Source organism: Paraburkholderia unamae (assembly GCF_003096875.1).
GTDB classification, from domain to species: Bacteria; Pseudomonadota; Gammaproteobacteria; order Burkholderiales; family Burkholderiaceae; genus Paraburkholderia; species Paraburkholderia unamae.
The window spans coordinates 1-51,873 of sequence record NZ_QEOB01000046.1; the positions used below are offsets into that span (position 1 = coordinate 1).

The 51,873-nt window shown below is 63.2% G+C and carries 44 protein-coding genes; 22 read left to right on the forward strand and 22 right to left on the reverse strand.

Annotated features, from left to right (window positions below; genetic code table 11):
• Nucleotides 1-190: 190 nt before the first annotated feature.
• Entirely contained in the window at nt 191-1,090 is a 900-nt protein-coding gene (locus tag C7402_RS44745) for a LysR family transcriptional regulator (protein WP_116615112.1), read from the reverse strand.
• A 153-nt stretch (nt 1,091-1,243) separates the two neighbouring features.
• Between C7402_RS44745 and C7402_RS44750 the strand changes: the two genes are divergently transcribed.
• The 3 genes from C7402_RS44750 to C7402_RS44760 are packed head-to-tail and all read left to right on the forward strand — an operon-like array spanning nt 1,244 to nt 3,467.
• Nucleotides 1,244-1,999: an SDR family NAD(P)-dependent oxidoreductase gene (locus C7402_RS44750; protein ID WP_116615113.1), complete on the forward strand. Its 756-nt coding sequence runs from the start codon at nt 1,244-1,246 to the stop codon at nt 1,997-1,999.
• A 49-nt stretch (nt 2,000-2,048) separates the two neighbouring features.
• Complete coding sequence (locus tag C7402_RS44755; protein WP_116615114.1) at nt 2,049-2,795, forward strand: SDR family NAD(P)-dependent oxidoreductase; 747 nt, start codon at nt 2,049-2,051, stop codon at nt 2,793-2,795.
• 39 nt (nt 2,796-2,834) lie between these two features.
• The gene (locus C7402_RS44760) at nt 2,835-3,467 is read left to right on the forward strand and encodes a glutathione S-transferase family protein (RefSeq protein ID WP_116615115.1); all 633 of its coding nucleotides are present in this window, start codon (nt 2,835-2,837) and stop codon (nt 3,465-3,467) included.
• A gap of 294 nt (nt 3,468-3,761) precedes the next feature.
• Here C7402_RS44760 and C7402_RS44765 read toward each other — a convergent pair whose 3' ends face one another.
• Complete coding sequence (locus tag C7402_RS44765; protein WP_116615116.1) at nt 3,762-4,391, reverse strand: cytochrome b; 630 nt, start codon at nt 4,389-4,391, stop codon at nt 3,762-3,764.
• Nucleotides 4,392-5,115: 724 nt separating this feature from the next.
• Between C7402_RS44765 and C7402_RS44770 the strand changes: the two genes are divergently transcribed.
• Nucleotides 5,116-7,740, forward strand: a complete 2,625-nt coding sequence (locus tag C7402_RS44770) for a TonB-dependent receptor (RefSeq protein WP_244315101.1) — start codon at nt 5,116-5,118, stop codon at nt 7,738-7,740.
• A gap of 556 nt (nt 7,741-8,296) precedes the next feature.
• Here the strand turns inward: C7402_RS44770 and C7402_RS44775 are convergent.
• Both C7402_RS44775 and C7402_RS44780 read right to left on the reverse strand, forming a co-directional pair.
• Nucleotides 8,297-8,689 carry a PaaI family thioesterase gene (locus C7402_RS44775; RefSeq protein WP_116615118.1) on the reverse strand — a complete coding sequence of 131 codons (393 nt, stop codon included), beginning with the start codon at nt 8,687-8,689 and terminating at the stop codon, nt 8,297-8,299.
• 325 nt (nt 8,690-9,014) lie between these two features.
• Entirely contained in the window at nt 9,015-9,377 is a 363-nt protein-coding gene (locus tag C7402_RS44780) for a hypothetical protein (protein ID WP_116615119.1), read from the reverse strand.
• A 327-nt stretch (nt 9,378-9,704) separates the two neighbouring features.
• Between C7402_RS44780 and C7402_RS44785 the strand changes: the two genes are divergently transcribed.
• A complete protein-coding gene (locus C7402_RS44785; protein WP_112174561.1) occupies nt 9,705-10,400 on the forward strand; it encodes a response regulator transcription factor in 696 nt (231 codons plus the stop codon).
• Here the strand turns inward: C7402_RS44785 and C7402_RS44790 are convergent.
• Nucleotides 10,397-12,409 carry an ATP-binding response regulator gene (locus tag C7402_RS44790; protein ID WP_116615120.1) on the reverse strand — a complete coding sequence of 671 codons (2,013 nt, stop codon included), beginning with the start codon at nt 12,407-12,409 and terminating at the stop codon, nt 10,397-10,399. The two genes, C7402_RS44785 and C7402_RS44790, sit on opposite strands and share 4 nt — an antisense overlap.
• 118 nt (nt 12,410-12,527) lie before the next feature.
• Nucleotides 12,528-13,784 (reverse strand): MFS transporter, encoded by a 1,257-nt coding sequence (locus tag C7402_RS44795; RefSeq protein WP_165842134.1) that lies wholly within the window; start codon nt 13,782-13,784, stop codon nt 12,528-12,530.
• 96 nt (nt 13,785-13,880) lie between these two features.
• On the opposite strand from C7402_RS44795, the gene C7402_RS44800 reads away from it, so the two are divergent.
• Both C7402_RS44800 and C7402_RS44805 read left to right on the forward strand, forming a co-directional pair.
• Nucleotides 13,881-14,534, forward strand: a complete 654-nt coding sequence (locus C7402_RS44800) for a TetR/AcrR family transcriptional regulator (RefSeq protein ID WP_244315102.1) — start codon at nt 13,881-13,883, stop codon at nt 14,532-14,534.
• A 117-nt stretch (nt 14,535-14,651) separates the two neighbouring features.
• A complete protein-coding gene (locus tag C7402_RS44805; protein ID WP_116615123.1) occupies nt 14,652-15,584 on the forward strand; it encodes a branched-chain amino acid transaminase in 933 nt (310 codons plus the stop codon).
• Between the two features lie 15 nt (nt 15,585-15,599).
• On the opposite strand, the gene C7402_RS44810 is transcribed toward C7402_RS44805, so the two are convergent.
• From C7402_RS44810 to C7402_RS44850, 9 genes are all read right to left on the reverse strand, one after another.
• On the reverse strand, nt 15,600-16,304 hold the full coding sequence (locus C7402_RS44810) for a response regulator (protein WP_208949103.1): 705 nt from the start codon (nt 16,302-16,304) through the stop codon (nt 15,600-15,602).
• A gap of 106 nt (nt 16,305-16,410) precedes the next feature.
• Nucleotides 16,411-17,919: a leucyl aminopeptidase gene (locus C7402_RS44815; RefSeq protein WP_116615125.1), complete on the reverse strand. Its 1,509-nt coding sequence runs from the start codon at nt 17,917-17,919 to the stop codon at nt 16,411-16,413.
• Nucleotides 17,916-19,625 carry a serine hydrolase domain-containing protein gene (locus C7402_RS44820; RefSeq protein WP_116615126.1) on the reverse strand — a complete coding sequence of 570 codons (1,710 nt, stop codon included), beginning with the start codon at nt 19,623-19,625 and terminating at the stop codon, nt 17,916-17,918. Before C7402_RS44820 ends, C7402_RS44815 begins: the two co-directional genes overlap by 4 nt.
• A gap of 14 nt (nt 19,626-19,639) precedes the next feature.
• A complete protein-coding gene (locus C7402_RS44825; protein ID WP_425273826.1) occupies nt 19,640-20,587 on the reverse strand; it encodes a dipeptide epimerase in 948 nt (315 codons plus the stop codon).
• A gap of 70 nt (nt 20,588-20,657) precedes the next feature.
• Complete coding sequence (locus C7402_RS44830; protein ID WP_244315103.1) at nt 20,658-23,018, reverse strand: TonB-dependent receptor; 2,361 nt, start codon at nt 23,016-23,018, stop codon at nt 20,658-20,660.
• Nucleotides 23,019-23,107: 89 nt separating this feature from the next.
• On the reverse strand, nt 23,108-23,536 hold the full coding sequence (locus tag C7402_RS44835) for an ExbD/TolR family protein (RefSeq protein WP_425273825.1): 429 nt from the start codon (nt 23,534-23,536) through the stop codon (nt 23,108-23,110).
• An 18-nt stretch (nt 23,537-23,554) separates the two neighbouring features.
• The gene (locus tag C7402_RS44840) at nt 23,555-23,989 is read right to left on the reverse strand and encodes an ExbD/TolR family protein (protein ID WP_116615128.1); all 435 of its coding nucleotides are present in this window, start codon (nt 23,987-23,989) and stop codon (nt 23,555-23,557) included.
• Between the two features lie 2 nt (nt 23,990-23,991).
• Entirely contained in the window at nt 23,992-24,930 is a 939-nt protein-coding gene (locus C7402_RS44845) for a MotA/TolQ/ExbB proton channel family protein (RefSeq protein WP_116615129.1), read from the reverse strand.
• Nucleotides 24,931-25,008: 78 nt separating this feature from the next.
• Entirely contained in the window at nt 25,009-25,671 is a 663-nt protein-coding gene (locus C7402_RS44850; RefSeq protein WP_116615130.1) for an energy transducer TonB, read from the reverse strand.
• A gap of 305 nt (nt 25,672-25,976) precedes the next feature.
• Here C7402_RS44850 and C7402_RS44855 point away from each other — a divergent pair, with 305 nt between their 5' ends.
• Together C7402_RS44855 and C7402_RS44860 are read left to right on the forward strand one after the other, a co-directional pair.
• Nucleotides 25,977-26,708 carry a response regulator gene (locus C7402_RS44855; RefSeq protein WP_116615131.1) on the forward strand — a complete coding sequence of 244 codons (732 nt, stop codon included), beginning with the start codon at nt 25,977-25,979 and terminating at the stop codon, nt 26,706-26,708.
• 8 nt (nt 26,709-26,716) lie between these two features.
• Nucleotides 26,717-27,718: an ATP-binding protein gene (locus C7402_RS44860; protein WP_116615149.1), complete on the forward strand. Its 1,002-nt coding sequence runs from the start codon at nt 26,717-26,719 to the stop codon at nt 27,716-27,718.
• A 21-nt stretch (nt 27,719-27,739) separates the two neighbouring features.
• Here C7402_RS44860 and C7402_RS44865 read toward each other — a convergent pair whose 3' ends face one another.
• Nucleotides 27,740-28,678 carry a LysR substrate-binding domain-containing protein gene (locus C7402_RS44865; protein WP_112174556.1) on the reverse strand — a complete coding sequence of 313 codons (939 nt, stop codon included), beginning with the start codon at nt 28,676-28,678 and terminating at the stop codon, nt 27,740-27,742.
• A gap of 141 nt (nt 28,679-28,819) precedes the next feature.
• Between C7402_RS44865 and C7402_RS44870 the strand changes: the two genes are divergently transcribed.
• From C7402_RS44870 to C7402_RS44885, 4 genes are all read left to right on the forward strand, one after another.
• On the forward strand, nt 28,820-30,061 hold the full coding sequence (locus C7402_RS44870) for a M20 aminoacylase family protein (protein ID WP_244315104.1): 1,242 nt from the start codon (nt 28,820-28,822) through the stop codon (nt 30,059-30,061).
• Nucleotides 30,062-30,156: 95 nt separating this feature from the next.
• Nucleotides 30,157-32,133, forward strand: coding sequence for a S9 family peptidase (locus C7402_RS44875; protein WP_116615132.1), 1,977 nt, complete (start codon nt 30,157-30,159; stop codon nt 32,131-32,133).
• Between the two features lie 25 nt (nt 32,134-32,158).
• Nucleotides 32,159-33,283 carry a polyamine ABC transporter substrate-binding protein gene (locus C7402_RS44880; protein WP_116615133.1) on the forward strand — a complete coding sequence of 375 codons (1,125 nt, stop codon included), beginning with the start codon at nt 32,159-32,161 and terminating at the stop codon, nt 33,281-33,283.
• 135 nt (nt 33,284-33,418) lie between these two features.
• Nucleotides 33,419-34,531 (forward strand): porin, encoded by a 1,113-nt coding sequence (locus C7402_RS44885; protein WP_244315105.1) that lies wholly within the window; start codon nt 33,419-33,421, stop codon nt 34,529-34,531.
• A 20-nt stretch (nt 34,532-34,551) separates the two neighbouring features.
• On the opposite strand, the gene C7402_RS44890 is transcribed toward C7402_RS44885, so the two are convergent.
• Entirely contained in the window at nt 34,552-35,550 is a 999-nt protein-coding gene (locus C7402_RS44890) for an AraC family transcriptional regulator (protein ID WP_244315106.1), read from the reverse strand.
• A gap of 60 nt (nt 35,551-35,610) precedes the next feature.
• Here C7402_RS44890 and C7402_RS44895 point away from each other — a divergent pair, with 60 nt between their 5' ends.
• Entirely contained in the window at nt 35,611-36,387 is a 777-nt protein-coding gene (locus tag C7402_RS44895; RefSeq protein ID WP_116615136.1) for an SDR family NAD(P)-dependent oxidoreductase, read from the forward strand.
• Nucleotides 36,388-36,403: 16 nt separating this feature from the next.
• Here the strand turns inward: C7402_RS44895 and C7402_RS44900 are convergent, their stop codons facing one another.
• On the reverse strand, nt 36,404-37,321 hold the full coding sequence (locus C7402_RS44900) for a LysR family transcriptional regulator (RefSeq protein WP_116615137.1): 918 nt from the start codon (nt 37,319-37,321) through the stop codon (nt 36,404-36,406).
• A 112-nt stretch (nt 37,322-37,433) separates the two neighbouring features.
• Between C7402_RS44900 and C7402_RS44905 the strand changes: the two genes are divergently transcribed.
• Nucleotides 37,434-38,228, forward strand: a complete 795-nt coding sequence (locus C7402_RS44905; RefSeq protein WP_116615138.1) for an alpha/beta fold hydrolase — start codon at nt 37,434-37,436, stop codon at nt 38,226-38,228.
• A gap of 87 nt (nt 38,229-38,315) precedes the next feature.
• On the opposite strand, the gene C7402_RS44910 is transcribed toward C7402_RS44905, so the two are convergent.
• A complete protein-coding gene (locus tag C7402_RS44910) occupies nt 38,316-39,260 on the reverse strand; it encodes a LysR family transcriptional regulator (RefSeq protein ID WP_116615139.1) in 945 nt (314 codons plus the stop codon).
• Between the two features lie 134 nt (nt 39,261-39,394).
• Between C7402_RS44910 and C7402_RS44915 the strand changes: the two genes are divergently transcribed.
• The gene (locus C7402_RS44915; protein ID WP_425273827.1) at nt 39,395-40,051 is read left to right on the forward strand and encodes a glutathione S-transferase family protein; all 657 of its coding nucleotides are present in this window, start codon (nt 39,395-39,397) and stop codon (nt 40,049-40,051) included.
• A 33-nt stretch (nt 40,052-40,084) separates the two neighbouring features.
• Nucleotides 40,085-42,094 (forward strand): 2Fe-2S iron-sulfur cluster-binding protein, encoded by a 2,010-nt coding sequence (locus tag C7402_RS44920; RefSeq protein WP_244315107.1) that lies wholly within the window; start codon nt 40,085-40,087, stop codon nt 42,092-42,094.
• A 38-nt stretch (nt 42,095-42,132) separates the two neighbouring features.
• Here the strand turns inward: C7402_RS44920 and C7402_RS44925 are convergent, their stop codons facing one another.
• Nucleotides 42,133-43,278 carry an MFS transporter gene (locus tag C7402_RS44925; RefSeq protein ID WP_116615152.1) on the reverse strand — a complete coding sequence of 382 codons (1,146 nt, stop codon included), beginning with the start codon at nt 43,276-43,278 and terminating at the stop codon, nt 42,133-42,135.
• Nucleotides 43,279-43,537: 259 nt separating this feature from the next.
• Between C7402_RS44925 and C7402_RS44930 the strand changes: the two genes are divergently transcribed.
• Nucleotides 43,538-44,155 (forward strand): TetR/AcrR family transcriptional regulator, encoded by a 618-nt coding sequence (locus C7402_RS44930; protein WP_244315108.1) that lies wholly within the window; start codon nt 43,538-43,540, stop codon nt 44,153-44,155.
• Between the two features lie 22 nt (nt 44,156-44,177).
• On the opposite strand, the gene C7402_RS44935 is transcribed toward C7402_RS44930, so the two are convergent.
• A complete protein-coding gene (locus C7402_RS44935; protein WP_116615142.1) occupies nt 44,178-45,137 on the reverse strand; it encodes a LysR family transcriptional regulator in 960 nt (319 codons plus the stop codon).
• Nucleotides 45,138-45,250: 113 nt separating this feature from the next.
• On the opposite strand from C7402_RS44935, the gene C7402_RS44940 reads away from it, so the two are divergent.
• From C7402_RS44940 to C7402_RS44950, 3 genes are all read left to right on the forward strand, one after another.
• Nucleotides 45,251-46,204 (forward strand): D-2-hydroxyacid dehydrogenase family protein, encoded by a 954-nt coding sequence (locus tag C7402_RS44940; protein WP_116615143.1) that lies wholly within the window; start codon nt 45,251-45,253, stop codon nt 46,202-46,204.
• Nucleotides 46,205-46,315: 111 nt separating this feature from the next.
• Nucleotides 46,316-47,593, forward strand: a complete 1,278-nt coding sequence (locus tag C7402_RS44945) for an MFS transporter (protein ID WP_208949105.1) — start codon at nt 46,316-46,318, stop codon at nt 47,591-47,593.
• Nucleotides 47,590-48,435 (forward strand): MBL fold metallo-hydrolase, encoded by an 846-nt coding sequence (locus C7402_RS44950; RefSeq protein ID WP_116615144.1) that lies wholly within the window; start codon nt 47,590-47,592, stop codon nt 48,433-48,435. The genes C7402_RS44945 and C7402_RS44950 overlap by 4 nt, the downstream gene beginning before the upstream one ends.
• Before the next feature lie 48 nt (nt 48,436-48,483).
• On the opposite strand, the gene C7402_RS44955 is transcribed toward C7402_RS44950, so the two are convergent.
• On the reverse strand, nt 48,484-50,676 hold the full coding sequence (locus C7402_RS44955) for a TonB-dependent receptor (protein WP_116615145.1): 2,193 nt from the start codon (nt 50,674-50,676) through the stop codon (nt 48,484-48,486).
• 382 nt (nt 50,677-51,058) lie between these two features.
• Here C7402_RS44955 and C7402_RS44960 point away from each other — a divergent pair, with 382 nt between their 5' ends.
• Nucleotides 51,059-51,667: a M24 family metallopeptidase gene (locus C7402_RS44960; RefSeq protein ID WP_425273828.1), complete on the forward strand. Its 609-nt coding sequence runs from the start codon at nt 51,059-51,061 to the stop codon at nt 51,665-51,667.
• Nucleotides 51,668-51,873: the final 206 nt, after the last annotated feature.

Sequence of the window (51,873 nt, forward strand, 5' to 3'; positions counted from 1 at the left end):
GTTTGCACCTTCGACAAATCGCCCCATCTCCGCCTCTCGCGCTAACAGGTTGATTCAGTCTAGGCGATCGCACGTGTTTTGACACACCCTCGGCCAGGAGCGGCCATTTACACCGACACAGCAAACGTCCGAAAGCCGAATGGAAACGGTCGCATATCTCAGGTCCGAAACTCCTTGTGGCGCTTCGGCGTCATGCCGACCGCTTTACGATCCTTGAAATCAATTCGTCCACCCGCGACAGAAACAGGCTGACAATCGGAGCCGTATTGCTGGGGCTGTAACCTACGGCCAGCTCTATGGTCGGAACGTCCCCTTCCAGCGACCGGCTCACGACGGACCATGGCATCAGGTTCTGCACATAGGCCGGTATCAGCGTGACGGCACGCATCGAAGCAATTAGCGACATCACCATCGCCGGATTGTCGACGCTTTGCGCGACGTTCACTTCGACGCCCGACCTGGCCAGATAAGCGTCGATCACCTGTCTCAGCACCTTGGCTTTGTCCGCCATCGCGATGAACGGCTCGTGCCGGAGTTCCTCCGGGCGCACCGTTTTGCGTGCAGCCAATGGATGGTCGCTCGGCATCAGCACGACGAGCGGCTCCTTGGTGACGACCTTGTACTCGAGGCCGTATCCGGGCTCGGCGCGCATGAACGCCACGTCGAGCTTGCCGTGCGCCAGTGCGGCGGCCAATTCCGTCGAATAGTCGCTGGAGACGGTAACCTCGATATTCGGCAACTCCTCGCGCAACAGGTGCATCGCGTCAGTCAGCCATGTCATTTCCTGACCGGTCAGAAAACCAAGCGCAAAGCGCGGTTTGGCCGGTTGCGCCGCGCGCCGTGCCGCCTCTACGGCTGCGTTCACGTGAGCTATCGCGAGTCGCGCATGATCGATGAAGGCGTTGCCCGCGTCGGTCAGTTCGACGCCGCGCGCGCTGCGTACCAGCAGTTCCACACCGACCTGATCCTCCAGATCGCGAATTTGCCGGCTTAACGACGGTTGCGAAGTATGCAGCCGCTTTTCAGCCGCCTCCGTCAGGCTGCCGGTCTCGGCGACCGCGAGGAAATACCGCAAATGACGCAGTTCCATGGTTTCTCACCCCATGCCTGTCAGGCATGCCATCCAGCTTCCAAAGTCTTTTTCATCGGCGTAAGGAGCGCATAGATTAACCCCTGTAGCCACTGTCCCTGCCGCGAACGCAAACATCCCATGCGTCGCAGCTATACCTTACAGGAGTTTCTCATGAACAGCCTTCACAGCCCCGTCGTCCTTATCACCGGCGCGCTGACCGGCATCGGCCGCGCCACCGCCATCGCTTTCGCTCGCTCCGGAGCCCGGCTCATCGTCTCCGGCCGTCGCCCGGCCGAGGGCGCAGCCCTCGAAGACGAATTGCGCGGGCTGGGCGCTGAAGCCTTCTTCGTTCAGGCCGACGTTCGCCGTGACGAAGAGGTCCGCAGTCTCGTCGATCAAGCCGTTTCCCGGTTCGGCAGGCTCGACATCGCGGTCAACAATGCCGGCACAGAAGGCACGCCCGGGCCGGTAACCGAGGTGTCCGCTGACAGCTATGCCGCAACCTTCGACACCAACGTGCTAGGCGTGCTGTTGAGCCTCAAGCACGAACTGCGCGTCATGACGGCCCAACGATCCGGCAGCGTGATCAACATCTCGTCGACCTACGGCCACGAAGGTGCGGCGTATGCGGCCATTTACGCGGGCAGCAAGCACGCTGTCGAAGGGTTCACCCGATCGACGGCGCTCGAGGTGGCCAGCACGGGCGTGCGAGTGAATGCAGTCGCGCCAGGACCGACCGACACCGGCATGCTCGACCGCTTTACCGGCACACCGGAGAGGAAAGCGGCGCTGGTACGCGGCGTGCCGCTTGCGCGCATCGGTAACCCGGCGGACATCGCCGCGGCGGTCCTCTATCTGGCGTCCGAAGGCGCGGCCTTCGTGACGGGGCAGATCGTCACGGTCGACGGCGGCAAGACGGCGGGCTGATCCGCGCTTTCTTCCTTCCCATACCTTCTGACGCAGGGAGTATCGAATCATGAACACGTTATCGGGCAAGACCGCGCTAGTGACCGGCGCATCACGCGGCATCGGCCGCGCCAGCGCGCTTGCGCTGGCGAAGGCCGGCGCTCAGGTGCTGGTGCACTATGGCCGCGGCGCGCAAGACGCCGACGCCGTTGTCGCCGAGATACGGCAGGCGGGAGGCACATCCCAGAGTATTGCCGCCGACCTGCGCGCCGCCGATGGTCCACACCTCCTCGCGCAGAGGACGCGCTCGATCATCGGCGGTCGCCTCGACATCCTGGTTGCCAACGCCGGCATCTCCGGCGCGGCGACGATCGAGGAGACGACAGTCGAACACTTCGACAACCTGTTCGCGGTAAATGTGCGCGCGCCGTTTTTCCTGGTTCAGCAACTGCTGCCCGTGATGTGCAAAGGCAGCAGCATCGTGCTGCTTTCGTCGCTGGCCGCGCATGCGGCGCTCGGCACGCTGTCGGCCTATGCGGCCACCAAGGGCGCCATCGACACGCTTGTCAAACATTTCGGCGCCGCGCTCGGTGAACGGGGCATCCGCGTCAACGCCGTCGCACCCGGTGTGGTGCCGACCGATATGTCCAGTTTCGCGAAGACTGGCGCAGGACAAAACTTCGCGATCGGCATTCAGGCGCTCAAGCGCATGGCACAACCAGACGACATCGCCGCGGCGGTGGCCTTCCTCGCATCCGATGAAGCGCGTTGGATCACCGGCGATACCTTGCATGTGGACGGCGGATCGAAGCTCTGATCGCAACGTCGTATCCCAATCTCAAATGGAGAAAAAGTCATGAAGCTATATCACGCCAGCGGGTCGCCCAACTCGCGCCGCGTTCGCATCCTGCTCGCAGAAAAAGGACTCGACATCCAGCTCATTCCTGTCGATCTCGGAACCAGGGCGCAGTTTTCGGACGCCTACCGCGCCGTCAATCCGCGAGTGGTCGTACCGACTCTCGTGCTCGACGACGGCACAGCCATCGGTGAAACGCCCGTCATCATGCGCTACCTCGACGACGCATTTGCGCGGACGCCTTTGTTTGGAACCACAGCGCAGGAAAAGGCGATCGTCGCCATGTGGGAGCGACGCGCGGAAACTGAAGGATTTGCGCCGGTGATGGAAGGCGTGCGCAACGCCGCGGTGGGGCTAAAAGATCGTGCCGTTTCAGGGCCGCACGGGTACGCACAGATTCCCGAACTGGTCGAACGCAGCAAGCGTCGCGTGGCAAATTTCTACGACGATCTTGAGGCGAGACTGTCGAGTGTCCCGTTCGTTGCGGGCGAGCACTACACGGCCGCCGACATCACGACGCTGGTTGCAGTGGATTTCGCCATTCGCGCCTTTGCGATGCCGATCCCGGAGCAGCATGTCGCTGTCAGGACGTGGTACGAACGGGTTTCTGCGCGTCCGAGCGCGGCGGCTTGACGAGTTCTTTAGCACAACGTATCAAATGTGAGCGAGGCGGAGCTAAATATCCGCTTTGTTGAGTTTTGCAGACGTCCGGACCCGGAGCGTGGACAGCTTCAAAGGGGCGTTTTGGTGCGTTCGCCGTCGGCCCGAGTTCGGCCACAAGGCGTCACTGATCGCATGCTTCCGAATGGCCAGTTATCAGCAGCGAAGCGCGGCCTGAATCGCTGCGAATACCCCTCGAATCCGCGCGGCGAAAGAACGCCCGACGCATACGCAGCAGCCGGCATCCTTGAAGGCAGAGGACCTTATTTAAAGCATTCTTCTCAATACATCATTACGCGCAATCAGTTGGTGCTTGATCACCGCGATCAAGTGCAGCATAACCAGTCCAGCCAGCAGTGCGCAAGTTGCACGATGCACCGCGAACAATTCGTCGGTTATCGGGCCTTTGTGGAACGGAGTGTGAATCTTGACCAGACCGACGAACGAATAGCCGTTCGGAACCATCAAGAAACCGCTCGCAAGCACAGCAAAGATCATGACGTAAATCACGGCATGTACGATGCGCGCCAGCGATTGTTGTCTGGCGGACACATCGGGCAGCGCACGCGGCTCGGTCCGGATGAGCTTCCAACCCACACGGAACGGAAAAAGTACGATAAGCACTGTTCCTATTGACATATTGATTTGCGAGAGGAAATCGTGCACGGGTCCATTAGGGATCCGAAGGAGCGAGTAACCCGAGACGCTGGCGTAAATGATCCAGACAGCAAACGTCCAATGGAAAAATCGCGCAACGCCGTCGTAGCGGACCAGATCGGCCTCGCCCGCCGGTTGCTGCATATTGCGCAAGCCAAAGCGAGCATTTTGCGCGATCAAGGTTTGCGGGCTACCCGCACGGGCGCCGGATCGCCCTGCCACTTGTGACATACGGTTCATACGCGTTCTTCCAGTCCGAACTCATTAGGCTGTGTCGGAACGCCGCCATGCGTTCCGCGCATCGCTGATTCATCAGTTGAGCCGTGCCTGGTAGTATCGGCACTCCTGCCGTTGATCAGCGGCGCATCGTACCGACATGGTCGGATCACGTCAACAGAAATGCAAATGACAACGATTTGCATTTCTGTTGTCTTGCGAAGCCTTTTCACGGGGCTTTCGAGTCGAAGCGCTTTGCAGTGCGTCGAGCGAGCCGAGCAGACATAATGAGCTTCCGCTGCTCGGCACCTATCCGCCATCCGTGGCATTTATTCTGGGAGCGAAAACGGGTTGAGCTCTGCCGACCGCGTGGGGTTGCGGTCGGCCAGGAGCGGGCAGTGCCGAGCATGAAGCCAATGTCCGCAATGCGCGCGGTTACGGTCACAGAACACGCGATCGCCGCCGCTCAACCCACTTGACCCGTCCATTTGTCCTCAAGGCGACAAGTCGATGGCCGGGTGACGAAAGAGGGCGCGCATGGGCCATTCACATCGCGAGAATGCTCTGTCCATAGTTGCAGCTTGAAGATGCGAGCGACGCGCGCCATTCCCCTCGTTTAGACGTGCATATCTGGACATTGTCGTAACGGGAAACTTTCCCGACCATCTGCGGAATAACTCCCGCGACAGCCTCATCCGTCGCTAATAAGCTCTTCCCACCAATTACAACTGTAAGGTACGGAGGAGACGTGAGCATACGAAACGGTCGCCGCACGACGGTGGCACAGAAACCCAAAACCAATTCGGCGCCGAAGGCACTTCGTCTGAACGGTATTGCGGTGGCCTTGGTGTCCGCCGGATTTTACGTACCGGCATTTTCGGAAGAGCCCACAGAGTCTGTGCAGCTACCAGTCGTCGAGGTGATTGGAACCACTCCGATTGATGGCCTTGGCATTCCGCGATCCGAGTTCCCTGCCAATGCGCAACGCTTGACCGCGAAGGACGCCGCTGAGCAGGGCACCTCGAATGTCGCCGATTTACTGAACAATAATATCGGCTCGGTCAGCGTCAGCAATGGCACCGGCAATCCGTACCAGAACGATGTGAATTACCGCGGGTTCCAGGCGACGTCTCTACTTGGCGCGCCGGTGGGACTGTCCGTCTATTTCGATGGCGTTCGAATGAACGAGCCGTTCGGCTCGGTGGTGAATTGGGATTTGATTCCCACGAATGCCATGTCGAGCATCAATATTCTGCCAGGCTCCAATCCAATATTCGGTTTGAATACGCTCGGCGGGGCGATCGTTGTGAATACAAAAAATGGCAAGGACGACCCCGGAACGTCGATCAGTGCGTTGGGCGGCTCATTCAGACGGCGCGGCGTCAGCTTTGAGTCAGGCTGGGCGGATGCAACGCACGGCACCGACTATTTCATTTCCGGCAACTACGACAGGCAAGACGGCTACCGGGATTATTCGGGCTCCGAGATCAAGCAACTGTTCGGTAAGGCGCGGTGGCTGGGCAACGGTGGGCAGACCAAACTGGAGTTGTCTGGCGCGCTGGCGGATACGGAACTGAGCGGCACGCAGTCGCTGCCACTGGACATGCTGTCGAATTACCGATCTGCCTATACCTGGCCCGACACCATCTCCAACCGGATGGCACTGCTGAACCTGAAGGCCAGCCACTGGCTGAACGACTCCAACCAGATTGTCGGCAACGTGTATTACCGACACACCAATCTCAACAACTTCAACAGCAATGCCGACTTGGACGACGGTTGCTTCAACGACGACGGCTCATTGGCAACCACCACCAGCGGAACCTCTAAATGCGCCAACCAGGCGCCCGGCGGCACTGCCGTGAACTCCATCACGGGCGCCAATGCGCTTGCTTTAGGCTATGGTCGATGGACCAGTTCCATCAACTCGAGCGTGGTGGAGTCCACGACCCGTCAGGACACGGTGGGCACGTCGCTGCAATGGTCGAATTTCGACAAACTGCTCGGACACAACAATACCTTCACGCTTGGCACCGCATTCGACCACTCGCGCATTTCCTATGATCAGGATGCTTACCTGGCCAGACTAATCGATTACCAAACCGTCATCATCCCCAATCAGGAATACGGTTTTACTGCCAATGGATTGGCGCCGTCTGCCACCAACCTCCCCTCGTTTACCGGCAGCAATGTGCTGAATTCCGTCAATCTGTCGGCCAGCACCAATGACTTCAGTGCCTACTTCACGGACACGTTCCATCTGACCGAGAAGCTAAGCGTCACGGCATCCGGCAGTTTCAACCTTACGACGCTCAGCCAGGCTGGCGCCAACAATCAGTATCTCAATGATGACGGCGGCTATTCCTGGACGGACAGCGTGACCGGCGTGACGTACTACAACCCTGGCTATGTCGATGCTTTTAAGTACAGCAACTCCGGGACCGGCGCGGCTACCAGCCCCAATGGCATTCCGGCCGGCGCCGTTGCGGGACCGGAAACGAAAAATCTTAATGGCTCCCACGACTACCGGCGCTTCAACCCGGCGCTGGGTTTCAACTACAGTCTCAATCCCGCATTGGGCCTGTTTGGTGGCTATAGCGAAGCCATGCGCGCGCCGACCTCGATCGAATTGTCTTGCGCCGACCCGACTAGCCCATGCTCGTTGCCGACGGGGTTCAATGGCGACCCCGACCTGAAACCCGTGGTGGCAAGAACGTTCGAATTGGGCGCTCGCGGAAGACTTGGAAACTCGACGTACTGGAACGCAGCCATGTACGACTCACGCCTCTCCAACGATATTCAATTCATCGCAACCTCAGCCACCTACGGCTATTTCGCAAACGTCGGGAAGACTGAGCGGCGCGGTTTCGAAATCGGCGCTAGCACAAACCTCGGCAAGCTGTTCTTTGCGGCCAATCTCGGCTACGTCCAGGCGCGTTACAAGTCTGAATTCACTACGGCGAGCGGCCAAAATGTGGTCAGCGGCGACACGATTCCCGGTATCCCCGCCAGAACCCTCAAGATCCGCTCGGCCTATGCTGTCAATACGAACCTGTTGCTGGGTGCCGGCCTGATTGCAGCCAGCAGCCAGTTTGCTCACGGCAACGAGAGCAATTCGGACCCGGCTGGCGTGGTGCCGGGCTACGTCGTGTTTAATCTGGATGCACATTACAACCTCACCAAGAACCTCAATATTTCCGCTTATATCAACAACCTGTTCGACAAGCGGTATTCCACCTATGGCCTGTCCGGTACGACCAGCATTTACACTCTGGTCACACAGCAATTCGTTACGCCAGCGGCACCTCGATCTTTCTGGATCAGCCTGACGTATTCATTTGGCGGGAAACGGGCCGACAGGGATTCCAGCTAATTTGCGTAGCGTGAAGGCATGCGTAATATTCCGCTCCATATCATCTGGTCAGGGGAGATGCGATCGAGCATCTTCTCTTTTATATTGGACGTCGCGCGATTAAGGCATTGTGTTGGTGAAGCAAACGCAATGACGGACCGTTTTGTTTCGGTTACATCGCTTTATTGTGTGCGAGTGTCTCATCTCGGTTAGACAGCGGACCGGCGACCAGGCTGACTGAGTGACTCGAAAGGGTCGACTACGGCCGGCCGCGTCAGGTAGCAGTCGGCCAGTCAAAGACTGGTGATAATCAGCTACCGATCGGCGCATTCTTTTCCCACGGCGAACCAACATGAAGCGCAAAATTGCGCTTCATGGGCATTACCCGCTGCCGCCGAAACAAAACCACGCCGCCCTGACCCGCTCTGCAGAGCCCTGCGCGATTCCCTTGATACCGTGTCAGAGTTCACCTGCCGCTTCTCGCAGACACCGAACGCGATCGCCCTCTGGGACAGCCACGCTACGCAACACAATCCATCCAGCGACAGGCACAGCTTTCGCCGCGTGATGCAACGGGTCAAACTGAAGGATGATTGCCCACGTTGAGTTCATTTACTGACGCACGCATCACCTCGATCGTCGCAGCGCCGGTCGCGACAATCCCCGACGCAACACTCAATTCCGCTTGTACGAACACCAGCGAGCCGGCCTGCCTCACGACACGCGAGCGCGCCTCGATGAATGCGCCGGGCCGCACGGCCACGACAAAATGCGTGTCGAGTTGCCCCGTCACGCAGGGCTGCCGCCCGGTTGCTTCCCACGCCACCGTGCTGACGGACTGATCGAGCTGGCTCGCAATCATGCCGCCGTGGATCATGCCCGCCGGATTCGCATGCTCGCGCGTAACGAGCACACCGAATACATAACGATCCGCTTCGCGCCGGCTCCACAGCGGCCCCACGAGCCCCATGAAGCCGCTCCGGGCGTGTTCCCGCCAGCCCGCGTCGATCAGCCGCTGCGTATCGGTTACTTCAATCCAGCGCCTCTCTCTACGATCGATGCCGCGACGTCCGCCGCCGCTTCGCGCAGATCGTGGCCGAGTTCGGCTACACGCACACGCACACGCACACGCACACGCACACGCACACGCACACGCAAGTATGCGTAACCCATCTGGTCGGTCGAGAAGATTCCTTTCCCAATGCAGTCATTTTTTATGAAAACACCACGCACGGCAAATCGCTCTGTCCAACCATCCGGTCCAGTCGACCGAGCCGCGCGCGATTAAATCCCCGTTACCCCGTCCCCCCGAATCGATCCAGCAGACACTGCAACCGACGGTCCTGAGCGTGCAGGATGCCCGGTGTGGAGCGGAGTTCGAGCACGCGTGAATGCCAGTAGTTCTCGCCGAAGAGCTCCATCGATTGGTCCGCGTTCATCGCGACTTCGAGGTGAGCAATGGCGGTGTCGAGGTTGTGGATCGTATAAGGACTCAGGGGTCGCCGCTCCGCCTGAGTCCGGTTCTGCGTTTCTGTTTTTTCCCGATTGGCTTTCTCATGGTCAGCCCGCTTGCCCCACGACGGTCCTTCGTGCTCGTGGGCAAACTGGGTCGGCGATCGACGTCCATCACGGGCGTGCGAGATGGATTTCTCTTGCATCGGGTGGTCTCCTCGTGAGTCAGCCTGTTCGACCGGTCTTGTGCGGGTCGGTCACCCATTACCGTCGAGCACTTTCCGGACTTCGCCGGGCGCGAAGCGGAAAATATTCAGCAGGCTCTTCAAATCGGGACATGACGTGCGCATGGTGGTCTCCCCTCTCCGTCCTAACCGCGACGACTCCATCCTGCGCGGTTCGGGGCGTGGGAAAAACCGGCCATGCCGGGGGAAAAGCGCCTCCAGAAGGCGGCCCCAAAAGCGTCCCCCGCTTTGGGGGGATCGCAGCCTGAAGGATTGCGGGTAGGATGGTTGGGACTTGAAGAGGCGCCGATGGACAACCTGCATTTCCGCCACGTACTGCTCGTAGAGGACGAAGGCTTGACGCGTATTGCGATGAAGAGCCTGATCCTGACCTCAGAGCCGACGCTCGACATCGACGAAGCCGGCTCGTACGCCGCCGCCGTCGAGCGCTTGCAGAACAAGGCTTACGACCTGGTCTTTCTCGACTACCAGATCGGCGACAATCACACCGGCCTCGACCTGCTGCGCTGGCTACAGGAAAACGAGCGCGCGGCGCATGTCGTCATGCTGTCCGCACAGGACGACCGCGAAACCGTGCTGGAATGCATCAAGAATGGCGCCGGCGGCTTCATTTCGAAGGCCAGCGAGGAAGGCGGCGCGGTTTTCCGGGAAGCCCTGCTGACGATCCTGAACGGGCGCGTCTACCTGCCCAACAGCGTGCTTGGCAAAGGCGGGCATACGCCGCAATCTCCGGGTCCGAGCAAGGGGATTCCAATCGACTCGCTGAACCTGCCGCCGCGCCTCGCGCAAACCTTGGGCTTTCTCTTGCAGGGCATGTCGAACAAGGCCATCGCGCGCAAGATGAATATCTCGGAGAACACGGCAAAGGAGTACATCAGCGATTTGCTGAGCCGCTTCAACGTTTCGCGGCGCACCTTCCTGATCGTCGAAATGGCGCGCCGCGGCATTGAAATTCCCGCTGTTGCGCACGCCCCGGCGGCCTAGCACGCGCGGGCCGATTCCCCGGTCAATTCAAGCATGCGCGCAATCAGCAGGTCGGGGGACAATGGCTTGCTGAGCACGCATCGCTCCGGCAACGCCCCCTGCGTGCTGGCCACGGCTTCCCCCGTCACCACGAGGAACGGCACTGGCCGCGCGAAGTGCCCGGCCAGCAGGCGCACGACATCGTGCGCGGTCGACATCTCCGGCAACCGGTAGTCGCTGATCACGAGATCCGGCACCCGCTCGATCGCCTGCAATAGTTCGCCCAGTTCGGTTGCGGAGCGAACCGAATCGAACAGGACACCCCATCGCCCAAAGAGCGCCTCCATCGATGCGCGTACCAGACTGTCGTCCTCGACCAGCAACACGTAGAGACCGCGCAGCGACGACGGCGAGGGTGACGATGCCGCATCGGCGGGCGATATCGCCGCATCCTGGAGCGCGAATGGATCCGCCACCGGCATGCGCACCGAGAAGCGCGACCCTTTCCCCACGATCGACTTCAGTTCGAGACGGTGTCCTTCAAGCAGCGACACCACTGCATTCACGATCGACAAGCCCAGTCCGAGACCTTTCTCGCGGTCCCGTTCCGGGTTGCCGATCTGCACGAACGGTTGAAAAATCGCATCCCAATGCTCCGAGGCGATGCCTATGCCATTGTCGATAACGTCTAGCCTCACATAATTCGGCATGCGAACCAAACCGACGAGCACCGTGGAGCGGCCCGTTTTCGATGGATCCGCATATTTAATCCCGTTCGCGATGAGGTTGCTCAGCACGCGCGGAATCCAGTCGGCGTCCGTGCGCACCCATACGGGTCCTTGCTGCGTCTTTCCATAGCGCAGTTCAACGCCGCGGCTCGTAGCGAACGACGCGAGTTGTTCAACCGTTTCCTCGGTTACGCGACTCAGGTCGACGCTCGTATAAATCGGGTTGACGTGCCCCGATTCGAGCTTCGACAGATCGAGCACCGCATTGAAGAGGCGCGCCGTGAGCACCGACGCCTTGCGCGCCTCCCCAATCAGTTTGCTCGACGCTTCGACGTCGCGCGCATCGAGCGCTTCGGAGGCCGCGGCAAGAAAGAGATTTAGCGCATGCATGGGCTGGCGCAGGTCATGCGCCGCGGCCGCCAGAAAGCGCGATTTCGCGCGGCTTGCCTGTTCCGCGGCTTCGCGCTGCTGCTCTCGCAGCGCGATCAGCGCTTCCGACTTGGTTTGTTGGTCGCGCCGCGCACGCTCCAGATCACGGTGCTTTTGCGCGAGTTCGGCGTTGGCGTTTTGCAGCGCATCGTTGCTATGGGCGAGTGCCTGGACGGCGATGTACCGGTCGCGCACATGGCGCTCGGCGTTCACGTTGACGCTATGGCCCAGAATGGCGACGTTCAGCAGATAGAACATACCCGCCGCGAAGTTGTCCGGCTCGACCGCCTGCGTGACCAGTTGCACGATCACGATCACGGCGATCACGCAAACGGTCAGCATCAATGTGGCCTTGGCCCTCAGACGTAGAAAACCGAACTGATAAAAAAGAATTAAATAAAAGCCGACAAAAAAATGGGTGAAATTGAACGGGCGCGGCGCAAGGACCGTTTGCATCAACAGGCACAGACACATGAACGCCAACCCCAGCAGCAGGATCCAATGCGCAACCGTGTCGCGATGAAATTCGAGCCTGAAGGCCAGCACAATGCCGACGGTCGCGCCAATCGCACCGGCGCAACGAAACGCGAAAACCACCGGAAAATATGGCCGGAACACCGCGCTTTCCTGCGCGAGACTGATTTCCCAAAAGCCGAAGCACACCCAGATCAACGTACCGAGCACGAGCGCCGCGCGGCGGAAATCGGCGAAGCGTCGCCCGTAGTCCTCCGTGAATTCCCGCTCGACCCTGGGGTCCTCGAAGCGCGCGGGCCAGCAAAGAATATCGACCAGCCACGCGCGAACGGCGCCTGGCGCCGCCGAGCCTTTAAGGAATTTCGATTCCGTTTCCGAGGTAAACCTGAATATGCTCATCGCATCTCGCCGGTGTATTCACTGGGTTTGCGAAGCGGGAAGCACGTCGTTCGCTCGGGCGTGCCAGTTCATTCTAGTCGGTCGCTATCGCGCTCACTTGTAAAGTGTCATGCAAGCTTCACTCGCCGCTCGTCACACCCTCGCGATTCAGGTCCATGTCGAGACGATCCGCTTTTCTCATGTCGGGAAACATCAGCATCCACGCGAGCGCGACGACAATCGTCCCGAAACCACCAAGCGCTATGGTGGGGATAGCGCCGAGCAGCGCAGCCACCACCCCCGATTCGAACGCGCCCAACTGGCTCGAAGCGCCGATAAAAAGCGCATTCACCGCCGATACGCGCCCACGCATGGCGTCGGGCGTCACGAGTTGTATCAGTGTCGTGCGAATGTTGACGCTGACCATGTCGCTCGCGCCAATCACGGCAAGGGCGATCCATGCGACGACCGGCGAGCGCGCAAATGCGAAGACCACCGTGAATATACCGAACACAATCACGGCGGCAAACAGTTTGGAGCCGGCGCGCCGTTCGGGCGGAAAGCGTGACAGCGCCAGCCCTACGATGCAAGCACCGATCGCCGGCGCACTGCGGAGCATTCCCAGACCCTCGGGGCCCACCTTCAGGATGTCCCGCGCGTAGACGGGCAGCAGCGCGGTCGCACCGCCCAGCAGCACGGAGAACAGGTCGAGAGAAAGCGCACCAAGGACTACCGGCTGGGACCATACGAAACGGACTCCCGCCCAGACGCGATCCATCCGTCCCTGAGACGTATTTGCTCTGAACGCCACCTGGCGAGCGCGCAGCGTCGTGGCGAGCAGCATCGCGGCAAACCATGCGGCCGCGCAGCCGAGATAGGCGAGCGCCGGATTGATGGCATAGGCGAGGCCACCCACAACGGGCCCAAGGACGACCGCCATCTGCCAGGCCGTCGAACTGAAAGCAACCGCGCGCGGCAACTGCCCTGCGCGCACGAGGCACGGCAGCATGGCCTGCACCGCCGGCTCGGCGAACGCTTTCGCAAGCCCCGACGCCAGCACCACGCCATAAAAGAGCCAGAGCGCACGCCAATGCATCCAGTGCAATGTAAGGAATGCAAACGAGCAGACACATTCAAGCGCGAGGCTTGCAACGATAATCAAGCGCGGCGACAGTCGATCGCATAGCTCACCTGCGGGCAGTGTCAGCAGCAGGGCGGGAATGAACTCCACGATGCCCACAATGCCGAGCGAAAGCGGTGTCCTGGATATGTCGTAGACGGTCCAGCCAACCATGACGGACAGCGCCATCGACGACGCCTCCGCCAGGAACCGCAGGCCCAGGTACGCATGCAGGTCAAGCCGTCGATACGTCATCTCGTGCCCTTTCGTTTCCATCGTCATTCTCCGAAGCCGGGTCGCCGCTCGCGCGAATCAACCTGACTGCTGCCGGAAATGCGAGCATATTGCTCATGTTCGCACCGGAGCCCGCACATGGCTACTCGCATTCCCCGACCTACCGGCGCCATGCGCAAAGCGCCGAAACAAGCACGTTCGAAGGCGACGACCGCCGCCATTCTCGACGCGGCGGCTCACATTCTGGGCGAGCGTGGCTGGGCGTCGTTCACCACGAACGCCGTGGCTCAGGCGGCCGGCGTGAGCATTGGTTCGCTCTATCAATACTTTCCGGACAAGATTGCGTTGATCGACGCCGTGCGTCGGCGGCACTTCGACGAGGTGCTCGCCGTATTGCAAGCAGCCGCCAGACCGGAGATCGCGCGAGCGCGCCGCATCGCAGCACTCGTGGACGGCATGATTGCCGTCCACAGCCGTCATCCGGCCGCGCATCGGGTGTTGATGGAAGAGAGCCCGCGCGGCGACAATTCGCGCTGCGCTCACGATCGCTTCGAGATCGAATGTCGAAAGGCCTATGAGGCGCTGTTCATTGCCAACGCCGGCGGCACGGCGGCGCACGTTCGCGTCGGCGCGCAAGTCCTCTCCGGGGCTTTGGCGGGCGCTGTTCACGAAGCGGCGCGACAAGGCCAACTTTCCTCGCCAGTCCTGCGGTGGGAACTCACTGCGCTAGTGAATGCTTACCTTTCGCGCGCACGGCCGGCGGAATCAGCGAGTGTCAGTATGGATTCCTGACATGTGCATCAAGCAATCTGAATTTCGCATATCAGCCTTTTTAATTTGTGAATTTACGCTTCCGGACGGGATTTCTATACTCGGCGCGAATGCTTGACAACAACGACCGGGAAAGAGATGAAACCTTCCATGCATGACCGTGACGGAACGATCTGGCTTGATGGCGCCTTCGTGAACTGGAGAGACGCGCAACTGCACTTCCTCACCCATTCGCTGCATTACGGAATGGCCGTATTCGAAGGCGTACGCGCCTACGAAACCGCACATGGCGCCGCGATATTCCGGCTGGAGGATCACACGCGGCGCCTGTTCAACTCGGCCAAGATCTTCGAAATGGAAATACCGTTCGATTTCTCGACCGTGCGCGATGCGCAACTCGAAGTCGTCCGCCGTAATGGGCTCAAGGCCTGTTATCTGCGCCCGCTCGCATGGCTCGGCAGCGAGCAAATGGGCCTCGGCGCGCGCGGCAATACGGTGCACGTCGGCATCGCCGCGTGGCCGTGGGGCAGCTATCTCGGCGAGGAGGGTCTTGCTCGCGGCATTCGCGTGAAAACCTCGTCGTATTCGCGCCATCACGTGAATGTCTCGCTGGTGCGCGCGAAAGCCAGCGGTTACTACATCAACTCGATCCTCGCCAACCGTGAAGTGACGCGCAACGGCTATGACGAAGCGCTGATGCTCGACACCGAGGGCTACGTCTCGGAAGGCGCTGGCGAAAACGTGTTTCTCGTGCGCAACGGCACGCTCTACACGCCCGATCTCGCCTCCTGTCTCGACGGCATTACGCGCGCGAGCGTGATGACGCTGGCGCGCGAGGCGAGGCTCGCCGTGGTCGAAAAACGCATCACGCGCGACGAACTCTACTGCGCGGACGAAGCGTTCTTCACCGGCACGGCCGCCGAGATCACGCCGATCCGTGAACTCGATGACCGCGTGATCGGCAATGGCACGCGCGGGCCCGTCACGCAGGCGCTGCAAAGCCGCTTTTTCGATGTGGTCGCCGGCCGCTCGCCGGACCATGCACACTGGCTCACGGCCGTGTACGGCTGATGCGCTTGCGATCGTCTAGCGCGTGACCGGATCGAACATATAGCCCTCGCCGCGTATCGTGCGGATCAGGCGAGGGTCCTTCACGTCGTCGCCAAGACGCTGGCGCAGGCGCGAAATCTGCACGTCGATGCTGCGGTCGAACACATCGGTTGCGCGGCCGTGCGAAGCATCCATCAGATACTCGCGCGAAAGCACGCGGCCCGGCTCGGCGAGAAACACGTTGAGCAGGCGGAATTCAGCGTTCGAGAGCGGCACGACGGTTCCGTCGGCAGCCACCAGATGGCGCGCCGTGAGGTTGAGCTTCCAGTTCGCGAACGCGACTACTCCGGCGGCGCCTTCCGGCTTGCCGCCGCGCGCGCGACGCATGATGGCGTGGATGCGCGCCACCAGTTCGCGCGGGGTAAAGGGCTTCACCACGTAATCGTCCGCGCCCACTTCCAGACCGACCACGCGCTCCATGGGTTCGCCGCGCGCCGTGAGGATGATGATCGGCACATCGGAACTCTGGCGCAGCTTGCGGCACAGTGCGACGCCGTCCGCGTCGGGCAGCATCAGATCGAGCACGATCAGGTCGTAGTCGCTGCGCGAGAGCGCCTCCTGCATCGCGGCGCCGGAAGGCGCTTCGTCAGCCTGCATGCCGAATCCGCGCAGGCTCTCGGAAAGCAGCCCGCTGATGGCCGCGTCGTCTTCGACGATCAGAATCTTCAGGCGCTTTTCCATCATGGTTTTCGTAGGCGATCGGCAGGCGGGAGACATTCAGGGCGGCGCTCATTTTCGCAGAACGCGCGCCCCGCGGCCAGCAGGTCACAGGCTGCATGCGACCCTTTCAAGCGCGGGCACGACGCGCAAGAAAGTCCACGAGCAACGCCACAGGCCGCCCCGTCGCGCCCTTCTCCGGGCCGCTGCGCCATGCCGTGCCCGCAATGTCCAGGTGCGCCCACGCATGCCCCTCGACAAAGCGCTCCAGGAAGCACGCCGCCGTGATGGCGCCCGCGCCGGCTCCCCCGAGGTTGTTCATGTCCGCAATGCCCGAACGCAGCGCCTCCTGGTACGGCGCGCCGAGCGGCAGGCGCCACGCGGCGTCGCCGCTGCGTGCGCCCGAAGCGAGCAGCGCGGCGGCAAGCGGCTCGTCGTTGGCGAACAGGGCCGAATAATGATGACCCAGCGCGACCACCGCCGCGCCGGTGAGCGTGGCCACGTCCACCAAGGCGGCAGGTTTCAGGCGCTGCGCGTACGTGAGCGCGTCGCTCAGGATCAGGCGGCCTTCGGCGTCCGTGTTGAGAACTTCGATGGTTGTGCCGGACATTCCCGTGATCACGTCGCCGGGTTTGAAGGCGCGGCCGTCTGGGAGGTTCTCGCACGCCGCCACGATGCCCACCACGTTCATACGCAGCCCGAGAGCGGCCACCGCCTTCATCGTGCCGATCACGGCCGCGGCCCCGCACATGTCGAACTTCATCTCATCCATCGCCGCGCCGGGTTTGAGCGAAATGCCGCCTGCGTCGAACGTCACGCCCTTGCCTATCAGCACCACGGGCGCTTCGTCTGGCAAACCTCCCACATGACGCATGACGATCAGGCACGGCGGCGCGTCCGAGCCCTGCCCCACTGCGAGCAGCGCATGCATTTTCAGCTCGCGCAGCTGCGCCGGACCGAGCACCTCGACGTCGAGCCCCCCCGGCGCCGCGAGCGAGGCCGCCGCCTCGCCCAGCCAGGCAGGCGTGCAAACGTTGCCGGGCGCGTTGCCGAGTTCGCGCGCAACATCCACGCCGTCGGCCACGGCGCTCGCATACGCGAGTGCCTGCGTCATGGCTTCTTCGTGCGGTGCGCGCACCGCGACCGCCACTTCGAGCGTCGCTGCAACGACGGGCGGCGGCACAGGCGGGCTGCGGTACGCCGTGGTTGCGTACGCAACAGAACGCAGAGCGAGGATCGTGGCGAGCGCATAACCGCTCACGTCGTCACCCCACGCGGCGATGGCCGGCAGCGCCCACGTGACCGACCTCGCGGCCGGACCCAGCGCTTTCGCCGCGCTTTGCGCGGCGCGCAGCCAGGCATCGCGGTCGTACGCCGCTGCCTTGCCCAACCCCACCGCGATCAGGCGCCGCGTACGCAGTCCCGCCGGTTCGCGCACGCACAGCACATTGCCTGGCGCGCCGCTGAAGCCGTCGATCGCGGCGTGGCGGCTCAGTTGACCGCCGGTGAGCCGGTCGGCCATCTGCCCCGTCTTGCTCATACCCCGGCCTTCGTCTTCAAACAGGCCGATCACGATGGCATCGCCGGCCGCATTGAGCACCGACCGATCGTTGGCATGCTTTTTTGCCCTGAATTTCATCGCATCTCCAGCAGCGCGGCGATAGCTTGCGCGCCCTCTGCATGCGCCGCGCGCACGAACTCGACGCGGCGGTTGTTGTAGTTGCCCAGCCAGAAGCGCGGCACGCTCGACTCGTAAGGGTCGAGCACGAGAAGCCCCGAGAGCGGCGTGAGCGGCGTGGCCGGCGTAAAGCGCACGATCCGCCCGGCCAGCGCTTCGAGGGTGTAGCTCGCGTGGCCGTCACTGACCTGCATGTCGAGCCGCCAGGCGTCGCCTTCCCGCCTGATCGTGGCGATCGCGCCCATTTCCTCGCTGACAAAACAGCCTGCCAGCGCCGCAAGGCATGATTCGATGTCGCTCGCCTGGGCGCGTACCCGCTTGAGTTGCAGCGATCGGCCGCACAGGGAAGCATGCAATTCCGCCACATCGTTCGCCGGACCCGGCACATCGAAAGCAAACGAGCCGAATACCGATGGTTCGATAGCAAGACGCTTGCCATTCGCGCCGTCCGTAACGAATAGCGGCGCGGGCGGTCCGTCCATTTCACGAAGGTTCAACATCTCGCCGAATTCGGTAATTTCATAGATATCCTTATTATCTTCGGACGCATACCAGCCTGCGAGACCCGGCCACGCTTCCCCGCGTTCCGGCACACGCGGCGGCGCGCCCAGCTCCGCGTCGCCCAGCACGGCGTCGATCACGCGGTTGCACAGTTCGAGCATGTCCAGACCGGCGGCCGCGTTCGTCATGTAGACGATATCGAGCGCGTGTGCGGGCACCGTGAGCATCTGGCACGCTCCGCCGATCACGCCGCCGGAGTGCTGGATCACGTCCACGCCGCGGTAGCGGTTCACGATCAGGCCCGCTGCATAGGGGCTCACCTCGCCGCCTGCGAATTGCGGCGCCGCGAGCATGCGTTGCCACGTGTGCGCGCTGCCCACGCGTTTGTCTGAGCGCAGATGCGCAAGCCAGCGCAGCATGTCGTCGACGGTCGAAACGATCGCGCCTTCGCCCAGGATACGGCGCGAGGGAAACGCGCAGCGCGCATAGCCGCCCGTCGCAAGCGGCAGATGCAGCGTCGCCACGCCCGCGTGCTGCGCATCGTCGTCGGGATAGGACGCGGTATCGCGCATGCCGAGCGGTTCGAAAATGCGCTGGGCGAGAAAAGTTTCGAACGGCATGCCCGCCGCGCGTTCGACGATCAGCGAGAGCAGGTGATACGCGCCGTTGTTGTACATGAGCCGCTCTCCCGCTGCGAAGTTCACGCCGCGTTGGGCTCGCGCGCGTGCAAGCGGCATGTCGGCGCCCTGTTGCGCGCCAAGGCCGCTGCCGAGCAGGCCGAGTCCGATGGTGTCGCGCAAGCCGCTCGTGTGCTGCATCAGTTGCAGCACAGTCGGCTCGCCGCTCGCCGGTTGCGGCGCGAGTTCGGGCAGATAGCGCCGCGCCGGCGCACTCACGTCGAGCTTGCCCTCTTCTTCGAGCAGAAAGGCGCACAGGCAGGTGAAATGCTTGCTGACCGAGCCGATTCGCATACGCGTGGCGGCCGTGTTCGCCAGGCCCAGCGCGAGGTTGGCCATGCCAAGACCTTTGCGATACAGCACATCGCCGCGATACGCGACGCCCACCACGTAGCCCGGCCGGTCGCTGCGATTCCACGGCGCGAAGATCGCATCGATCTGTTCGATGAGCCGCTCATGCGGCCCGCTTTCAAGTGTGTTGCCTGTCATGTCTATTGTCGTATTCAGAGTGTGGCGAGGCTGCCGCCGCCCCAAAGCGCGCTCGGGCAGGTCAGGAACCCTTCGTCGTACTGAACGGCGAAAGCCCGGTCCGCTGCAAGGAAGGTGGGCGCGTCGAGGTCGACGAGATCGCAGCATTGCCCGAGGAGCGCCGCCGGCGCCATGGCGAGCGAAGATCCGCCCATGCAGCCGACCATCACGCCAAAGCCCGCGGAGCGCGCCGCGCGGGCCAGTTCGAGCCCGCGCGTGAGGCCCCCGCACTTGTCGAGCTTGATGTTCACCACATCGTATTTGCCGCGCAGCGCGGGCAGATCGGCGAGATCGATGAACGCTTCGTCCGCCGCAATCGGCACCGTATGGTCGATCTCGCGCAGCGCGGCGTCGGCGCCCACCGGCAACGGCTGTTCAATGAGCTTTACGCCCGCTTGCGCGAGCGGCGGCAGCAGGCGGCGCAATTGCGCCGCCGACCAGCCCTGGTTCGCATCGACGTAGAGATCGACATCGGGGCGCGCGCGCCGCACGGCCAGCACGCGGTCGAGGTCCGCGACGTCGCCATCGAGCTTGAGCTTGATGGCGCGCGCATGCGGCATGCGCGCGACAGTAGCCGCGAGTGCGGCGGGCGCGTCCACGCCGAGCGTGAAAGTCGTGCGCAGCGGCGCGGGAGCCGCGAGTCCCGCAAGCCGCCACGCAGGCATGCCCGAACGCTGTGCCTCGAGGTCCCACAGCGCCGCGTCAAGCGCATTGCGTGCGCCGCCTGCGGGCATGGCGCGAATCAGCGCATCGCGCGTGATGCCCGCCTCCACCGCGCCGCGCAGCGCCTCGAGTTGCACCGCCATGCTCTGCGGCGTTTCGCGGTGATAGTAGACGCCGGACGCCTCGCCGCGTCCGGTATGGATGCCGTCGGTCAGCGTGACGAGCACCACGGGTGCGTCCGTGAGCGTGTAGCCGGTGATGCGTACGGGCTGCGCAAACGGCCAGCGCTCGATATCGACGCTCATTCGTATTTCAGCCATTGTGCCTCCCTTAAAACGATGTGCTGAGGTTCACGCCGATCGTGCGCGGCTGGGCGACCGTCACCCAGACCGGACCGCCGAGCGGCGTGAGCGCGGCGTTCGCGCTCGTGATGGCGCGTTTGTCGAACAGATTGCGCACGAAGAACGCGACGTCCACATGCTTGACCGACACGCCGGCCTGCAAGTCGGTGATCGCGTAGCCGGGCATGTGATAGTTCGGCGTGCCGTTGCTCGTGACGAACGCCGAATCGCGATTGCCGATAAAGCGCTCCTGCACGCCCGCATAGGCCGGATTGCCCGCGAGCATGAAGCGGTAGTTCGCGAGCAGCGAGGCCGATATGCGAGGCGCGACCGGCAGCGACTCGCCCGCCACCGTGCCCGCGAGAGCGCTGCCGGTAAGCAGGCGCGACGTGGATAGATTGAGGTTCGCGCCGAACGTCCAGCGATTGGTCGGCCGCAACGTCGAACTCAGTTCGAGCCCCCTGATTTCCGCATTCCCCGCGTTGATGAACGTGTTGAAGCCGCCCGACGAATTGATCTGCTGGATGTCGTGCCAGAGGATGTCGTAGCCGGTCACCGAAAGCGAAAGCCGCTTGTCGAACAGATCGGCCTTGTAGCCCGCTTCGTAGCTCCACAGCGTGTCGGGCTTGAAGGTGGGCGCGGCCGCAGCCGGCAGCCCCGTGAGCGGATTGAGGAGCCCCGTGTTCGGGCCGCCTGGCCGGTAGCCGCTCGCCGCGCGCACGTACACGTTGCTCTGCGGCGTGAGCGCGTAGCGCGCGGTAAACATATAGGTTGCGGTGGTGTCGTCGCTCGACGCGCTGCTCGAAGCGGGCGCGCCGAACAGCAGGCCGCTCAGCGACTGCGTGAAGTCCTGCGAGTTGTGCGCCACGCGCACGCCCGCCGTTAGCGCGAGCCGCGAGGTGGCGTGGTACGTGAGGTCGCCGAACGCGGCGTACTCGCGGTAGCTCGACGGAATATCGGCCGATTGCAGGTTCAGGCTCGCACCGCCCGCCTGCACGCCGTTCACGCCCGTGAAGGTATGGTCGTGCTCCTGCGTGTAGTAGAGCCCGGCGATCCATTCCAGCGTGCGGTTCGAAGGCGATGTGAGGCGCACTTCCTGGGTGAACTTCTCCGAGCTGACTTGCGTGGGCGAGGTGACGGCGTCGAGCCCCAGACCAAGCGAGTTGAAGCTCGGCAAATACGCGCTGCTGTAGTCCAGCATCGAGTCGGTGTGGATCGATTGCCAGGAAGTGGTCGAATTCAGCCGCGCCCAGCCGAAGTCGTACTCGACGCCCGCGGAATAGAGCTGGATGCCCTGATGAAACGGTTCGGGCGTGTAGAGCTTGCGCGTGAGATCGCCGTAGAGCGGCTGCCCGTTCAGGCCGTAATCGATGAAATCGGAGCCGTCGCGATTGATGTTCTGCGTCGTGGCGGTGAAGCGCAACGTCAGCTTGTCGGTCGGCGTGACGAGGAGCGAGGCGCGCGCGCCGGTCGTGTTGCCCCGGTTCACATTGCTGCCGCCCGCCGGACCGATGGCGTTCACGTCACCGGCATCGTGATTGTTGAACGCCGAAATGCGCAGCGCCGCCACGTCGGTCTTGAGCGGCACGTTGACGACCGCGTTGACCGTGTTGTTGAAGCCGCCGTGCTCGGTAAACGACCCGCCCACGCCCGCGCTACCGTAGAAGCCGCCCGGATCCGGCTCGTTCGTGACGTACTTGAGCAGGCCGCCCATCGCCCCCGCGCCATATAACGTGCCCTGCGGCCCGCGCAGCACTTCAATATGGTTGAGGTCGAGCAGACCCATATCCAGCGCGAACTGCGATCCCAGCCCGAAGACCGCGCTCGATCCGAACGCGACGTCGTCGATATAGACGCCCACGGTCGGCGTGACCTGCTGGCCCGTGGTCACGCCGCGAATCTCGAGCGACCCGGAACCCGTGCCGCCGCCGTTGCTGAACACGACGCCTGGTTCGCTCGACACGTAGTCGTCGAGCCGCGTCGCACCGGCGCGCTGCAAGTTCTCCGTGTTGACGATGTTCAGTTGCATCGGCACGTCGCGTGCGGGCTCGCGGCGGCGATTGGCCGTCACTTCCACGGTGTTGAGGGTGGCCTGATTCGTGGCGGCGTTCTTCGCCGCATGTTGCTGTGGGATTTTTTTCTGGCTTTCCTGCTGGCTTTTTTGCGCGCCGCTCTCCGTGCTCTTGTCCGCCTGCGCCGGGACCGTCGCGGTCTGCGCTTGCGCGCACATTGCCGTCACGCCCAGCATCATCGGCCCGATCAGCAGACTGGACAGACACGTGCGTCGCCTGAACGGCGGCCATGCCGCCGTATGAGTGTTCCCCGCTTCCGACTTCCTTCTCGCCTTCACGCTTTCCCCTTCTCCATGGTTGCTGTCAATCCGTCAATTCGGAATCCTATGTTTGTCGCCTACGCTCCGTTCGCCGGACCGCGTCGTAGTTACTGCGCGTACTGCTCGTTGCCGACGAGGCCGATGCGCTTCGCGCCCTCGCGCTCGGCGGCCGCCATCACGGCCGCCACGTCGCGGTACGAGGCGAGCCGGTCGGCGCGCAAATGCAGCTCGGGCTGGTCGGCCTGTGTGGCCACCTCGCGCATGCGCCGTTCGAGCGCCATCCTGTCCGCCACGATCTCCCCGTTCCAGCGCACCGCGCCGTCCGCCGCCACGTCGATCTGTACGACAACGGGCGCTTTCGCGACCGCGGGCGGTGTGCCGTTGGGCATGTCGAGCTTGACGGCGTGCGTCTGGATCGGGATCGTGATGATGAGCATGATGAGGAGCACCAGCATCACGTCGATCAACGGTGTCGTGTTGATGTCCACCATCGCCTCGGGCTCGGCGCCCGCGCTCGAACGAGTCGTCATTGCCATGTCCTGCGTCCTCCGTTGTCAGCCGCCGCGCGCGGGCGGCTCGGTGATGAATGCGATCTTCGCGATGCCCGCACGCTGGCAAGCCACGACAACCTTGCCCACGTATTCGTAGTGCGCCGCCTGGTCGCCGCGTATCTGCACTTCCGGCTGCGGCGATTGCACGGCGACGCTCTTGAGCCGCGCAACCAGCGCGTCGATGTCGGGCACGCGCGTTTCGTTCCAGAACACGTTGCCGGCGCGGTTCACCGCAAGTACGACGTTGTGGGGCGTGGTCTTGAGTGGATGCACGGTCTCCTTCGGCACCTGCACCGGCACCGTATGCGTGACCACCGGAATCGTGATGAGGAAGATGATGAGCAGGACCAGCATCACGTCGACGAGCGGCGTGGTGTTGATCGCGGCGATCACCTCCTCGTGCTCGCCGCCGCTCGCGGCTCCTACGTTCATGCCCATGCTCAGGCTCCCTGCGCGACCTTCATCGCGCCTTGCGCCGCAACCGCACGCGCTCGCGGTGCGCGACCGCCGAGCAGCACGGTATGCAACTCCGCGCCGAAGCCGCGCACGTCTTCCATCGCCGCCTTGTTGCGGCGCACGAGCCAGTTGTAGCCGAGCACGGCGGGCACGGCGACGGCGAGGCCGATGGCGGTCATGATGAGCGCTTCGCCCACGGGGCCGGCCACCTTGTCGATCGACGCCTGTCCCGCCACGCCGATCGCCGTGAGCGCGTGATAGATACCCCACACCGTGCCGAACAGGCCGACGAACGGTGCCGTCGAACCCACCGTGCCGAGAAACGAAAGACCGTCTTGCAGGCGGTTGGAAACGGTCGTGACCGCGCGCTCGATCTCGACGCCGATCCAGGTGTTGAGATCGACGTTTTCGAGCAACGCGCCCTCGTGATGATCGCTCGCGTCGATACCCGCATCCGCGATGTAGCGAAACGGGCTGCCCGCATCGAGCGCCGCCGCGCCTTCGCGCAGCGTGGGTGCGTCCCAGGTTTTGCGCTGCGCGGCGCGGGCGCGGCGGAACAGGCGCGTTTGCTCCAGCAGCTTGGTGATCATGATGTACCAGCTGCCCATCGACATCGCCACGAGAATCAGCAAGGTGCCGCGCGCGACGAAATCGCCGCCCTTCCACAACGCGTCGAGCCCGTAGGGGTTCGTCACCGACTCGGTGGTGTCGACCTTCGGCGGCGGCGCGAGCGCGTCGGCGGACGAAGCGGCGTCCGCGGACGCCGTGGACGCGGGCTGTGCCTGCGCTTGCGGCTGTGCTTGCGCAGTTGCCTGCGTGGTTGCCTGCGCGAACGCGGCTTGCGGCGCAAGCCATGCCGCGGCGGGAACGCCGAACGCGAGCGCGCCGGCGAGGATGACGGTCATTCGGGTTCTTTTCAACATCGCACTCTCCAGATACGGATACAAAAATGCCTCTTGCGGGCGTCACGCGCGGCACACACGCGCGAGCCGCGCGCGGGTCTAGTTCAGATTGAACGCGAACGGCACCTGCACGCGCACGTCCTCGCCTTGCGCCACACACTTGAACTGCTTCACGGCGTTCTCGGCGGCCCGGTCGAGCACGGGGTCCGCCGATTGCGCGACCGAGAGATCCTTGACGGCACCGTCCGTCGATACCGTGAACTCGATCACCACATTGCCGGTGATGCCGTCGCGCAGCGCTTCGCGCGGGTAGCGAATCGCGGCGCGCACCTGATCGGAGTTCGGACACACCACGCCGACGCTCGCCGATCGGGGCGCCGAGGCCACGCGCGGTGCGGGCACCGCGGGCGGCGTCGGCGTCGGCGTCGGGTCGACGCTTTGCGCGGCGATGGCGTTCTGACTCGGCGCTGTGGGCGCGGCCACCTCGGGCGGCGGAACATAAGGTGTCCTGACCGGCGGCGGCGGTGCGAGTGTCTTCGGCTTCGCGAGTTCTTTGGGCGGCGGCTTGACCGTTTCGACCGGCGGCGGTGGGGGCGGCTTCGGCGTGTCGATGATCACCGCCTCGACCGGCTGCCGCACCACTTCGATGACGCGGTTGGCAAGACCGGTCAATAGCGCATAGACGATCACGACATGCAGGGCGATCACGATGCCAACGCCGGCGGCATGCCTGGCGGGATTGCGTTGCTTCACGTAGCTCATCGGTTGACTCTGATCTCAAGGGCGGCAGCGGCAAGCCGTGCAGCGGTATGCGCAGCCGCACCCGGGATCGAATGCGACGGCGTTACGGCGATGGCGTGAAGTTAGGGCGCAAATATTTCCCGATCATGAGGTGTTTGTATCAACGCTGAAACAGTCGCCCAGGCGCCGCGTGCACAGCGGCCCGGATCGCGTGCGGGCAAGGCCGCGCGTTTGTAAAAAAGCTGTTACACAGTGCACACGTTGCACTAACAAACGGGCGCCACAATCGCACCATGCACACCGTCACGCTCGTTTGAGCACACAACATGGGAAGCGCAGTGACCAATGAAATGTCGTATGTCCTGGTCGTCGCCGACGACGCACGTATGCGCGATTTGCTCATACCGTGCCTGCTGGAGCGCGGCATTGCCGCGCGCGGCAGCGCAACGGGCGCAGTACTCGACGTCGCGCTGCAAGCGCGCGATATCGGCGCAGTGGTGATCGATCTCGACGCGCCAGACGGTGACGGGGCCATACCGGGGCGCTACGTCAAGGCGCGCTGCGCGGCGCCGCTGCTGCTGCTCACGCCACGCGGCGAGCCCGCGGAAAACGTGCCGGGCGAAGCGTGGATCGCAGACGATTACCTCTCCAAGCCTTTCGATGCCGACACGCTCGCCCACCGCCTTCGCACACTCATGCATGGCGGTGCGCAGGCGTTCATTGCGTTCGACAGGTGGCGCCTGAACCGTCGCGGCCGTCATCTGATCGCGCAGGACAACACGATCGTGATGCTCTCCAACGCGGAATTCGATCTGCTCGAAGCCTTGCTCGCCACACCGCGCGAGCCGCTCACGCTCGCGGCGCTACGCGCCGTGCTCACCGACGCTGCGCCGCGCGATGCAACCGACCGGCCAGACCACCGCGACCACCGGGATCTCACCGATCTCGCCCTTGCCAATCTCGCGCGCAAGCTCGGCAACGGCCGCGCAGGCGCTGCGCTGCTGTGCGGGCTCGGCGACAAAGGCTATATGATCGACGTTCCCCTCCCCCCTTCGTGAAGCCCATCATGCTGCGCCTGCGCTTTTTCGACTCGATGTTCGCCCGGCTGTTCATCGTGTTCGGCAGTTGCATTCTGGTCGTGCAAACCGTGTCGTGGCAAATCACGACGCACGTGTTTCACCTCGCACTGCTGCGCCCTTCGGCGTACAACATGTCCCTGCCCGCGTTCGTGCTGCTGGCCGCGCTCGTGCAACTCACGCCGCCGCTCGTCGCCGCCGGACTCGCCGCCCGCTATCTGTCGCGGCCGTTTCGCACGCTGGCGCGCGGCGCGGCCGACATTGCCCGCAACATCGACGCGCCGCCGCTCGCGGAAGTCGGCCCGAGCGAAGCACGCAGCGCCGCGCGGTTGTGCAACCAGATGCAGGCCGCCATTCGTCAGCAACTCAACGAGCGCGGCCGCTTCCTCGCCGCCGTCTCGCACGACATGCGCACGCCGCTCACGCGCATGAAGCTGCGGCTCGGGGCGGCGCAGCGCAGCGCGCTGCACGACCAGTTGCTCGACGACGTGGAAGAGATGACGATACTGGTGGACGCCACGCTTTCTTTTCTGCGCAACGAAGAAGTCGTGGAAACCTATGGCAAGCTCGATATCAACGCATTGGTGCGTGCGGTGGCGGAAGACGCGATCGAACGCGGCGAGCGCGTGGAGGTGGAGGGTGCGGTGAGCGGCGTGGTGTACGCGCAGCCGCTCGCGATGAAGCGCTGTCTCACGAATCTCGTGAGCAACGCGGTGCGCTACGGGGAACAAGCGCAAATCACGGTGCGCGATTCCGGCAGCGGCGTGGAGATCCGCGTGGCCGATCGCGGCCCGGGCATTCCCGAAGAAGAGATCGAACGCGTGTTCGCGCCGTTCTACCGGCTCGACGCCTCACGCAGCAAGGCAACCGGCGGCACCGGTCTCGGCCTCGCGATTGCACAGGATGTCGCCATTCGTCATCGCGGTTCGCTGCGGCTCGAAAACCGCGTTGAGGGCGGTTTGGTCGCGGTGCTTCGCATTCCTCGCGCGTGAGGGGCGTGGGGGCGCGGGGCTTCAAACGCTCTCGGCGGCCACGGCGGCAGGTGCGTGCGCCACGCGAGTCTCGGCGCGCGCGGCATCCCGCAACACTTCGAGGAAGTGACTGGCGGCGCGCGTGGGCAGCACGTCCTTGCGCATCAACGCGCTGACGTTGATGGTCGGCAGCGCATCGAGCACCGGCAGAGCCTCAATCCCAAGCGGCGCAATCGCGTCGAGCAAGGGCTGAGTCACGCAGCCGATCACATCCGTTTTCGAAAGCAGGCCCAGCGTGACCGAGAACGACGACGGCACGCGCAGTAGTCGGGCGGGCGCGGGCAGCCCGTTCATGTTGAACAACGCGTGAATCACACAATGCGGCACGTCGTTCGGCCCCGACGTGACCATCCATTCGGCGTCGATCAACTGATGCAGATGGCGCGCGTGGCCGAGCGGGTGATCGCGGCGCAGCGCCACGGAAAATGGCGTCGAAAAGAGCGCCGTGCCGACCAGATCGTCGTCGAGACCCTGCACGTGGTGTATCGCGGCTATGTCGAGTGAACCATTTCGCAGTCCTCGCAATGCCTCCGGAACCGGCAATTCCAGCAGATTCACCTTCACGAGCGGCATCGAGCGGCGAAAGAGCGAAAGTGCTCTCGGCAGCACCGTCATGGCGATCGACGGCGTGGTTGCGATGTTGATCGCGCCGACCAGTTCGCCCTTGGTCTGCTTCACGGCGTCCACGGCGCGCTGAAGATCGCCGACCAGTTGCTCGGCACGCGGCAGCAAGGCGAGGCCGCACGCCGTCAATTCGATTCCGCGAATGCTCCGCACCAGCAACTGTGCGTCCAGTTCGCCTTCCAGCTCGCGCACGGCATGCGTCACGGCGGGTTGCGTGATGCCCAGTTCCCGCGCGGCCGCGCGCAAGCTCCCGTGGCGCGCGGCCGCGATGAAGATCTGCAATTGCTGCGGTTTCATAGGGTTTCCACCGAGATAAGAATCTCGAATCACGGTAAAAAAAATAGCATCTTACCCGGCCAAATTTGCCTTGCTAGAGTCGGCCTGCCATGAACAAGACAAAACCGTCACAACCTTCATCACGGCACGGAGCGCACGAACATGCAGAAGGCTTTCGCCTCACCCTCCCAAGCCGCACCGCTCGCAGGCAGCTACACCCGCATTGCCGATTTGACGCCACATCACGACACCCTGTGTTCGATGCGCCACCATCTTCATCGCCACCCCGAACTGGCGTATGAGGAAAATGCGACGGCGGCTTACGCCGCGCGGCAACTCGAGAGCTGGGGCTGGCAGGTCGCGCGCGGCGTGGGAAAAACGGGCGTCGTGGCAACGCTGAGCGCGGGCGGCGGCACGCGCAGCGTCGGCCTGAGAACCGACATGGACGCCCTTCCCATCGACGAAGCGACGGGACTGCCATACACGAGCGAGGCGCCGGGAAAGATGCACGCCTGCGGCCATGACGGCCACATGGCGATGTTGCTCGGCGCGGCCCAGCATCTCGCCGCCACGCGCAAATTTTCCGGCACGGTCCACCTGTTCTTTCAGCCCGCCGAAGAACACGGCGTGCAAAGCGGCGCCATGCAGATGATCGAAGAGGGGCTGTTCGAGCGGTTTCCCTGCGACGCGGTATTCGCCATGCACAATCACCCGGGCGCCGAGCCTGGCGTGTTCCTGCTGCGTCGCGGGCCGTTCATGTCGGCCTTCGACAAGGTCGTGATCGACATCGAAGGAATTGGCGGGCACTCGGCCCGACCGCACCTGAGCGTCGACCCGGTGGTCGTCGCGTCGAGCATCGTCATGGCGTTACAGACCATCGTCGCGCGCAACGTCGATCCGGCCCAGTCCGCCGTCATCACCGTGGGTTCGATGCACGTCGGGACGGCCAGCAACGTGATTGCCAGCAGCGCGCGGCTCGACATCAGCGTTCGCTCCTTCGACGACGGCGTGCGCGCCCTGTTGCTCAGACGTATCGAAGCGATCGCGCGCTTGCAGGCCGAGTCGTACGGTGCGACTGCCCGCGTGCAAACGACGGATGGCTACCCGGCCGTCGTCAACAGCAGTGAAGAAACCGATTTCGCCGCCGAGGTGGCGCGCGAACTCGTCGGCGAAAACAACGTCGTCGAACAGGCCGCCCTCGTCATGGGCAGCGAAGATTTCGCATTCATGTTGCAGCGCAGGCCCGGCGCGTTGCTGCGCATCGGCAACGGCACAGGCGAAGCGGCCCGCATGCTGCACAGCCCCCACTACGATTTCAACGACCGCAATCTGCCCATCGGCGCGGCCTTCTGGTCAAGGCTCGTCGAGCGCTATCTCGGCCGCCAAACGCACACCGCTGTCTGATTGACCGAATCCATTCATCGAATACAAGGGCGATTGTGAGTACCCCTCAACCTATCTCCGGGCTTCCGGCACACGATGCCGAGCGCCATGCAGCAATGCACGCTTCAGCACGCGTCAGCCGCCGCGAACTCTTCGCTCACGAGGAAAACCGCGCGCTTCAGATCAGCCCCGACGGCGCGACGCTGTCGTTCATACGCAGCGGGGCCGGCGCGCCGAACGTCTGGCTCGCAGCGCTCGACGCGCCACACGACGCCAAGCCGATTACGTTCTTCAGCGGGCGCGGCGTATCCGAATATCGCTGGACACCCGATTGCCGCCATCTACTCGTCATGAAAGACGTCGCGGGCGAAGAGCACACGCAATTGCATGCCGTCGATGTCGCGACCGGTGCGATACGCGACCTCACGGCCGACCCCGCCGTCAAGACGAAACTTCTTTCGGCTTCGGCCGGCTTGCCGGACACAGCGCTGGTTGCATTCAACTCCCGCGACGGCCGCTATTTCGACGTCTATCGCGTCGATCTGTTGACAGGCGTGCGCACGCTGGTGCTGAAAAACGACGCCCGCTACACAGACTTCATCGCTAGCAGCAGCGGACGCTTGAGAGTGGCCGTGCGCGTCAATCCGGAAGACGGCTCTTCGACTTACTTCGACCTCTCGACTTCGCCCGCGCGCGCCTTTCTAACCGTACCGCTGCGGGCGCTGCGCAGTTCGAAGGTGCTTAGCGTCACCGCGCGCGGCACGCTCGTCATGCTGTATGCGTTCCAAAGCGATCTGGCCAACGTGGTGGAGGTGGACATCGAGACAGGGGCGATACGCCAACTGGCGCAAGCACGCACTGCCGACATCGTGGATGTGCTGGACGAGCAGGGGTCCGGCGCGATTCTGGCCTCGCGTGAAGATCCCCTGGTCGGCGTGTGGGAAGTGCGTTCGCCGCAAGTGGAAATCGATTTCGCGTTGCTCGGCGCGCAAGCCGGTACGTCGTTCAAGATCGTTTCGCAAACGCCGGATGGCCAGCGCTGGCTGGTGCAGATCGCCTCGCAACATCGCCCCGACGACTACGCGATCTGGAGCCGCGAGCGCCGCCAGTTGACCCGGCTCTTTTCGAGCCGACCGACACTGGAAGCGCGCGAACTCGCGAGTACCACGGCCATCGAGTTCCGCGCCGCCGACGGTCTGCGCATAACCGGCTATCTGACGCTGCCCGCCAATACGCCCCTCGACCACGGCCGCCCGCGCGAGCGACTGGCGCTCGTGCTCAACGTGCATGGCGGCCCGTGGCTGCGCGACGAATTCGGTTTCAACGCGGAAGCACAATGGCTTGCGGCGCAGGGCTACGCGGCGCTGTCCATCAATTTCCGCGGCTCGTGTGGCTTCGGCAACGCCTTCATGGAAGCCGCCGACGGCGCATGGTCGGCGGCCATGCACGACGATCTCCTCGACGCCGTTCAATGGGCGATAGACCAGGGTATCGCCGACCCGCAAAAGGTCGCGATCTACGGTCTCTCGTATGGCGGCTATTCGGCGCTCGTCGGGCTTGCGTTCACCCCCGGCGTGTTCGCCTGCGCCGTCGATATCGCAGGCCCGAGCAACCTGGTTTCACTTCTTGGCGCCATGCCTGCGTGGTGGACATTCCAGCGCCCCCAGTTCGCGCTGCGCATGGGCGACCCGGCCTCGGCGGCCGGGGAAGCCGAATTGCGCGAACGCTCGCCCATTTCGCGAGTCAGTGCGATCACGCAGCCGCTGTTGATCGCACAAGGGACAAACGATCCGCGCGTGAGGGTCGACCAGTCCGCGACGATCGCAGCAGCGCTCGCCGTCCGCAAACGACCGGTTACGTATCTGCTGTACCCGGACGAAGGTCACGAATTCGAAAAGACCTCGACGCGCCTTTCTTTCTACGCCATCGCCGAGCATTTCCTGGCGGCTAGCCTGGGCGGCGTGGCCGAACCCTATGGAAGCGATCTCGACACTTGCAGCATGAGTGTCGAAACGGGCATCGAACTCGTGCCCGGCCTTGACCACGCCCTCGCTGGCCGACAGATGCCACGGACGCATGGCAACAACCCTTGACCCGTGTCCCCCACAGAGAAAACGAATGAAGAACTCAGAGCAACACGCACGAATCCGGCAGACCGTCCTCGCGTTCGCACTGGTGGCAAGCTATAGCCTCGCCCACCCGGCACACGCCGCCGAAAAGGAATTAAACGTCTATAGCTGGTCGAGCTATCTGGCGAAAGACACGATTGCGAATTTCCAGAAGCAATCCGGCATCCACGTCCGCTACGACACCTACGACGATAACAACACGCTCCAGACGAAGCTGCTATCCGGCAACACGGGCTACGACGTGGTCGTTCCAACGTCCGCCTTCATGATCCGCCAGATGCGTGCGGGTATCTTCCAGACGCTGGACAAGACACAAATTCCGAACCTCAAGAACGTCGATCCGATCTTGATGAAGAAACTCGCGGAAGGCGGCGACACCGGCAACCAGTACGCAGTGCCCTACACGTATGGCACCGACGGCATTGGCTACAACGTGCAGGCCGTCAAGAAAGCGCTTGGCGAGAACACGGTGGTGGATAGCTGGGCTTACCTCTTCGACCCGGCCAACGCCGCCAAATTGAAGTCGTGCGGCATCTCCCTGCTGGACCAGCCGGGAGATGCGTTCGCAGCGGCATTGCAGTACCTGAGGAAAAGTCCCGCGACCACCAATCCGGGCGACATCCAGGCCGCGTTCGAGGTGCTGAAGAAGATTCGCCCGTATGTCACGCAATTCAATTCTTCGAGTTATCTCAGCGACCTCGCCAACGGTGACGTCTGCATTGCGCTCGGGTATTCCGGCGATGTCGGCACGGCGAGCCGGCGAGCGCTGGAAGCGAAGCGGCCGTATGAGATCCGCTACGCGACCTTGAAGGAAGGCGGCCTGCTTTGGGTCGATACGATGACCGTGCCCAAGGATGCGCCTCACGCGCAGGCCGCGATGCAGTGGATCAACTACATTCTCGACCCCAAGGTCAGCGCGTCGATCAGCAACACGACGTCCTATCCGACGCCGGTCAAGTCAGCGCGCGCGCTCCTGAAGCCGGGGTTTGAACAGGATACCGCGATCTACCCGACTGACACTGCGCTCGACAACACGACGCTCGTGCAACCGCTTCCGCAGGAGATCACGAAGCTGGAAGGCCGCCTCTGGGCGAAGCTGAAATCCGGACAATAATTTGATCCCGCCGGGCACGCGCGGGAACCCACGATAACGATCATGAAAAAGTCGAACAATAACGTTAGTATTCCTCACATTAATGGAGTGAGAATCGGGAGATCTTTCGTTGCGATGGCCGTTCCACTGCTGTCCATGGCAATGTCTTCCCCCGCGTGGTCGCAAAGCCGCGTCACCCTCGCCGGGGTCATCGACGAAGGGTTGAACTACACGAACAACGCATTCGGCACTCCGGCGTGGCAAATGCAAAGCGGCGACGTGCAAAGCAGCATTTTCACGCTGAGCGGCGTCGAGGACCTGGGCGGTGGCACGAAGGCCACCTTCACGCTTAAAACGGCGTTTTCCGTGAACAACGGAGCACGGGTGCCGGGCCGCTATTTCGTCGGCCTCGCGAATGACCGGTACGGCGCGCTCACGCTCGGCCGCCAGTACGACTCCATCGTCGACTTTCTTTCGCTGACGACAGCGGCAGGCAATTGGGGCGGCACGCTCTTTGCGCATCCGCTCGACGCCGACAATACCAACTCGTCGTTTCACATCAACAACGCCGCGAAGTACATGAGCCCGGATTTCGGCGGCTTCCAGTTCAGCGCGACCTATAGCTTCAGCAACGATACGAGCTTCCTGTATAACAGGCAGTACAGCTTCGGCGCACAGTACAACCACGGTCCATTGCTGATTGCCGCCGGGTATTTGCAGGCCAACCAGCCCGGCGAAGGCGTGAACGGTACGACGCCCCCGGCGGATGCCAGCTTCGGAGCGGACCTCGTGCGCATTGCGGGCGCGGGCATCAATTATCAGCTAGGCCACGCGACACTCGGATTCGTGTACACCTATACGCGCGTTCAGCACCCTGTTTATTCGGGCTGGCTATTCGATCAATCTGGCAATCTCCTGCCAATCAGCCCGCCAGGCGAAACGTTGAATGCGCTGAATTACCAGAACTTCGAGCTCAACGGCAGTTATCAGTTCACGCCTGGCTTTTCGCTAGGCGCGAGCCTGACCTACACGCTGATGGACTACGAGGCGTCCACGGGCACCCAGAAGCCCAAGGTCGTTACCGCAGGCGTGATGGCCGACTATTTTCTTTCGAAACGCACCGACGTCTATTTCCAGAGCGTGTTCCAGCATGTCGGCGGCGACCAGACCGGCAGCCTGCTCGACCATGCCTATGTGCTCGGCGCGGCGGGGGTGTCGACGACCGCCAATCAGGTGGTCGTGCGCGTGGCGATGCGGCATCGGTTCTGAGGCTGATTTGCACCCCAAGCTCACCCCGCCTCAAGCATCGTCTTCATCTGCTTCGCATCGCGTTTGGGCGGCGCACCGAACATGCGCGCGTATTCGCGACTGAACTGCGATGCACTTTCATATCCCACTGCGAATGCTGCCGCTTCGACCGCCATCGATTGCGACATCATCAATCGGCGCGCTTCGAGCAGCCGAAGCTGCTTCTGGTACTGCACGGGAGTCAGCGAAGTCAGCGCCTTGAACTGTCGATGAAACGCCGAGCGACTCAATTGCGCCACGCCGGCGAGTTCGTCGACGTGAACAGGCGCGGCATAGCGCTCACGCAACGCGCGGATCGCGTTCATGACGCGCTGGGAAGGACTGTCCGCGAGGGCGAAACGCGCCACGTCCCCGCCATGAGGCCCGGCGAGCAACCAGTAGCCCATCTCGCGGATCACCAGCGGTGCCACGGTCGGGATAGCGTCGGACGTGTCGAGCAGACGGACGAGCCGCAACGCGCAGTCCGCGAGCGGGCCGCCAAAATCCGTCACGAGCACGCCGCGAACGCTTTCTGAAGCAGCCTTAGGCGAATGGGCCATCTGCTCGACCACACTGCGCAGCATCGCCAGGTCGAGTTCGACGATCAGCACGAGACACGGTGCGTCGGGTCGCGCTTCGAAAACACGCCCGAGCGAAGGCGCCTCCACGCCGACGACGAGCGCTTGACCCGCGCGATATTCGAGCCTGTCTGCGCCGAACGTCGCCCATTTCGCACCTTGGGCGACGACGCAAATGGCCGGGCTCGCCAGTCTGTACGTCGGTGGCGTGGGATTGTCGGACCGCAGAATGTAGACGCCGTCGATCGCGGTTTGGTAAGGACTGGGCGTGGGCTGACGTTGCGTGTAACGCAGAATCGCTTGAGCGAGCGGGTCCGACATAGGTTGGGAAGGTTTCAGATGAGATGGGTTGAATCGGGCAGGGTCAATCAAGCATACGCCCGCCGGAGCACAATCAGGCAAAAAACAGGCGATTTTCGGCATTCAACTCGCGGCCCTCATGTCCATAAAATCGCTTCACATTCTTTTCGTTAGAGGTCAAGCATGGCACAAACCATTCAGGACGTTCCCCACAAGATTGCGATTGTCACGGGCGGCAGCCGCGGGATCGGTCGCGACACCGTATTGCGCCTGGCGGCGCGCGGCGTGCGCTCGATCTTCACGTACCAATCGAACGAGGAGCAGGCGCAGGCGGTCGTCGCACTGACCACGGAGGCCGGCGCGCCCGGCGTCGCGCTTCAACTCGATACCGGTGTGGCCGCTCGCTTCGACGATTTTGTCGCACGTGTGCGCGAAACGCTCGGCACGATGGGCGCCGAGCGTTTCGATTATCTGGTCAACAATGCGGGGACTGCGTCCACCGCGAGCTTTGCCGCGGGGACGGAAGCCGAACTCGACGAGCAGTTCGCCGTCCATTTCAAGGGCGTCTTCTTGCTCACGCAGAAACTGCTTCCCCTGATCAACGACGGGGGGCGGATCGTCAACGTGTCGTCCGGGCTGGCCCGATTCGCTTTTCCCAACCGGGCTGTCTATGGGCCCATGAAAGCCGCCGTCGAAGCGCTCACGCGCTATATGGCGCTCGAATTGGGGCCCCGCCGCATCGCCGTGAATGTCGTCGCCCCCGGCGCGATCGCCACCGATTTCAGCGGCGGCATCGTGCGCGACAATCCGCAGGTCAACCAGGCGGTCGCGGACCACACGGCGCTGGGTCGCGCAGGCCTTCCGCAAGACGTGGGTCCCGTTATCGCCGCGCTGCTATCGGACGAGTTCGGGTGGGTCAACGCCCAGCGCATCGAGGTCGCCGGAGGCATTCACATCTGATCCGTAGAGCCTCGTTCTAGCGGATATCGTCGCCGTCCCAGGGCGGTTCGTCACCGAACGACGCGGCAAGGTGATCGACGAAGCGGCGCACTTTGAGCGGTATGCGCCGCGCACTCGGATAAACCGCCTGGATCTCCAGATCGGCCGCGCGGTAGGCGGGCAGCAGCGCCACCAGTTCGCCGCGCCGGATGGGTTGCGCGAAAACGAAGGTCGGACCGTAAGCGACACCGGCGCCGGCAAGCGCAGCGGCAAGCAGCATCTGCGTATTGTTGGCGGCCATGCGGCAAGGTCCGTCGATGACGTGCGCGCGGTTTGCGCTGTCGAACAAGGTCCAGTCGTCGGAAGACACCGCCTCGCTGAAGGCAAGGCGCTGCGCGCGCCGTAATTCGTCGGGCTTGCGCGGCGTGCCATGACGCGCCAGATACGCAGGCGACGCGCACACGACCATCCGGCAGGCCGCGAGGCGCCGCGTGACGAGTCCGGCGTCCTGCTGCCGTCCGATCCGGATCGCAACGTCTACGCGCGCGCCGATGAGGTCGACGTACCGGTCTTCGAGCTGCGCTTCGACGCTCACGTGCGGGTGCGCCTCCAGAAAGCGTGCGACGGCCCCGCCCAGATGGAGCGCGCCGAACGTCACCGGCGCGGCCACGCGCAGCACGCCGCGCACCGTGCCTTGCGCATCGCTCGCTTCGCGATTCGCTTCGTCGAACGCTTCGAGAATTCGCTTGCTGCGCTCGTAGTAGGTGCGACCGATATCGGTCAGGCTCAGGCGCCGCGTGGTCCGCTGTAAAAGCCGCGCGTTCAGTTCAACCTCGATTGCGCTTACGTGCTTGCCGGCCATCGCCGGCGAGAGCCCGAAGCGCCGCGCCGCCGCGGCAAAGCTGCCCTCCTCCACAGCGGCGACGAATACGCCGAGGCTAGTCAGTCGGTCCATGCGCCCTCCATTCGATAGTCTCATTATCGACTGACGACACCCGGCCGGCAATTATCAAACGATGCACTCAATTCTATTATCGGGAAACCACCTCACGGAGAAAGCCCGAAAAATGGAAATCGAAACGAATGGCACGCGGATTCACGTCAAGGACCAGGGCAGCGGCGCGTTGGCGCTGGTGTTCCTGCATTACTACGGCGGCTCGTCACGCACCTGGGATGGCGTGGCCGCTGCCTTGCCCGACCGATATCGAATCGTCGCCACCGATCATCGCGGCTGGGGCGATTCCGCTGCACCAGCCGATGGCTACGGCATCGCGGATCTCGCGGCGGACGCCGAGGGCGTGATCGAGGCGTTGGGGCTTGAGCACTACGTCCTTGTCGGCCATTCGATGGGCGGCAAAGTCGCGCAATGCATCGCTTCGCGCAGGCCCGGCGGACTCGAAGGGCTCGTGCTCGTTGCACCCGCGCCTCCCACACCCGCCGTGCTCACCGACGAGCAGCGCGCGACCTTGGCCGGCGCGTACCAATCGCGCGAATCGGTGGAATTCGTGATCGATCATGTTCTGAGCGCCCGCCCGCTCGACGCCACCCTGCGCGAACAGGTGATCGAGGACAGCCTCAAGGCCGCGCCGCAGGCGAAGGCCGCGTGGCCGAACGTGGCCATGCTCGAAGACATCGGCGCAGCGGTGACTTCGATCGACGTGCCGACGATCGTGGTTTGCGGCGAGCATGACCAGGTGGACCGCGTTTCAACGCTTCAGGCAGAACTGCTGCCGCGAATCCCGCATGCGCAGATGCACATCCTTCCCGGCACAGGGCATTTGTCACCGCTGGAGGCGCCGGGCGAGCTGGCGCGGATCATTGCGCGATTTGTCGCCGCGATCGAGGACAAAACCGCGAGGTGAAGCACGTTCAGTCCACGAGGCGCAAATCGGTTCGCGCTTTTATGCAACCTTAAGGATGACGAATCTAATGCGCAGACGCAGGTATGTTCACACCGCGCTTTTCGCGATCCGCGCTTTCAGCGCCTCGATGACCGCGCGCACCTTGCCCGACGGGTAGCTCGTAGGTGGAAAGACGGCCTGCACGCTGGAAGGCACGCAAGACCATTCGGGCAAGAGCCGGACGAGGTCGCCGGACGCGACGTCTGCACGGATCGAGAAGTCGGTCAGCGAGGCAAAGCCGCCACCCGCGAGCACCGCTGCGCGGGCCGAGGTCGCGGTGTTCACACTTAGCGCGTTCGTGCAGCGCACGCGGCGCACGGCTTTGTCGTCGGTGAGCGCGCCCGCCCCGTGCCGCAAGCCGGAGCGCGTCAACTCCAGCGTGGAGGGATGCCGCAGCACGGTCATCGCGATATGCGGCAAGGCGGCGAGCGCCTTCAGCGACCGTGGCATGCCGTGCCTCGCAACGAAAGCGGGGCTCGCAACCAGCCATCGCCCGTAGCTGCCGAGTTTCACCGTGCGATAGTTCGAGTCCCGCAGATTGCCGAGCCGCACGGCCAGATCGATCCCCTCGCCAATCAGATCGACGTAGTGATCGGCGCAGATCAGTTCGATGTCGAGCTCCGGATACGTGGCGCGCAGATCGACCAGTGCGGGCGCAACGATCTGCGCGCCGTAGTCGACCGGCGCGCTCACGCGCAGCGCGCCGCGCGCGGGCGAGGCCTCGCCCGATGCGGCCGAAAGCGCCTCTTCCGTCATCTGCAAGATGCGGCAACTGGCGTCGTAGAACGCGCGGCCAGCGTCAGTCACGGAAAGCTGCCGCGTGGTGCGCGCGATCAGGCTCGCGCCAACCTCGCGTTCGAGCCGCTGCATATGCGCGCTCACCATCGTCTTGGCAATGCCGAGCCGCTCGGCCGCCGCCGTGAGCGAGCCGGCCTCGACCACGGCGACGAACACCGTCAGCCGGTTCAGATTCACGTCGCGCACGTCGGCCATCGCGATTGTCCACTTTGGATAGAAAATGATTGCAAGCTTAGCAGTCTTCTCGCGCGTGCCGTCATTGCCTAATCTGGGCGTTCGCTGCCGCTTCCTCCTGCGGCGCTTTCGTTATGGAGAATGCGATGCCCGCTCTGAATCCCGCTTCTGCTCCCACTGTTCGAGCCACCACGCCGATTCGCCTCTACACCACCCCGCTTTCCGGCCACGGACACCGCGTCCGGCTGTTCCTGTCCATGCTCGGCCTGCCGTTCGAAATCGTGCCGGTGGATCTCGCCGTGGGCGAGCATCGTCAACCTGCGTATCTCGAGCTCAATCCGTTCGGCGAGGTCCCGACCATCGTCGATGGCGACACGGTGCTGTTCGACTCGAATGCGATTCTCGTTTATCTGGCGAAGCGTTACGGCAATCCGTCGTGGCTGCCGGACGATCCGTACGGCGCGGCAACCGTGCAACGCTGGCTGTCGCTCGCGGCCGGTCCGATCGCGTTCGGCCCGTGCGCCGCACGTCTCGTTCACGTCTTCAAGCGCGACCTGGATCTGGCGCGCGCGCAGGACATCGCGAAGACGCTGCTGCCGCTGCTCGACGCCGAACTCGCGCACAAGCCGTTCGCCGCCAGCGATCACGTGACGATCGCCGATATCGCTGCGCACACCTACATCGCGCATGCGCCCGAGGGCGGCGTGTCGCTGGAGCCGTATCCGCATTTGCGCGCGTGGCTGGAGCGCGTCGCCGCGCTGCCGGGCTTCGTGGCCATGCCTGCCACGAAAGCGGGTCTGCTCGCCGCCTGAGCGGCACGTGCAGGCCGCCCACGAGGAGCCATCGTGACCGCACTCTCCGAACCGAATCCGCACCGCGTAGTCGGCCCGTTTCACGACGGCGAGCGCGAGGCCCAATTGCGCGCGGGCGTGGCCGACGTCGCGCTCGAAAACGGCTCGCGCGGCATTCGCGATTACATGCCGGACCAGCATCGGGCGTTCTTTGCAATGCTGCCGTTCATGGTGTTCGGCGGCGTCGACGCAAGCGGCCAGCCGTGGGCGACGCTGCGCGCGAACACGGCTGGATTCGTGTCGACGCCCGACAGCCGCACGCTGCGCATCAATGGCGGCGCGCTGCCGGGCGATCCGCTCACGGGACGCTGGACGCCCGGTGCGCGCATTGGCGGTCTTGGCATCGAGCCGCACACACGTCGGCGCAACCGCGTGAATGGCGTGATCGAAACGGTCGACGGCGACGTGGTCACGCTCGCGGTGAAGCAGAGCTTCGGCAACTGCGCGAAGTACATCAACGGACGCGAACCGGTGTTCATAGACGATGCAGTGACACACGCCACGGTCGAGCGCGCCGATACACTGGCCGATGACGATCGCGCGCTGATCGCCCGCGCCGATGTATTCTTTATCGCGACCGCCAATCTCGACGACACAGCCGGTGCCGCAGGCGGAGCCGACGTGTCGCATCGCGGCGGCATGCCCGGCTTCGTGCGGATCGACGACGAGCGCACGCTCACCGTGCCCGACTTCAGCGGCAACCATTTTTTCAACACGATCGGCAACCTGTTGCGCGACGAGCGCGCGGGACTGCTGTTCGTCGACTTTGCTCGCGGCGATCTACTGTATCTGGCCATGCGCGCCGAGGTGATCTGGGACGGCCCGGAGATCGCGCAGTTTCCAATGGCGCAGCGGCTAGTGCGGTTCAGGCTGACCGAAGTGCGCCGCGTGCGAGCCGCATTGCTGTTGCGCTGGTCGGCGGTCGACTATGCGCCGCAATTCAAGGAATCCTCAACGGCATGGCGTACGCTGCGCGTGGCCGGGGTGCACGACGAATCTCCGTCGATTCGTTCGTTTTACTTCGAACCGGTGGACGGTCGGCCGCTCGCGCCATTCGAAGCGGGTCAGTATCTTCCGCTGCGCGTGACGATGCCTGGATCGGACAAGCCGCTCATGCGCACCTATACGCTCTCCGCGGCGCATGACGCGGCACACCCGACGCGCTACAAGATCAGCGTCAAACGCGACGGCGCCGTGTCGCGCTGGCTGCACGAGCATGCAAGCACTGGCTCGCTCATCGACACGCTGGCGCCGCGCGGCTCCTTCAAGCTCGATACACGCAGCCCGCGCGCGATCGTGCTGGCTTCGGCGGGCATCGGCATCACGCCAATGCTGGCGATGCTCGACGCGGCGCTGGCGCTCGAACCGGAACGCCGCATCCATCTGTTTCATGCTACGCGCGGTGAGCACGAAAGACCGTTCGCCGCAGCGCTGCGCGATATCGAACGCGCGCACGCGAACGTGTCGGTGCACCTGTACGATAGCGCCGCGCAGCACGATGCGCCCGATGGCGACAGGCTTGCGGGCCGCGTGAATATCGATGCGTTGCGTCGCTTCTTGCCGTTCGACGACTACGACTTCTATCTGTGCGGCCCCGAAGCTTTCATGCGCGACCTGTACGACGGCCTGCGCGCACTGAATATCGCGGACGAACGTATTCGCTTCGAAGCGTTCGGGCCGTCGAGCTTGAAGCGAGGTCCGGCTCGAACGGCCGTTGACGAAAACGTTGCAAGAGAGCCGACGAACGGCGTACCGGTCACATTCGCACGCACGGGCAAAACGGTGTCCTGGCAGCCGCAGCAGGGCTCGTTGCTGGACACCGCCGAACGCTGCGGTATCGACGCGCCGTTCAACTGCCGATCGGGAACGTGCGGTACGTGCGCCGCGCGCGTGCTAGCCGGTAGCGTGGAATATGACGAGCAGCCGGAGTTCGAAGTCGAGGCGAACCAAGCGCTGATTTGCGTCGGGCATCCTGCGACGGGCGGCGTGACGCTAGATCTTTAGGATGTCACAGCAAGGGTAAAGGAGAATGTTGTTAGCGCTCAATGGCCGATGTGTGGAGCCGCCGCTGCCCGCGCACCCGGTGCAAAACCATGCCTGCGCGCACGCCAGGCAATGGCGAGCGCCACCAGCGACAGCAAAACCAGCGCCCAGGGAAATGAGCGCGCGCCAAAGTTGTTCAGCAGCACCCCGCCCAGTACGCCCGCTCCGGCGATGGCGCCGTTCCAGGCCACGACGTTCATCGACAGGGCGGCATCGGCGCCCTCGCCGGCCGTGTCGGCCAGCGCCGTTTGCAGCAGCGTCGCCGCGCCGCCGAACGTCAGCCCCCAGATCGCGACTCCTGCATAGACGATCTGCGGAACCGTCGCGAACGCGCCGAACAACACCGACACGAGACCGAACGTCGCGAGACTCACCAGCACCGAACTGCGCAGGTGACGATCGACCAAACGCCCCGTGACCCAGATTCCGGCGAGCGCCGCCAGGCCGAACGTCAGCAGCACCACATCCAGACTCTCCAGCAACCCGGCCTGCGCGACAAACGGCGCGATATACGTGTAGAGAATGTTGTGCGCGAGCATCCAGGCAATGACGGTCGCGAGCACGGGTCGCACGCCTCGCGTGAAGAACACGTTTCGCAACGGCATGCGCTCGTGTGTCGCCTGCCCCGGGAAATCGGGCACCTTGGCGAGAACCCACACGATCAGCACTACGGTCATCGCCGACATGATCCAGAACACGCTACGCCAGCCGAGCCACGTGCCCAGCCAGGTGCCGAGCGGCACACCAAGCGAGAGCGCGATCGGCGTGCCGACCATGGCGAGCGCCATGGCCTGCCCCTGCTGATGCCCGGCCACCATTCGCCGCGCGTACCCGGCAAGCAGGCTCCAGGCCAGTCCCGCCGACATGCCCGCCATGAAGCGTGCGACCAGGGTCAGCGCGTAGTTCGAGGACAGCGCCGTGATCGAATTGAACACGAGAAAGCCGATGATCGTCATCAGCAGCACGCGACGCCGGCGCCAGCCGCGCGTGGCCAGCGTCAACGGTATCGCGGCGACCAATGAACCCAGCGCGTAAGCCGTCACCATCTGACCGGCGAGTGATGGCGAGATGCCCAGACCGCTTCCGATCTGGGGCAACAGGCCAGCAGGCAACGTTTCGGTCATGATGCAGATGAACCCCGTCATCGCCAGCGCCAGCAAGGCCAGCACGGGCAGGCTGCGGGAATGCACCCGCACGGGTGCCGTGGATGTGTTCACAAGGAATCCTTTGTCGAAGAGAAGTCACATGCCGCGTTTGCCGGTTGGGCCCCGCTCACGCACAATATATATACTGTTCGATACAAATGTAACGGCGACGTAACACACTTGTCAACGACTTCTGTATCGAATACTATTTATATGAGTGACAAAGAATCTAGTGCAAAAGGAGGGCGCGATGGCGCAAATGGGCAGACCCCGCCAGTTCGACCGGGACCACGCCATCGAACAGGCGTTGCATTTGTTCTGGGAACAGGGCTACGAAGCCACATCGCTTAGCCAGCTCAAATCCAGCATCGGCGGCGGGATCTCCGCACCCAGCTTTTACGCGGCTTTTGGCTCGAAAGAGGCGCTATTTCATGAGTGCGCGCAGCGCTATCTGTCGAAGTACGCGATCGTGAGCGAGCCTCTGTGGGACACGACGCTGAGCCCGCGTGACGCTATCGAAACGATGCTGCGGGCTTCGGCAAAGATGCAATGCGAGCGCGGTCATCCGAAGGGCTGCATGGTCGCGCTCGGAGTGATGAGCGCGCCGTCGCCCGAAAACGCTGCGGTGACTCAAGCGCTCACGCAGTCGCGCGCGCGAACCCGCGCCGGGATCAAGGCATGCGTGGAGCGCGGCATCGCCAACGGCGAACTGGCCGCCGATACCGACATTTCGAGCGTCGCCACCGTGTTCGACAGCTTCCTGACCGGCATCTCGACACTCGTGCGCGACGGTGTGGGGCTGCGGGTCATCAACACCGCCATCACCTCGATCATGAGCGCGTGGGACGCGCAACAGCGCCCCGCTCGAACACGCTAGAAGCGGCGCAAGAGCGTCGGCGTCACGCAGCCGCGGCGGGCGTCGACGGCCGGCAGCCCGAGGTCTTCAGCGCCTGCGCCACCACGTCGGCGAATAGCCGCCGAAACCAGATGGAACGTCCGTCCATCTGGTCGGTTCGACGGTATAGCACCGAGATCGGCTCCATCGGCAAATCCAGCGGCGGCAGGCACACTTCGAGACCGTGGAGCCGCGCCATGCAATGCGCGATCGTTTCCGGCACCGTGGCGATCGCCGGAACCGACTGCAATACCGGCGCAACCGCAGTGTGACGCGACACGCCGGCAACGACGCTGCGCCGGATTCCCGCGCCATCGAGAAATGCGTCGATGCTTGTCGTATCGTTACCCTCCGACGAAACGATGACGTGTTGCGCCTTCACGTACTGCTCGATGCTCAACGGCAGCGTCAACTTCAACTGCTTCGGGTCATAAAGGCAAACGAAACGCTGATCGAACAAAGCGTCCCGGATATGCCAGGAAGCAGGCTCTTCGTGAACGGCAACACTGAAGTCGTACGCACCCCGCTCGAGCAGCGCGACGGAATCACGCTTCGTTGATGCAACGGCCACGACGCGCGCATGTGGCGCCAACTCGCGAATGCGCGCCGTCAATACGCCCAAAAACGCCATTTCGAAGTTATCGCACATCCCGACGCGGAATTCGCCTCGCCACGTTGCAGGGTCGAACGCCTGCGGCGGCCGCACGGCGCGCTCGATTGTCGAGAGCGCGCCGGCAATTTCGGGCGCAATCGCCAACGCCCTCGGCGTGGGTTCCAGCCCTCGCCCGACACGCACGAACAACTCGTCGTCCAGCGCTTCACGCAGGCGCCGCAGCGCGCTGGAAAGCCCGGGCTGACCGATGTACAGACGCTCGGCCGCCCGGCTCACGCTTTTCTCCTCCATCAGCACGGAGAAAACATGAAGCAGATTCAGGTCGAGCTTGCGTAGCGTTGCGTCTTTCATTGCTGCCAGAGATAGGTGCCATTACTACGTTCAATTTGTCACATATGTACCGACAAGTCAATATGTCGGGAAAGGTGATTCACCGCATGACAAATTCAGAACGGAGTAACGGCATGATTCGATTAGCTATCCTTGACGACTACCAGGGTGTTGCACTGCAAAGTGCAAACTGGTCCGAAGTGGAGAAGATCGCGAAAATCACCGTGTTTCGCGACCATTTGACGGATATCGACATGCTGGTGGAAAGGCTGCAACCGTTCGACGCCATCTGCGTGATGCGGGAACGCACGCCCCTTACCGCCCCCATCCTGAGCCGACTGCCCAACCTCAAGTTCATCGGTTCAAACGCGCCTTACAACGCCGCGATCGACCTGGACGCCGCGCAACGACAGGGCGTGGTTGTCAGCGCAACCAGGGGCCGGGGCAATGGTGCGCCCGAACTAACGTGGGCCTTGATTCTCGCGGCGGCCCGCCATATTCCCGCCGAACATGCGTCGATGCGCAACGGCGGATGGCAGGTAGGCGTCGGAGCCGACCTCGAGGGCAGCACGCTTGGTCTTCTCGGTCTGGGCAAAACCGGCGCGCGCGTTGCTGCAATCGGTCGCGCCTTCGGCATGCGGGTTCTGGCGTGGAGTCAGAACCTCACGCCGGAAGCCGCCGAGGCGGCGGGGGCAACGCTTGTCGACAAGACCACTTTGCTGCGCGCGGCGGACTGGCTTTCGATTCATCTGGTCCTCTCGGCGCGCACACAGGGCATCGTCGGCGCACCGGAACTGGCATTGATGAAACCGCATGCATGGCTGGTCAATACTTCGCGCGGGCCACTGGTCGACGAGACGGCGCTCATCCATGCGCTCACCCGACGGGCAATCGCCGGAGCGGCGCTTGACGTGTTCGACACCGAACCGTTACCCGCCGGCCACCCGTTTCGCACGTTCGACAATGTGCTCGCCACGCCGCATATCGGCTTCGTCACGCACGGGACGTACAAGGTGTTTTACGAAGAGACAGTCGAGAACGTTCTTGCCTGGTTGCGCGGCTCACCTGTGCGCGTCATGTCGAAATAACCCCGGCGCGAGCGATCGCCGCCACTCTCCTCAGCAACTTCTACGCGCCTCTCTCGCCTGAGAGCAGGAAGGACCTATCTTGTTCAAAATCCGTGTTGCGCCCGCTAAATCATGGCGGCCGCGCAAGCCGACGCGCGTCAGGGCGGTGTCATGAGCGCCCCGCATTCGAAATCGGCGTCTACCGCGCAGCCGCCAACCCGCGGCCTCATCCTGCTGCTTTCGGTGGCGACCGGACTCTCGGTCGGCACCCAGTACTACAACCAGCCGTTACTCGGCCTGATCGCCGATGCGTTTCACACAGGCGCCGATGCAAGCCTCGTGTCGACCGCTACGCAAATCGGCTATGCACTGGGCCTCGTATTACTCGTGCCGCTGGGCGACAGAATCGATCGACGGCGGCTGATTTTGCTCCAGTGCTTCGGTTTGATACTGGCGATGGCGTCGGCAAGTGCGGCGCCCGGACTCTACAGCCTGGCGTTCGCCTCGGTGCTGGTCGGCATATTCGCAACGATCGCCCAGCAGATCATTCCCCTCGCTTCGGAGCTCGCGTCCACAGACAGCCGCGAACGCATCGTTGCGGTTGTCACGAGCGCGCTGCTTATCGGCGTGCTGCTATCGAGAACAGTAAGCGGATTCGTCGGCGCCTGGTTCGGCTGGCGCGCGATGTTCGTGCTGGGCGCTGCGCTCGTTTTACTGATGCTGCTGGGACTGGCGGCACGGCTTCCGCGCAGCAGGCCCGCATCACGCGAACCCTACGTCGAACTGCTGCTTTCGCTGTTCGTGCTCGTGCGCGATGAGCGCGAACTGCGCCGCGCGTCGCTGACGCAGAGCCTCCTTTTCTTCGGCTTCAGCGCGTTCTGGACGATTCTCACGCTGCTGTTGCAGGGGCCGAAGTTTCAGTTGACCAGCAGCGCCGCCGGCATGTTCGGCGTGTTCGCTCTTGTCGGTGTCGTCGTCGCGCCCTATGGCGTACGCATGGCGGGTGAAAGCGCCGGCCGCATCGGAGCGGCACTTGTCACGGCAAGCTTCATTCTGATGATTGCCCTCGTCAATCTCGTCGGGCTTGTCATTGGAGCAGTCCTGATGATTGCCGGACTGCAAATCTCCCTCATCAGTAATCAATCGCGAATCCTGGCGGCCGCTGGGTCGGCACGCGGACGCTACAACACGGTATTCATGGCCTCGCAATTCAGCTTCGGCGCTGCGGGTTCGAGCGCGGCAAGCTTCGCGTGGAGAACCGGCGGCTGGACCGCAGTGATGGCAATGGCTGCGGCCGCTTCCGTAGCGGCGCTGGCGCTGCAAATCGGCCGTCGTCACAAGTCGCGGCTCGACGCGCAAATGGCTTCATCCACTCATCGAGAATTCACGACTCAGGAGAAACAGAAGTGATTGAGGAACACCGGATTGGCGAATTCACGCTGATTACCCTGCTGGACGGCATTTTTCTCTGCGGTACGGAGATGATTCGCGCCGCGGCCTCGGAGGAAGGCGCGGAACTGTTCAAGAGCGCTGGGCTTCCCGCATCGGGGCCGTCTCCCGAGCCAATCAATGCGTTTGCATTGAAGAGGAACGACGAACTATGGCTTATCGATGCAGGCTGTGGTCGTGAGCTCGGACCGCGCTTCGGCAAAGCCCCCGAGGCCTTGCGCGCGGCAGGGTACACGTTCGACCAGGTACAAGGCATCATCCTCTCTCATCTGCATGAAGATCATGTTGGAGGACTAATCAATGAGGACGGGCTTGCGTTGTATCCGAACGCCACACTATTCCTTTCGGAAGAGGAATGGGCGTTCTGGACCGATGCGACGTCGCCGGAGCAATATCCTCGTATGGCGGAGGCCGGTTTGTTCCGGCTGGCAACGTCGGTGCTGGAAGCCTATGCGGGACGCGTGACGGCATTGCCCGCGAATAGCGAAGTCATCCCCGGCGTGTCGCTCGTGCCGCTTCACGGTCATACGCCTGGCCACAGCGGCGTGCAGATACGCGACGCAGACCAGCAAGTACTCATCTGGGGCGACGTCATTCATTCGACGTTACTGCAATTGCGCTATCCGGACTGGAGCATAGGCTTTGACGTGGACCCGCAGCAGGCAGTCCGCACTCGCGAGCGGTTGCTCGCGCAACTCGCCACCGAAGACACGCTGGTGGCAGGCCCGCACGTCACCGGGATTGGCCGGATACGTAGTTGTTGCAGCGGCGGATACCGGCTGGACCTGAGCAGGTATCAATAGCCGGCTCGCAGGCGCGGGCCGGGACTTCCCGTGCCCGCGAACCGGGCCTCAGAAGTCGATCTGCGCGGAAACCAGTACGGTGCGCGGCGCGGCGTTCGTCACGTAGGTCCCCTGCTGGATCCAGTAGCGGCTGCCAAAGAGATTCTGGACGTTCGCGCGGAACACGACATCCTTTGCCGCAATCTGCGTCTCGTAACGCAGGCCCACGTCATATCGCGTCCACGCGGGTAACCGCAAGGCATTGCTCGAATCGTAGTACTGCGCGCCCGTGTGGATAATGCGGCCATTGACGCTCAGCCCCTGCACCCAGGGCAGATCGTAGTCGGCGCCGAGGTTGAAGGCGAACTTCGGCACGCCGCCCGGTTCGTTGCCGTCCTGCGCGCCGCCCGCCGTGCCCGAAAGCTTCGGGTCGTAGAAGGTCGCGCTCGCCATCAGGCGCAGGCTGCGAAACACCTCGCCGTAGGCGGACAGTTCGAGACCGCGCACACGCGTCTTGCCGTTATATCCGTAGATTTTCGTCGTCGGATCCATAACGGCGTTCGGCTGCGAAATCTGGAATATCGCGGCCGAGGTCATGACGTGGCCCCAGTCCGCCTTGACGCCCGCTTCGTACTGGTTCGACTTGTACGGCGCGAACGCTTGACCCGCGTTGGCGGCTTCGGCCGGCGCCGTGCCGCCGTTCGTGAGACCCGATGTGAAATTTCCGTACACCGAAATATTCGACAATGGCTTGAACACGATGCCCGCGAGCGGTGTGATCGCCTGCTGGTCGATCGAGCTTTGCTGCAAGCCGGTGGTCGGGTCGTAGTTGTCCTGCCCAATCGTCTGTCGGCGGAAACCGCCCGTGATGAGCAGACGGTCGTTGAAGAACGACATCGTGTCGATGACCTGCTGGCTGTTCAGGCGCAACTGCGAACTGCGTTGCGCGTCGCCGCGCGCGACGTCCATGGGGGCAAGCGGCGTGGGATTGTAGAGGCTAGACGCCACGGCGGTCGAGCCCAGCGCATAGAAGTAGCCGATCTCCTGATTCAGGCTCGTGATGCCCGTGACCAGTGTGTGCTTGACGCCGAAGGTGTCGAAGTGGAAGCGAAAGCCTGCGTCGACGGTCTTCGTGCGCGTGTACTGGTCGTAGTAGCCGTTGTACACGTTGAACGCGCCGGCGGAGGTCATATCGGCCGCGTACGGGAAATTCTGCGCCGACGTGCCGTAATGCTCGCCCGCCGCGCCGTACACGGTTACGTGCGGGTTGATGTCGTACTCGAGGCGCGTCATGACGGCAGTGTCGCGCAACTTCAGCTTCGAACCGGGATAAAGGTTGCTGTAACCCGACGGCGCGGCCGGTACGGCGGTTGCCGTGCCGAAGCCGATCTGCGAGCGAAACTCATCGGTGTTCTCCGCGACGTTATAGGCGTCGAACGACCAGCGCAATTGTTTGCCGCGATAGTCCAGGCCGATCGAGCTATCGCCCTGAAGCTGGTTGCCGTGCGCGATGCCGGTTTGCCCGTCGTTGATCTGACCGTTGAAGCGCACGCCCCACTGGCCCTCGTCGCCGAAACGGCGGCCAATATCGGCAGCCATGCCGAACTGTCCCTTCGACTGATACATCGCCGTGAGACGCGTGAGCGGTTCGTCGTCCGCACGCTTGGTGACGATGTTGATGGCGCCGCCGACGCTACCGCCCGGCCCCATGCCGTACATGAGCGAACCCGGGCCTTGCAGGACTTCCACACGTTCGAGCAAGTTCACCGGTACGCGTGCGGCCGAGACCATGCCGTACAGACCGTTGAGCGCGACATCGGTCGCCTGTACGTCGAAGCCACGAATCTGGAACACGTCGCCAAAGCCGCCGCTGCTTTGCTCCGTGCGCACCGATGCGTTGTTGACGACGACGTCGCCGATCGTACGGGCCTGCGTATCGCGGATCATCTGATCGGTGTAGTTCGTCGTGCTAAATGGCTGGTCCATCACGTTAGATGTGCCGAGCACGCCGATGCTGCCGCCTCGTGCCACCTGGCCCCCCGTATATGGCGCGGGCAATTCCCCAGGGGCCGCCGCGGCCTTGACGACGACCGCAGGCAACACGTCCGATTGCGAAGCGGCACTGCCTTGCGGCGCCGTGTCCTGCGCATAAGCGCTGGCCTGCAACGCCGCGGCCGCGGCCAACCCGACGAAAAGACGATCGACTGCCGACGATACCGCTGTGCGGCGATTGGCGTTTTGCTGCGTTCCCCGTTGTGGCATGGCGTGTTTGTTGTTCCCTGAAGACCGGTCGATGACCCGAAATGTGCTCGATTACATACTTAAATACGACTCATTCGCAATTGTAAATTACTCATCGAGCATCGGATACAAGAAACTGACGCGTCGCTCATGGCTGTTGTGGCGGGGCGACGTTCCGGAGCTTATTTGGCTTAAGTCCTGGCGGCGACTCGTTCTCCGGTCACGGCTGTCAACGCGGCGAAATATACGCGAGAATATATCGAGGCAACGTGCATCCTTGACGTCACGGTTGTGATGACCGGCGTCGATGCATTCAGTGCGTTGAATCAAGTGATAACGGGAGCGACATCTGGTGAGCAGCGAAAACAAGCAGGCGGTCGGCGAGCACTTTTCGCTCGCCGCCATGGAACACGCCCGTGTGATGACCTGGAAGGCGGTCGATCAGATCGCCGCCGCAATCCGGCCGGGCATGCACGAATCCGAGGCCAATGCACTGGGTAAAGCGATCTTGCAGGAGTTGGGTATGGACCGGATCTGGCATCCCGTGCTGATCCGCTTTGGCGAGAACACGCTGCGCATCTTCAAGGAGCGCTCGGTTGGCGACCCTGTGCTGGGCGAGAACGATATTTTCTTCATCGATCTGGGCGCGGTCTGGGACCGTCACGAAGGCGATGCGGGCGCAACCTTCGTGACCGGTAGTGACCCCGAGATGCAGGCTTGCGCTCGCGCTGCGAGGACGATCTACGACGAAGTCGCCATTCACTGGCGCGGCACCGGATGCAGCGGCATCGCGCTGTACGACTATGCCGCCAAACGCGCCCGCGTGCACGGCTGGAAATTGAACATCGACATCAAGGGTCATCGCGTAAGCGACTTTCCGCATGCGATCTACAAGGCGGGCGACCTCGGCGAGTACGACGCGCAGCCGGCGCCTGGGTTGTGGATCCTCGAAATCCAGATTGCGCACCCCGAGCGACCCTTCGGGGCGTTTTACGAAGATCTGCTCGCGTAGTGTCACCGAGGCTGATAAAGCAAAAAAGCCGTCCATAGGACGGCTTTTTTTATATCGCGCGGTGCCTTGCTCGCACACGCATTTCAGACACGTAAACGCCAGAACCCCGGTTCTCTTTCGGAGACACCGGGGTTCTGGACTTGCTGCATAAGGAGCCTGACGATTACCTACTTTCACACGGGCAATCCGCACTATCATCGGCGTGG

Bases quoted from the DNA above. Each gene is read 5' to 3' on its own strand.
- C7402_RS44805 (WP_116615123.1), top strand. From the start codon at position 14,652: ATGAAACCTTCCATGCATGACCGTGACGGAACGATCTGGCTTGATGGC.
- C7402_RS44835 (WP_425273825.1), bottom strand. From the start codon at position 23,536: ATGGCAATGACGACTCGTTCGAGCGCGGGCGCCGAGCCCGAGGCGATG.
- C7402_RS44775 (WP_116615118.1), bottom strand. From the start codon at position 8,689: ATGGGGCTCGTGGGGCCGCTGTGGAGCCGGCGCGAAGCGGATCGTTAT.
- C7402_RS44780 (WP_116615119.1), bottom strand. From the start codon at position 9,377: ATGCAAGAGAAATCCATCTCGCACGCCCGTGATGGACGTCGATCGCCG.
- C7402_RS44945 (WP_208949105.1), top strand. From the start codon at position 46,316: ATGGCGGCCGCGCAAGCCGACGCGCGTCAGGGCGGTGTCATGAGCGCC.
- C7402_RS44840 (WP_116615128.1), bottom strand. From the start codon at position 23,989: ATGGGCATGAACGTAGGAGCCGCGAGCGGCGGCGAGCACGAGGAGGTG.
- C7402_RS44900 (WP_116615137.1), bottom strand. From the start codon at position 37,321: ATGGACCGACTGACTAGCCTCGGCGTATTCGTCGCCGCTGTGGAGGAG.
- C7402_RS44960 (WP_425273828.1), top strand. From the start codon at position 51,059: ATGGAACACGCCCGTGTGATGACCTGGAAGGCGGTCGATCAGATCGCC.
- C7402_RS44810 (WP_208949103.1), bottom strand. From the start codon at position 16,304: ATGGAAAAGCGCCTGAAGATTCTGATCGTCGAAGACGACGCGGCCATC.
- C7402_RS44845 (WP_116615129.1), bottom strand. From the start codon at position 24,930: ATGTTGAAAAGAACCCGAATGACCGTCATCCTCGCCGGCGCGCTCGCG.
- C7402_RS44760 (WP_116615115.1), top strand. From the start codon at position 2,835: ATGAAGCTATATCACGCCAGCGGGTCGCCCAACTCGCGCCGCGTTCGC.
- C7402_RS44935 (WP_116615142.1), bottom strand. From the start codon at position 45,137: ATGAAAGACGCAACGCTACGCAAGCTCGACCTGAATCTGCTTCATGTT.
- C7402_RS44765 (WP_116615116.1), bottom strand. From the start codon at position 4,391: ATGAACCGTATGTCACAAGTGGCAGGGCGATCCGGCGCCCGTGCGGGT.
- C7402_RS44905 (WP_116615138.1), top strand. From the start codon at position 37,434: ATGGAAATCGAAACGAATGGCACGCGGATTCACGTCAAGGACCAGGGC.
- C7402_RS44890 (WP_244315106.1), bottom strand. From the start codon at position 35,550: ATGCCGAAAATCGCCTGTTTTTTGCCTGATTGTGCTCCGGCGGGCGTA.
- C7402_RS44795 (WP_165842134.1), bottom strand. From the start codon at position 13,784: ATGGAAACGAAAGGGCACGAGATGACGTATCGACGGCTTGACCTGCAT.
- C7402_RS44790 (WP_116615120.1), bottom strand. From the start codon at position 12,409: ATGAGCATATTCAGGTTTACCTCGGAAACGGAATCGAAATTCCTTAAA.
- C7402_RS44815 (WP_116615125.1), bottom strand. From the start codon at position 17,919: ATGAAATTCAGGGCAAAAAAGCATGCCAACGATCGGTCGGTGCTCAAT.
- C7402_RS44870 (WP_244315104.1), top strand. From the start codon at position 28,820: ATGCAGAAGGCTTTCGCCTCACCCTCCCAAGCCGCACCGCTCGCAGGC.
- C7402_RS44955 (WP_116615145.1), bottom strand. From the start codon at position 50,676: ATGCCACAACGGGGAACGCAGCAAAACGCCAATCGCCGCACAGCGGTA.
- C7402_RS44875 (WP_116615132.1), top strand. From the start codon at position 30,157: ATGCACGCTTCAGCACGCGTCAGCCGCCGCGAACTCTTCGCTCACGAG.
- C7402_RS44855 (WP_116615131.1), top strand. From the start codon at position 25,977: ATGGGAAGCGCAGTGACCAATGAAATGTCGTATGTCCTGGTCGTCGCC.
- C7402_RS44750 (WP_116615113.1), top strand. From the start codon at position 1,244: ATGAACAGCCTTCACAGCCCCGTCGTCCTTATCACCGGCGCGCTGACC.
- C7402_RS44865 (WP_112174556.1), bottom strand. From the start codon at position 28,678: ATGAAACCGCAGCAATTGCAGATCTTCATCGCGGCCGCGCGCCACGGG.
- C7402_RS44800 (WP_244315102.1), top strand. From the start codon at position 13,881: ATGGCTACTCGCATTCCCCGACCTACCGGCGCCATGCGCAAAGCGCCG.
- C7402_RS44785 (WP_112174561.1), top strand. From the start codon at position 9,705: ATGGACAACCTGCATTTCCGCCACGTACTGCTCGTAGAGGACGAAGGC.
- C7402_RS44940 (WP_116615143.1), top strand. From the start codon at position 45,251: ATGATTCGATTAGCTATCCTTGACGACTACCAGGGTGTTGCACTGCAA.
- C7402_RS44925 (WP_116615152.1), bottom strand. From the start codon at position 43,278: ATGACGGGGTTCATCTGCATCATGACCGAAACGTTGCCTGCTGGCCTG.
- C7402_RS44745 (WP_116615112.1), bottom strand. From the start codon at position 1,090: ATGGAACTGCGTCATTTGCGGTATTTCCTCGCGGTCGCCGAGACCGGC.
- C7402_RS44910 (WP_116615139.1), bottom strand. From the start codon at position 39,260: ATGGCCGACGTGCGCGACGTGAATCTGAACCGGCTGACGGTGTTCGTC.
- C7402_RS44895 (WP_116615136.1), top strand. From the start codon at position 35,611: ATGGCACAAACCATTCAGGACGTTCCCCACAAGATTGCGATTGTCACG.
- C7402_RS44860 (WP_116615149.1), top strand. From the start codon at position 26,717: ATGCTGCGCCTGCGCTTTTTCGACTCGATGTTCGCCCGGCTGTTCATC.
- C7402_RS44930 (WP_244315108.1), top strand. From the start codon at position 43,538: ATGGGCAGACCCCGCCAGTTCGACCGGGACCACGCCATCGAACAGGCG.
- C7402_RS44880 (WP_116615133.1), top strand. From the start codon at position 32,159: ATGAAGAACTCAGAGCAACACGCACGAATCCGGCAGACCGTCCTCGCG.
- C7402_RS44820 (WP_116615126.1), bottom strand. From the start codon at position 19,625: ATGACAGGCAACACACTTGAAAGCGGGCCGCATGAGCGGCTCATCGAA.
- C7402_RS44885 (WP_244315105.1), top strand. From the start codon at position 33,419: ATGGCAATGTCTTCCCCCGCGTGGTCGCAAAGCCGCGTCACCCTCGCC.
- C7402_RS44755 (WP_116615114.1), top strand. From the start codon at position 2,049: ATGAACACGTTATCGGGCAAGACCGCGCTAGTGACCGGCGCATCACGC.
- C7402_RS44850 (WP_116615130.1), bottom strand. From the start codon at position 25,671: ATGAGCTACGTGAAGCAACGCAATCCCGCCAGGCATGCCGCCGGCGTT.